The organism is Luteibacter sp. 1214, assembly GCF_031455395.1.
GTDB classification, from domain to species: domain Bacteria; phylum Pseudomonadota; class Gammaproteobacteria; order Xanthomonadales; family Rhodanobacteraceae; genus Luteibacter; species Luteibacter mycovicinus.
Genome location: NZ_JAVDSQ010000003.1, coordinates 450,608 through 508,278, shown reverse-complemented (window position 1 = coordinate 508,278; position 57,671 = coordinate 450,608). Strand labels below are relative to the sequence as shown.

Annotated in this window: 52 protein-coding genes and 1 pseudogene (2 of these 53 running past the window's edge); 39 read left to right on the top strand and 14 right to left on the bottom strand. The window is 63.1% G+C overall.

The features are described from left to right. The 9 genes from J2X57_RS10775 to lpdA form a co-directional block, all read left to right on the top strand. Nucleotides 1–104, top strand: partial view of a septal ring lytic transglycosylase RlpA family protein gene (locus J2X57_RS10775; RefSeq protein WP_309866865.1) — the final stretch only. It extends 1,138 nt beyond the left edge of the window; 104 of the gene's 1,242 nt are visible here — the last part of the coding sequence; its start codon lies off the left edge, out of view; its stop codon occupies nt 102–104. A gap of 39 nt (nt 105–143) precedes the next feature. Next, nucleotides 144–1,361 carry a D-alanyl-D-alanine carboxypeptidase family protein gene (locus tag J2X57_RS10770; protein WP_036116136.1) on the top strand — a complete coding sequence of 406 codons (1,218 nt, stop codon included), beginning with the start codon at nt 144–146 and terminating at the stop codon, nt 1,359–1,361. A 13-nt stretch (nt 1,362–1,374) separates the two neighbouring features. Continuing rightward, the gene (locus J2X57_RS10765) at nt 1,375–1,665 is read left to right on the top strand and encodes a DUF493 family protein (RefSeq protein WP_036116134.1); all 291 of its coding nucleotides are present in this window, start codon (nt 1,375–1,377) and stop codon (nt 1,663–1,665) included. A gap of 110 nt (nt 1,666–1,775) precedes the next feature. Further along, complete coding sequence (gene lipB, locus J2X57_RS10760) at nt 1,776–2,444, top strand: lipoyl(octanoyl) transferase LipB (RefSeq protein WP_051944020.1); 669 nt, start codon at nt 1,776–1,778, stop codon at nt 2,442–2,444. Between the two features lie 13 nt (nt 2,445–2,457). Beyond that, complete coding sequence (gene lipA, locus J2X57_RS10755) at nt 2,458–3,456, top strand: lipoyl synthase (protein ID WP_036116128.1); 999 nt, start codon at nt 2,458–2,460, stop codon at nt 3,454–3,456. 31 nt (nt 3,457–3,487) lie between these two features. Then, complete coding sequence (locus J2X57_RS10750; RefSeq protein WP_036116125.1) at nt 3,488–5,809, top strand: carboxy terminal-processing peptidase; 2,322 nt, start codon at nt 3,488–3,490, stop codon at nt 5,807–5,809. Between the two features lie 104 nt (nt 5,810–5,913). Further along, nucleotides 5,914–6,804, top strand: coding sequence for a mechanosensitive ion channel domain-containing protein (locus J2X57_RS10745; protein ID WP_308846924.1), 891 nt, complete (start codon nt 5,914–5,916; stop codon nt 6,802–6,804). Nucleotides 6,805–6,961: 157 nt separating this feature from the next. After that, entirely contained in the window at nt 6,962–8,701 is a 1,740-nt protein-coding gene (aceF, locus tag J2X57_RS10740; protein ID WP_043692112.1) for a dihydrolipoyllysine-residue acetyltransferase, read from the top strand. 15 nt (nt 8,702–8,716) lie between these two features. Continuing rightward, nucleotides 8,717–10,549 carry a dihydrolipoyl dehydrogenase gene (gene lpdA / locus J2X57_RS10735; protein ID WP_036116122.1) on the top strand — a complete coding sequence of 611 codons (1,833 nt, stop codon included), beginning with the start codon at nt 8,717–8,719 and terminating at the stop codon, nt 10,547–10,549. An 82-nt stretch (nt 10,550–10,631) separates the two neighbouring features. On the opposite strand, the gene J2X57_RS10730 is transcribed toward lpdA, so the two are convergent. Further along, nucleotides 10,632–11,096, bottom strand: coding sequence for a transposase (locus tag J2X57_RS10730; RefSeq protein WP_309866850.1), 465 nt, complete (start codon nt 11,094–11,096; stop codon nt 10,632–10,634). 182 nt (nt 11,097–11,278) lie between these two features. Here J2X57_RS10730 and J2X57_RS10725 point away from each other — a divergent pair, with 182 nt between their 5' ends. Then, nucleotides 11,279–12,607: an amino acid permease gene (locus tag J2X57_RS10725; RefSeq protein WP_036116120.1), complete on the top strand. Its 1,329-nt coding sequence runs from the start codon at nt 11,279–11,281 to the stop codon at nt 12,605–12,607. 35 nt (nt 12,608–12,642) lie between these two features. Then, the gene (locus tag J2X57_RS10720; protein ID WP_309866844.1) at nt 12,643–14,784 is read left to right on the top strand and encodes a beta-agarase; all 2,142 of its coding nucleotides are present in this window, start codon (nt 12,643–12,645) and stop codon (nt 14,782–14,784) included. Here J2X57_RS10720 and J2X57_RS10715 read toward each other — a convergent pair. The 4 genes from J2X57_RS10715 to J2X57_RS10700 all read right to left on the bottom strand — a co-directional run bounded on the left by J2X57_RS10715 (nt 14,767) and on the right by J2X57_RS10700 (nt 17,080). Next, nucleotides 14,767–14,949: a DUF2061 domain-containing protein gene (locus J2X57_RS10715; protein WP_036116119.1), complete on the bottom strand. Its 183-nt coding sequence runs from the start codon at nt 14,947–14,949 to the stop codon at nt 14,767–14,769. The two genes, J2X57_RS10720 and J2X57_RS10715, sit on opposite strands and share 18 nt — an antisense overlap. An 89-nt stretch (nt 14,950–15,038) precedes the next feature. Continuing rightward, complete coding sequence (locus J2X57_RS10710; protein ID WP_309866839.1) at nt 15,039–15,452, bottom strand: hypothetical protein; 414 nt, start codon at nt 15,450–15,452, stop codon at nt 15,039–15,041. A gap of 13 nt (nt 15,453–15,465) precedes the next feature. Beyond that, on the bottom strand, nt 15,466–15,933 hold the full coding sequence (locus tag J2X57_RS10705; protein ID WP_309866837.1) for an Mpo1-like protein: 468 nt from the start codon (nt 15,931–15,933) through the stop codon (nt 15,466–15,468). Between the two features lie 250 nt (nt 15,934–16,183). Then, nucleotides 16,184–17,080, bottom strand: a complete 897-nt coding sequence (locus J2X57_RS10700) for a phosphoribosylaminoimidazolesuccinocarboxamide synthase (protein ID WP_036116113.1) — start codon at nt 17,078–17,080, stop codon at nt 16,184–16,186. Nucleotides 17,081–17,243: 163 nt separating this feature from the next. Between J2X57_RS10700 and J2X57_RS10695 the strand changes: the two genes are divergently transcribed. The 13 genes from J2X57_RS10695 to J2X57_RS10635 all read left to right on the top strand — a co-directional run bounded on the left by J2X57_RS10695 (nt 17,244) and on the right by J2X57_RS10635 (nt 29,555). Next, entirely contained in the window at nt 17,244–17,555 is a 312-nt protein-coding gene (locus J2X57_RS10695; RefSeq protein WP_036116112.1) for a c-type cytochrome, read from the top strand. Continuing rightward, on the top strand, nt 17,552–18,361 hold the full coding sequence (gene djlA, locus J2X57_RS10690) for a co-chaperone DjlA (protein WP_309866830.1): 810 nt from the start codon (nt 17,552–17,554) through the stop codon (nt 18,359–18,361). Before J2X57_RS10695 ends, djlA begins: the two co-directional genes overlap by 4 nt. Nucleotides 18,362–18,459: 98 nt before the next feature. Further along, nucleotides 18,460–19,131 carry a ribulose-phosphate 3-epimerase gene (rpe, locus tag J2X57_RS10685; protein WP_036116110.1) on the top strand — a complete coding sequence of 224 codons (672 nt, stop codon included), beginning with the start codon at nt 18,460–18,462 and terminating at the stop codon, nt 19,129–19,131. Between the two features lie 83 nt (nt 19,132–19,214). Continuing rightward, entirely contained in the window at nt 19,215–19,949 is a 735-nt protein-coding gene (locus tag J2X57_RS10680) for a hypothetical protein (protein WP_051944014.1), read from the top strand. A gap of 80 nt (nt 19,950–20,029) precedes the next feature. Next, nucleotides 20,030–20,809, top strand: a complete 780-nt coding sequence (locus J2X57_RS10675) for an SEL1-like repeat protein (protein ID WP_309866825.1) — start codon at nt 20,030–20,032, stop codon at nt 20,807–20,809. Nucleotides 20,810–21,239: 430 nt separating this feature from the next. Further along, nucleotides 21,240–21,929, top strand: coding sequence for a proteobacterial dedicated sortase system response regulator (gene pdsR / locus J2X57_RS10670; protein ID WP_036116108.1), 690 nt, complete (start codon nt 21,240–21,242; stop codon nt 21,927–21,929). Further along, on the top strand, nt 21,926–23,923 hold the full coding sequence (locus tag J2X57_RS10665; RefSeq protein WP_309866821.1) for an ATP-binding protein: 1,998 nt from the start codon (nt 21,926–21,928) through the stop codon (nt 23,921–23,923). Before pdsR ends, J2X57_RS10665 begins: the two co-directional genes overlap by 4 nt. A gap of 167 nt (nt 23,924–24,090) precedes the next feature. Then, a complete protein-coding gene (locus J2X57_RS10660) occupies nt 24,091–24,528 on the top strand; it encodes a lysozyme inhibitor LprI family protein (protein ID WP_309866819.1) in 438 nt (145 codons plus the stop codon). 74 nt (nt 24,529–24,602) lie between these two features. Then, nucleotides 24,603–26,120, top strand: coding sequence for a peptidoglycan-binding domain-containing protein (locus J2X57_RS10655; RefSeq protein WP_309866818.1), 1,518 nt, complete (start codon nt 24,603–24,605; stop codon nt 26,118–26,120). A 124-nt stretch (nt 26,121–26,244) separates the two neighbouring features. Further along, nucleotides 26,245–27,720: an anthranilate synthase component I gene (gene trpE, locus J2X57_RS10650; protein WP_036116106.1), complete on the top strand. Its 1,476-nt coding sequence runs from the start codon at nt 26,245–26,247 to the stop codon at nt 27,718–27,720. A gap of 102 nt (nt 27,721–27,822) precedes the next feature. Continuing rightward, entirely contained in the window at nt 27,823–28,491 is a 669-nt protein-coding gene (locus J2X57_RS10645; protein ID WP_036116105.1) for a hypothetical protein, read from the top strand. Nucleotides 28,492–28,609: 118 nt separating this feature from the next. Beyond that, nucleotides 28,610–29,071 (top strand): DUF4019 domain-containing protein, encoded by a 462-nt coding sequence (locus J2X57_RS10640; RefSeq protein WP_197062354.1) that lies wholly within the window; start codon nt 28,610–28,612, stop codon nt 29,069–29,071. Between the two features lie 94 nt (nt 29,072–29,165). Continuing rightward, nucleotides 29,166–29,555 carry a hypothetical protein gene (locus J2X57_RS10635; RefSeq protein WP_309866816.1) on the top strand — a complete coding sequence of 130 codons (390 nt, stop codon included), beginning with the start codon at nt 29,166–29,168 and terminating at the stop codon, nt 29,553–29,555. On the opposite strand, the gene J2X57_RS10630 is transcribed toward J2X57_RS10635, so the two are convergent. The 4 genes from J2X57_RS10630 to J2X57_RS10615 all read right to left on the bottom strand — a co-directional run bounded on the left by J2X57_RS10630 (nt 29,546) and on the right by J2X57_RS10615 (nt 34,764). Then, nucleotides 29,546–30,922, bottom strand: coding sequence for a leucyl aminopeptidase family protein (locus tag J2X57_RS10630; RefSeq protein WP_309866814.1), 1,377 nt, complete (start codon nt 30,920–30,922; stop codon nt 29,546–29,548). The two genes, J2X57_RS10635 and J2X57_RS10630, sit on opposite strands and share 10 nt — an antisense overlap. Nucleotides 30,923–30,962: 40 nt before the next feature. After that, on the bottom strand, nt 30,963–31,661 hold the full coding sequence (locus J2X57_RS10625; protein WP_043692137.1) for an HAD family hydrolase: 699 nt from the start codon (nt 31,659–31,661) through the stop codon (nt 30,963–30,965). 3 nt (nt 31,662–31,664) lie between these two features. Further along, nucleotides 31,665–33,170 carry a substrate-binding domain-containing protein gene (locus J2X57_RS10620; protein WP_309866811.1) on the bottom strand — a complete coding sequence of 502 codons (1,506 nt, stop codon included), beginning with the start codon at nt 33,168–33,170 and terminating at the stop codon, nt 31,665–31,667. A gap of 226 nt (nt 33,171–33,396) precedes the next feature. Continuing rightward, on the bottom strand, nt 33,397–34,764 hold the full coding sequence (locus tag J2X57_RS10615) for a Do family serine endopeptidase (RefSeq protein ID WP_309866809.1): 1,368 nt from the start codon (nt 34,762–34,764) through the stop codon (nt 33,397–33,399). A 364-nt stretch (nt 34,765–35,128) separates the two neighbouring features. On the opposite strand from J2X57_RS10615, the gene J2X57_RS10610 reads away from it, so the two are divergent. The 5 genes from J2X57_RS10610 to J2X57_RS10590 all read left to right on the top strand — a co-directional run bounded on the left by J2X57_RS10610 (nt 35,129) and on the right by J2X57_RS10590 (nt 41,567). Then, the gene (locus tag J2X57_RS10610; protein WP_309866806.1) at nt 35,129–37,276 is read left to right on the top strand and encodes an adenosylcobalamin-dependent ribonucleoside-diphosphate reductase; all 2,148 of its coding nucleotides are present in this window, start codon (nt 35,129–35,131) and stop codon (nt 37,274–37,276) included. 21 nt (nt 37,277–37,297) lie between these two features. Next, entirely contained in the window at nt 37,298–38,419 is a 1,122-nt protein-coding gene (locus J2X57_RS10605) for a hypothetical protein (RefSeq protein WP_309866803.1), read from the top strand. A 65-nt stretch (nt 38,420–38,484) separates the two neighbouring features. Continuing rightward, entirely contained in the window at nt 38,485–39,270 is a 786-nt protein-coding gene (locus J2X57_RS10600) for an NrdJb (RefSeq protein WP_309866800.1), read from the top strand. Nucleotides 39,271–39,312: 42 nt separating this feature from the next. Next, nucleotides 39,313–40,473 carry a hypothetical protein gene (locus J2X57_RS10595; RefSeq protein WP_309866797.1) on the top strand — a complete coding sequence of 387 codons (1,161 nt, stop codon included), beginning with the start codon at nt 39,313–39,315 and terminating at the stop codon, nt 40,471–40,473. Nucleotides 40,474–40,484: 11 nt separating this feature from the next. Next, nucleotides 40,485–41,567, top strand: a complete 1,083-nt coding sequence (locus J2X57_RS10590) for a hypothetical protein (RefSeq protein WP_309866794.1) — start codon at nt 40,485–40,487, stop codon at nt 41,565–41,567. A gap of 106 nt (nt 41,568–41,673) precedes the next feature. Here J2X57_RS10590 and J2X57_RS10585 read toward each other — a convergent pair whose 3' ends face one another. After that, nucleotides 41,674–42,588: an HNH endonuclease gene (locus J2X57_RS10585; RefSeq protein WP_309866793.1), complete on the bottom strand. Its 915-nt coding sequence runs from the start codon at nt 42,586–42,588 to the stop codon at nt 41,674–41,676. A 297-nt stretch (nt 42,589–42,885) separates the two neighbouring features. Between J2X57_RS10585 and J2X57_RS10580 the strand changes: the two are divergent. From J2X57_RS10580 to J2X57_RS10565, 4 genes and pseudogenes are all read left to right on the top strand, one after another. Next, nucleotides 42,886–44,529, top strand: a pseudogene (locus J2X57_RS10580) (type IV secretory system conjugative DNA transfer family protein); the annotation flags it as partial. 644 nt (nt 44,530–45,173) lie between these two features. Continuing rightward, nucleotides 45,174–46,883 carry a hypothetical protein gene (locus J2X57_RS10575; RefSeq protein WP_309866790.1) on the top strand — a complete coding sequence of 570 codons (1,710 nt, stop codon included), beginning with the start codon at nt 45,174–45,176 and terminating at the stop codon, nt 46,881–46,883. Between the two features lie 42 nt (nt 46,884–46,925). After that, nucleotides 46,926–47,570, top strand: a complete 645-nt coding sequence (locus tag J2X57_RS10570) for a hypothetical protein (protein WP_309866786.1) — start codon at nt 46,926–46,928, stop codon at nt 47,568–47,570. A 117-nt stretch (nt 47,571–47,687) separates the two neighbouring features. Next, a complete protein-coding gene (locus J2X57_RS10565) occupies nt 47,688–48,227 on the top strand; it encodes a hypothetical protein (protein WP_309866783.1) in 540 nt (179 codons plus the stop codon). Nucleotides 48,228–48,259: 32 nt separating this feature from the next. Here the strand turns inward: J2X57_RS10565 and J2X57_RS10560 are convergent, their stop codons facing one another. After that, complete coding sequence (locus J2X57_RS10560) at nt 48,260–48,814, bottom strand: hypothetical protein (RefSeq protein WP_309866780.1); 555 nt, start codon at nt 48,812–48,814, stop codon at nt 48,260–48,262. 158 nt (nt 48,815–48,972) lie between these two features. Here J2X57_RS10560 and J2X57_RS10555 point away from each other — a divergent pair, with 158 nt between their 5' ends. From J2X57_RS10555 to J2X57_RS10530, 6 genes are all read left to right on the top strand, one after another. Then, entirely contained in the window at nt 48,973–49,608 is a 636-nt protein-coding gene (locus J2X57_RS10555; protein ID WP_309866778.1) for a hypothetical protein, read from the top strand. Nucleotides 49,609–50,084: 476 nt separating this feature from the next. Further along, nucleotides 50,085–50,396, top strand: coding sequence for a hypothetical protein (locus tag J2X57_RS10550; RefSeq protein WP_309866774.1), 312 nt, complete (start codon nt 50,085–50,087; stop codon nt 50,394–50,396). 85 nt (nt 50,397–50,481) lie between these two features. Continuing rightward, nucleotides 50,482–51,078 carry a hypothetical protein gene (locus J2X57_RS10545; protein WP_309866771.1) on the top strand — a complete coding sequence of 199 codons (597 nt, stop codon included), beginning with the start codon at nt 50,482–50,484 and terminating at the stop codon, nt 51,076–51,078. A gap of 24 nt (nt 51,079–51,102) precedes the next feature. After that, entirely contained in the window at nt 51,103–52,926 is a 1,824-nt protein-coding gene (locus tag J2X57_RS10540) for an XVIPCD domain-containing protein (protein ID WP_309866768.1), read from the top strand. Between the two features lie 758 nt (nt 52,927–53,684). Further along, complete coding sequence (locus tag J2X57_RS10535) at nt 53,685–54,920, top strand: aminotransferase class V-fold PLP-dependent enzyme (RefSeq protein WP_309866765.1); 1,236 nt, start codon at nt 53,685–53,687, stop codon at nt 54,918–54,920. A 165-nt stretch (nt 54,921–55,085) separates the two neighbouring features. Then, complete coding sequence (locus J2X57_RS10530) at nt 55,086–56,021, top strand: alpha/beta hydrolase (RefSeq protein ID WP_309866762.1); 936 nt, start codon at nt 55,086–55,088, stop codon at nt 56,019–56,021. A gap of 19 nt (nt 56,022–56,040) precedes the next feature. Here J2X57_RS10530 and J2X57_RS10525 read toward each other — a convergent pair whose 3' ends face one another. The 3 genes from J2X57_RS10525 to J2X57_RS10515 form a co-directional block, all read right to left on the bottom strand. Next, a complete protein-coding gene (locus J2X57_RS10525; RefSeq protein WP_309866759.1) occupies nt 56,041–56,535 on the bottom strand; it encodes an SRPBCC family protein in 495 nt (164 codons plus the stop codon). After that, entirely contained in the window at nt 56,519–56,875 is a 357-nt protein-coding gene (locus J2X57_RS10520; RefSeq protein ID WP_309866756.1) for a metalloregulator ArsR/SmtB family transcription factor, read from the bottom strand. The genes J2X57_RS10525 and J2X57_RS10520 overlap by 17 nt, the downstream gene beginning before the upstream one ends. A 125-nt stretch (nt 56,876–57,000) precedes the next feature. Beyond that, nucleotides 57,001–57,671, bottom strand: partial view of a restriction endonuclease gene (locus J2X57_RS10515; protein ID WP_309866753.1) — the 3' portion only. Its footprint extends 229 nt past the window's final position; only the last 671 of its 900 coding nucleotides appear in the window; its start codon lies off the right edge, out of view; the stop codon is at nt 57,001–57,003.

Genomic DNA, 57,671 nt, shown 5'->3' with positions numbered 1-57,671 from the left:
GCCGGGTCCGGGTCGGGCCCATGGCTGACGTCGATACGGCCGATCGCGTGACCGACCAGATCGCTGGCATGGGTCTGCCCCGCCCCTCGGTCGCGGTAGACTGACCTTCTTTTTTTGTTGCATTTGACTGGACCGTTGAAACGATGAAGCTTCTGCCTCGCTCCCTGTTCGCTTTTGCCGCCGCCGCGCTCGTCGCGGGTGTCGCGGCGCAGCAGCCCCCCCGTCCGCCCGTCGTGCCGCGCCCGGTGGTGCCCGAGGCGCCGGTGCCGCCGCCGCCGGACGTCGAGGGCAAGAGCTGGGTGCTGATGGACTACAACACCGGGCAGATCATCGCGTCGAAGGACATGGACGTGCAGCTCGAGCCGGCCTCGATCACCAAGATCATGACCGACTACGTCGTCTCGGCCGAGCTGGGCAACGGCAAGATCCACAACGAAGATCCGGTCACCATCAGCGAAAACGCCTGGCGCGGCGGCGGCGCCAGCACCGACGGCTCCACCAGCTTCCTCAAGCTCAACAGCCAGGTGAAGCTGAAAGACCTGCTCTACGGCATGATCATCCAGTCCGGTAACGACGCCGCCATCGCGCTGGCCGAACACACCGCGGGCTCGGAGCCGGCCTTTGCCAATCTGATGAACGCGTACGCCAAGCAGCTGGGCATGACGCATTCGCAGTTCCAGAACGCCTCCGGTTATCCGGTCGCCAACCACTACACCACCGCGCACGACATCGCGATCCTGTCCCGCGCGCTCATCCACGACTTCCCCGAGGACTACGCGATCTCGGCCGTCAAGGAGTTCGAGTGGAACGGCATCAAGCAGCACAACCGCAACCTGCTGCTGTGGCGCGACAACACCGTCGACGGTATCAAGACCGGTCACACCGCGGCGGCAGGCTACTGCCTGGCGGCGTCGGCCAAGCAGGGTGACGCCCGCATGATCGCCATCATCATGGGCGCCAACAGCGAGAAGGGCCGTGCGGATGCCGCGCTGGCGCTGCTCAATTACGGTTTCCGCTTCTTCGAGAGCCATAAGCTCTACGAAGCCAACAAGCCGCTGGCCACGCCCAAGCTGTGGAAGGGCGCCGAGAACACCATCCCGCTCGGTGTTGCCGAAGACGCGATGGTGTCGGTCAAGCGCGGCGACTACGACAAGCTCAAGGCCAACCTCGACATCCCCTCGACCCTGATCGCCCCGTTCAAGAAGGGCCAGCAGGTCGGCACGCTGCGCGTGACGCTCGACGGCCAGCCGGTGCTCACCGCGCCGCTCGTGGCCCTGAACGACGCGCCCGAAGGCGGCTTCTTCTCGCGCCTGTGGGACACGATCATGCTGTGGTTCCACAGCGACGGCGACAAGAAGTAAGAGGGCTCGGGCGATGAAGGAAATCGACTTCACTGACGCGCAGAAAGACGGCAAGGGCTTCCAGTTCCCGGGCGAGTTCGAGATCACCGCGATCGGCAACGCCAATGCGGGTCTGGACAAGCACGTGCCGGCCTTGCTCCACGGTGTCGGCCTCGAAGTACTGCACGAGACACTGTCGACCAAGCTGACCCCGGCCGGCAATTACCAGTCGGTGACGGTGAGCTTCGTCGCGCCGACGCGCGAGAAGTACCTCGAGGCGCATAGCACCTTGCGTGCGGACGAGAATATTCGCTTCACGATGTGATCCGGGCATGCCCCTGTAGGAGCGCGCGGGGCGCGCTCCTACAGGGGGCTATCCTTGTTTAGCGCGGGCATCGCCCACAATTCCTCGGCATCCCCTCCGACCCCATCCTCATGACCCACCCCCTCAACGTCCGCCGGCTGGGGCGCGTCCCCTACGAATCCACCTGGAAGGCCATGAGCGCCTTCACCGACAACCGCACCGACGACACGGTCGACGAGCTGTGGCTGCTGGAGCACGACCCTGTCTTTACGCTGGGACAGGCCGGCAAGGAGGAGCACGTGCTGGCGGCGGGGGATATCCCGGTGGTCCGCGTGGATCGCGGCGGTCAGGTGACCTATCACGGGCCCGGCCAGATCGTGGCCTACCCGATGATCGACCTGCGCCGTGTCGGGGTGGGCGTGCGTGAGCTGGTCTGCCGCATCGAGCAGGCCATCATCGATACTCTGGGCGAATGGAACATCGGCGCCGAACGTCAGGAAGGCGCGCCCGGCGTCTACGTGGCTGGTGCCAAAGTGGCCGCCCTCGGCCTGCGCATCCGCCGCGGCTGCAGCTTCCACGGGCTGGCCTTCAACGTGGACATGGATCTCGAGCCTTACCACCGCATCAATCCCTGCGGGTACAAGGGTTTGGAAGTCACCCAGGTGCTAGACTTGGGCGGTCCGTCGCGGTTGGTGGACGTGGAAGACGTCCTGGTACAGGAATTCTGTAAGCAGTTCGGCTTCCATGCCGTCGCCGCCGACTCCACTCTCCCCGAACTCCCCGCCCGCGTCGCGGTCTGAGGACGTAGCCGTTATGAGCCAAACCTCCGCCACTCCCTCCCGCAGCATCCCCATCGCCGTCGTCGACAAGCCGGGCGAGAAGATGCTGGGCAACGACAAGATCGCGCTCAACCGTGCGGGCTTCGATACGAACGTGCCCGTTCTGCGCAAGCCGGGCTGGATCCGCGTCCGTCTGCCGCAGGGCAACGCCGTGCAGCAGCTGAAGGCGCGCCTGCGCGAAAACTCGCTGGTCACGGTCTGCGAGGAAGCGTCCTGCCCGAATATCCACGAGTGCTTCTCCAAGGGCACCGCCACCTTCATGATCCTCGGCGAGGTCTGCACCCGTCGCTGCTCGTTCTGCGATGTGGCCCATGGCCGCCCGCAGCCGCCGGACCCGCTGGAACCGGCGCGCCTGGCCGAGACCATCCGCGACATGCGCCTGAAGTACGTGGTGATCACCTCGGTCGACCGCGACGACCTGCGCGACGGCGGTGCCGAGCATTTCGCCTCGTGCATCCGTGCCGTGCGCCACGCCAGCCCTAACATCCGCATCGAGATCCTGACCCCGGATTTCCGCGGCAAGGGCCGGATGGAGCGCGCGCTCGAGGTCATGAAGGACTTCCCGCCGGACGTCTTCAACCACAATCTCGAGACCGTCCCGCACCTCTACCGCGAAGTGCGCCCGGGCGCGGATTACCAGTGGTCGCTGGACCTGCTCAAGCGCTTCAAGGCGCAGCATCCCGAAGTGCCGACCAAGTCCGGCATCATGCTGGGCCTGGGCGAAACGATGGAGCAGGTGCTCGAGACCATGCGCGATCTACGTAACCATGACGTGGACATGATCACCATCGGCCAGTACCTGCAGCCGACCGCGCATCACCATCCGGTGGTCCGTTACTGGACGCCGGACGAGTTCGAGGCGCTGCGCGTCGCGGGCGAAGAGATGGGCTTCGGCCATGTCGCTTCCGGCCCGTTAGTGCGATCCTCCTACCATGCCGACCTGATGGCTCACGCCGCCGGTGTCGTCGAATAAACGATTTGAAGCACTCCGAGGCTGCGACTACATGACCCTTCGTCCCGCGTTCGCTCTCCTGCTTGCCCTCTCGGCGGCGGGCGTCCAGGCCCAGACCGCCAAGCCGCAGCCGGACACAGCGCCCGCGACCAAGCCGGCCGCACCGCAGCCGAAGGACGCGTCGGAAGCTGCGACCTCGCCCGAGCCGCAGCGTAAGGAATCCACCCTGCCGCTGAAGGCCACGCCGGCCGAAGCGCAGGCCTCGCAGTTGTCGGCGCGCTTCCTCACGCGCTTCCACTATCAGGCCCAGCCGCTCGATGACGCCATGTCGGCCAAGATCTACAAGGCCTACATCGAGTCGCTCGACAGCGAAAAAGTCTTCTTCACGCAGGAAGATCTGGCCAAGTTCGAGCCGATGAAGACCCAGCTCGACGACGCCATCTGGAACCAGGACCTGACCGCGCCGTTCTCGGTGTTCAACCTGTACATCACGCGTGCGGTCGACCGCATGAACTACGCGCGCAGCCTGCTGGCCAAGGGCTTCGACTTCAGCGGCAACGAAAGCTTCAACTTCGACCGCAAGAAGGCCGCCGCCCCGAAGAACCAGGCCGAGCTCGACGACGTGTGGCGCAAGCGCACCATGAACGACTGGCTGCGCCTGAAGCTCGCCGGCAAGACCGACGACGAAATCCGCAAGACCCTCGACAAGCGCTATGCCACGTACATCTCGCGCGTGCGCCAGCTGGATAACGAGGACGCGACGCAGGCCTTCATGACCGCGTACGCCAACTCGACCGACCCGCACACCGATTACCTCGGCCCCCGCGCCGCGGACCAGTTCGACATCGCCATGCGTCTGTCGCTGGAAGGCATCGGCGCGGTGCTGCAGGCGCGCGACGACTACACCACCATCCGCGAGCTGGTCCCCGGCGGCCCGGCCATCAAGTCCGGCAAGATGAAGGCGGGCGACCGCATCGTTGCCATCGGTCAGGGCGAAACCGGTCCCATGGTCGATGTGGTCGGCTGGCGCCAGGACGACGTGGTCAAGCTGATCCGCGGCAAGAAGGACACCACCGTCCGCATCGAGATTCTTCCCGCCGATGCCGGCGTCGACGGCAAGCACAACGTCGTGACGCTCGTCCGCAAGAAGGTCACGATGGAGGAGCAGGCCGCCAAGTCCAAGGTCATCGACGTCAAGGACGGCGATGTCACGCGCAAGATCGGCGTGATCGACCTGCCCACGTTCTATCAGGACTTCGGCGCCCGCCGTAACGGCGACGCCAACTTCAAGAGCGCCACGCGCGACGTGTCCAAGCTGCTCACCGAGCTGAAGGCGCAGAAGGTGGACGGCATCATCATGGACCTGCGCAATAACGGCGGCGGTTCGCTGTCGGAAGCCACCGAGCTCACCGGTCTGTTCATCGACACCGGCCCGGTCGTGCAGGTGCGTGACGCGCGCGGCCAGATCGACGCGCAGGGCGACGACGTCCCGGGCATGTCGTGGGACGGCCCGATGGCGGTCATGGTCAACCGCGGTTCGGCGTCGGCCTCGGAAATTTTCGCGGCGGCCATCCAGGACTACGGCCGCGGCATCATCATCGGTGAGCCGACTTTCGGTAAGGGCACCGTGCAGAACCTGGTCGACCTCGACCGTTTCGGCAAGGCGCAGACCGGTGAAGACGCCAAGTACGGCGAGCTGAAGATGACGATCGCGGAATTCATCCGCATCAACGGCGACAGCACGCAGCTGCATGGCGTGACGCCGGACGTCCAGTTCCCGCAGAACGGCGATGCGAAGGAATTCGGCGAGTCGACCTATGACAACGCGCTGCCGTGGCGTCATATCGACCCGGCTGACTACAAGCCGGTCGCCGACCTCAAGCCGATCATCGGTCCGCTCAACCAGAAGCACGACGCACGCGTCGCCACCTCGCCCGCGTGGAAGCTGATGCTGGACGAACTCGCCCAGTACAAGAAGCTGCGTGACAAGACCGACATCTCGCTCAACTTCGCCGCCCGTCAGGCCGAGCGCAAGCAGTACGACGCGCTGCAGACCGACTTCCGCAATCGTCGCAAGGCGATCTTCGGTGGCGATGGCAGCGCGGCGGATCCGAACGACGACGACACCACCGGCGACGATGGCCTCAACGCCAACGAGCGCAGCCTGAAGTCCGAGATCAAGCAGGAAGCCGACGCGAAGAAGGCCAAGGACACGCCGCTGGACGAAGCCGCGCACATCGTCAGCGACGAAGTGGCGCTGATCAAGGCGGACCCGAAGGTCGCCGCCGAGGTGCTTCCGTACGGCGGCAGGAAGATCGACACCCCGCAGACGGCGCAGGTGCCGACCAAGCCGGCGGCTACCAGCACGCCGTAACGAAGAAGGCGCCGAAAGGCGCCTTTTTTGTGCCTGGAAACCACCTTTTCACTTCGTCGCTGCTAGCCTCGTCGCGCACTTTTCCACCGTCCAAAGGCAGCCCCATGAACGACTTCCTCGACCGTATCGGCGTCGATGCCGCCATGCGCACGCTCATCCTCTCGTACTCGGTACGCATCGGCCTCGCGATTCTGCTGCTGGTCATCGGCTTTTGGCTCGCGGCACGCCTCGCCAACATCGGCCGTCGTGCACTCGAGCGCGCGCATGTCGATGTCACGCTGGCGCTGTTCCTGCGCAACGTCGTCTACGGCGTCCTGCTGGCGCTGCTCTTCATCCAGGTGCTCGGCACGGTCGGTATTCCCACCGCTTCCTTTATCGCGGCCATCGGCGCCGCCGGACTCGCCGTCGGCCTCGCGCTCACCAGTTCGCTGTCCAATCTCGCCTGGGGCGTGCTGCTGATTCTGTTCCGGCCGTTCCGCGTGGGTGATTACGTCACCGTCGGCGGCATCGATGGCACGGTGCAGAGCGTCAACCTGATGCATACCTATCTGATCACGCCGGACAACCGGGAAGCCGTGGTGCCGAACGCGAAGGTCGGCGGCGACGCGATCATCAACTATAACGTGCGTGGCACGCGTCGCTTCGAGTTCAAGGTCGGCATCGGCTACAGCGACGACATCGGTAAGGCGATGAAGGTGATCACCGATCTGTTCGATGCGGATCCGCGCATCCTCAAGGATCCGGCGCCGGGCGTCTGGACCGATGCGCTCGGCGACTCCAGCGTCAACCTCGTGATCCGCGCCTGGACGGCGGTGGCCGACATGCAGGGGGCGCAGACGAATCTGCTGCGTCGGATCAAGGAGCGCTTCGACGAGGAGGGGATCACCATTCCTTATCCGCAGAGCGAGATCCGGGTGATCGGCAATCCGGCGCCGGCGGCGGAAGGGCAGGGCAAGGTCGATGGCCCGGCTGCGAATCCGCTCAATCCGTCGTGACTCTCAGTAAAAGCAGAAATTCATCCCAACGACCGTTTGAATCGTGGGAAAAGCTGCTTGAGGGATTACAATCGACCGGTTGCGCCGCAGCATAGGCGCCTGTCTTTCCCCGCCGGTGGGTTTGCCGCCCTCCGACGCCTGTTTTCTAGGAGGTTCCATGGCCGACGTCAAAGAAGCCCGCGTCCCCGATATTGGTGGTAGCGCGGTCCCCGTCATCGAAATCATGGTCAAGGTCGGCGATCGCGTCGAAAAGGACCAGAGCCTCGTGACGCTCGAATCCGACAAGGCCACGATGGAAGTGCCGGCGCCGTTCGCTGGCGTCATCAAGGAACTGAAGGTCAAGGTCGGCGACGAAGTCGACGAAGGTCACGTGATCGCCCTGGTCGAAGCCGAGGGCGATGCCCCGGCCGAAGCGCCCAGGGCTGACGCTCCCAAGGCCGATGCACCGAAGGCTGCCGCTCCGAAGGCCGACGAGGCCAAGGCCGCCGCGCCGGCTCCGGCTCCGGCCGCCGCCAAGGCACCGTCCGCCTCGAAGTCGTCGGGCCCGGTCAACGTCACCGTCCCCGACATCGGCGGCAAGCCGGTGCCGATCATCGAGCTCATGGTCAAGGTCGGCGATACCGTCGAGAAAGATCAGAGCCTGATGACGCTCGAGTCGGACAAGGCCACGATGGACATCCCGGCCCCGGCCGCGGGCGTCATCAGGGAACTGAAGGTCAAGGTCGGCGACGAAGTGAACGACGGCGACCTGATCGCCGTGCTCGAAGGCGCCGGCGGCGAGTCCGCTGAAGCGGCCTCGGCCGACGCACAGCCCGCCGCTTCGACCGACAAGCCCGGTATCTCGGAAGCCCCGGCCGAAGCACCGAAGCGTGCCGTCGCCTCCGACGCCTCGACCTCGGAAGCCTCGAAGTCCGAACCCGCCGGTGGCACGCCGCGTACGCCGCCGGTGTCGTTCGACGCCAGCGTGATCATGCCGGGCAATGCCCCCTACGCCAGCCCCGCCGTGCGCGCATTCGCACGCGAGCTCGGTGTCGACGTCGCCCAGGTCAAGGGCAGCGGTCGCGGTGGCCGCATCCAGCGCGAAGACATCTCCGGCTACGTGAAGCAGGTGATGGCCTCGGGTGCGTCCCCGTCGAAGGGCGGCGCGGTCGCCGGTGGCAATGGCCTCAGCCTGCTGCCGTGGCCGAAGGTCGACTTCTCGAAGTTCGGCGACATCGAAGAAAAGCCGCTCGGCCGCATTCCGAAGATCTCCGCTGCGAACCTCGCCCGCAACTGGGCGATGATTCCGCACGTCACGCAGTTCGAAGATGCGGACATCACGGAGCTCGAAGCCTTCCGCAAGAAGCTCGGCGAAGAGAACAAGGACCTCAAGGTCACCCCGCTGGTGTTCCAGATCAAGGCGGTGGTCGCGGCGCTGAAGAAATTCCCCACGTTCAACGCGTCGCTCGATGCGGCCGGTGAAGTGCTGACGCTCAAGAAGTACTACAACGTCGGTATCGCCGTGGACACGCCGGACGGCCTCGTCGTCCCGGTCATCCGCGATGCCGACAAGAAGGGTCTGCTCGAGCTCGCCGCGGAACTGGGCGAGATCTCGAAGAAGGCACGCGACAAGAAGCTTACCGCCGCCGACATGTCGGGCGGCTGCTTCTCGATTTCCTCGCTCGGCGGCATCGGCGGTACGGCGTTCACGCCGATCGTCAACGCGCCGGAAGTGGCAATTCTGGGCGTTTCCAAGGCGGCGATGAAGCCGGTGTGGAACGGCAAGGAATTCGCGCCGCGCCTGATCCTGCCGCTGTCGCTGTCGTACGATCACCGCGTCATCGACGGCGCCCTGGCCGCACGCTTCGCCGTGTATCTCGCCCAGCAGCTCGGCGACATCCGTCGCCTGTTGCTCTGACCGGAGACGACACGCATGGCTAACACGATCGAACTGAAAGTCCCCGATCTCGGCGGCTCGCACGATGTGCCGGTGATCGAGATCCTGGTGAAGGTCGGCGACACGGTCGCCAAAGACCAGAGCCTGGTTACGCTCGAATCCGACAAGGCCACGATGGACGTGCCCGCCTCGCAGGCTGGCAAGATCGTCGAGATCAAGGTCAAGATCGGTGACGAACTCAACGACGGCAGCGTGATCGCCCTCATCGAAGCGGAAGGCGCCGATGCGCCGGTCGCGGAGAAGGCCGTCGGCCAGTCGACGGTGAAGGACGCGCCCGCCGCTCCCACCCCGTCGCCCGCGCCGGCACCGCCGAAGCCGGCCACGCCGGTCGCCGCGCCCGCCGCCGCGTCGTCGTCCGCTTCGTCCGTCAAGGCTGCGGCCGACTCCGGTCGTAAGGCCGACATCGAGTGCCAGCTGGTCGTCCTCGGCTCCGGTCCGGGCGGCTATACGGCCGCGTTCCGCGGCGCCGACGTCGGCCTCGACGTGGTGCTGGTCGAGCGTTACGAGTCGCTCGGTGGCGTCTGCCTCAACGTCGGGTGCATCCCGTCGAAGGCGCTGCTGCACGCGGCCGCCGTCATCGACGAAGCCGCCGCCATCGAAGCGCACGGTATCGCCTTCGGCAAGCCGACCATCGACCTGGACAAGCTGCGCTCGTTCAAGGAGAAGGTCGTCGGCAAGCTCACCGGCGGTCTCGCTCAGATGGCCAAGGCGCGCAAGGTGCGTACCGTCACCGGTGTCGGCACGTTCATCTCGCCCAACGAAATGGAAGTCGTCACGGCGGAAGGCACGAAGCTGATCCGCTTCGAGAACGCCATCATCGCCGCGGGCTCGCAGTCGGTGAAACTGCCATCGTTCCCGTGGGACGACGAGCGCGTCATCGACTCGACCGGCGCCCTCGAACTGCGCGACGTGCCGAAGAAGATGCTGGTCGTCGGCGGTGGCATCATCGGCCTGGAAATGGCCACGGTGTACGCGGGTCTCGGCTCGGAAGTCACCGTCGTCGAGCTCGCCGACCAGCTGATGCCGGGCGCCGATCTCGACCTGGTCAAGCCGCTGCAAGGCCGTATCGCCAAGCGTTACAAGGGCATCCATCTCAAGACCAAGGTCGTCGCGGCCAAGGCTACGAAGCAGGGTATCGAGATCACCTTCGAGGGTGACAGCATCCCCGAGACCACCGTGTACGACCGCGTGCTCGTCTCAGTGGGCCGCTCGCCCAATGGCAACAAGATCGGCGCGGACAAGGCCGGTGTGGAAGTCAGCGATCGCGGCTTCATCCCCGTCGACCGCCAGATGCGCACCAACGTGAAGCACATCTTCGCCATCGGCGACCTCGTCGGCCAGCCTATGCTGGCGCACAAGGCCACGCACGAAGCCAAGGTGGCGGCGGAAGCCGCCGCCGGTCAGAAGAGCTTCTTCGACGCTCGCGTGATTCCGTCGGTGGCCTACACCGATCCGGAAATCGCGTGGGTCGGCGTGACCGAGCGCGAAGCGAAGGAAAAGGGCCTCAAGGTCGGCGTGGGCAAGTTCCCGTGGGCGGCTTCGGGCCGTGCCATCGGTATCGACCGCACCGAGGGTTTCACCAAGCTGATCTTCGACGAAGAGACGCATCGCATCGTCGGTGCCGGCATCGTCGGCCCGCACGCGGGCGACCTCATCTCCGAACTCGCCCTGGCGATCGAGATGGGTGCCGAAGCCGGTGACATCGGCCGCACCGTTCACCCGCACCCCACGCTCGGCGAGTCCGTCGGCATGGCGGCCGAGGTGTACGAGGGCACGATCACCGACCTGTATATCCCGAAGAAGAAATAAGCCCCCGCAGAAGGCGCGCTCCTGATGTAGGAGCGCGCCCCGCGCGCGACATGTAAGAGCGCGCCTCGCGCGCGACCCCGCCTCAACTCCCCACCCAGATCGCATCCCAGTAAGGATAGTCCCCAACGCGCCGCACCAGCCCCGCGCGAATCGGATTGGCCACGACATACCGCGCCATGGCTTTCAGATCGTCTTCCTTGCGAAGCGCTCGATCATGAAAGGCCCGCTGCCAGACGGGTGAATCCCGCCCTGTCTTTCGAAGCGCCCTGGTGACCCGCGACTTCATCTTCCCTATCGTTTTCGACAGATCGGCGTCCTCCCCGAGCTGGATGATTCCGTGCCAGTGGTCCGGCATCAGCACCCACGCGAGGCATTCCGCATTTAGCCAGGTCTTCGGGGAATGGATGGCGCGGGCTGCCATACGAGCCGTAACGTGATCGCGGAACAGCGGTGCGCGATTCCACACCACCGTTGTAACCAGATAGATCCGGCCGGCCTCTGAAAAACGACCGATGCGAAGAGCGGAGTGTCCGGAAGAAATCGTCATCCGCTAATCCTGGTTCACCGCGCGGCGACTCCGGTATCCACCCGACCCTCGTCACCTTGTAGGAGCGCGCCCCGCGCGCGACACCCGTTCGCCGTCCCGCCATGACATCCGCCGAACCCAGGTCGCGCGCAGGGCGCGCTCCTACAGTGGTCTCGGTGTGCCGGTTATGGCATCGTCACCCGATGCCAGCACCTCAGCCAGCTCACTATCTCCGTCGTCTCGGTATCTGGGATGCCGCGATGATCGTCATCGGCGGTGTCATCGGGGCGGGTATCTTCCGCACGCCGGCCACCGTCGCGCAGCTGACCAGCTCGGGCACGGAGGTGATTCTCCTCTGGACGCTGGGCGGCCTGCTTACCCTCGCAGGTGTCCTCTGTTACGCCGAGCTCGGCGCGCGTCGTCCGCAAGCGGGCGGTACCTACGTCTATCTGCGCGAAGCCTTCGGCCAGCTGCCAGCCTTCCTGTTCGGCTGGACGATGGCACTGATCAATTACCCGGGCAGCGTGGCCGCCGTGGCGACGACGTTCGCCGACTACGCGTGCCGCGCCACCGGCCTGCCGCACGAGTGGGTCAAGCCGCTCGCCGTCGGCGCCATCAGCTTTATCGTCGCGGTGAATCTGTTCGGTATCCGCGCCGGCGCATGGGTGCAGAACATCTTCACCGTGCTGAAGCTCGGCGCGGTGTCGTTGCTGATCGTCGTCGGTATCTTCCTCGCGCAGGGCCATCTCGGCGCGGCGTTCGCTACCGATCCGACACACGACGTGCCGGCAAGCACGGTGATCGGCGCGATTCTTCCGGCGCTGTTCGCGTACGGCGGCTTCCATTACCTGAACGACCTCGCCGGTGAAGTACGCGAACCGCAGCGCACGCTTCCACGCGCGCTGGGTCTCGGCATGCTCGCCGTCGTCGTCTGCTACGTGCTGGTCAACATCGCCTACATGGCGGGCCTTGGTCACGCCGGCCTCGCCGCAAGCACGGCGCCGGCGGCGGATCTCATGCGTCGCGTGTTCGGCGAATCCGGCGCGACGATCATCGCCGTCGGTATCGCCTGCTCGACGTTCGGTTATTGCAGCATCGCGATCGCCGGTGGTGCGCGCGTGCTGCAGGTGATGAGCGCCGACGGCATGTTCTTCAAGCCGATCGCGCGTATCGACGCGAAGACCGGCGCGCCGCAGTTCGCGCTCGTGGCACTGGGTGGCTGGGCGATCGTGCTGATTCTCTCGGGCAGCTTCAAGGCACTGCTGAACTACACGACCGTCGGCGAATGGTTGTCGCATGCGTTCGGTATCGCGACCATCTTCTGGTATCGCAAGAAGCTGCGCGACGAGCCATCGCCGTACCTGGTGCCGGGGTATCCGGTATTGCCGCTGGTGTTCACCGTCACGGTGCTGTGCGTGATTGCCGCGACGGCGATCACGGAGCCGGGCGATGCGGGCATGAGTCTGGTGATCATTGCGATCGGCGTGCCGGTTTACTATCTGTGGCGGAAGCGGCTGGGCAAGGTGGGGTGAGTCCCCGTTCATGCCCGGCGTGGCAGATTCCGGGCATGCGTACTTACCTTTCCCTCGCACTGCTATCCCTCAGCGTCTCCGCCCACGCGGCGACCGTCGATCTCGTCCATCCGGCCGACGCCGCGCGCGTCACGACGCGTGACGCCACGCTCGACCCCACCGTGCGCAAGGCCGCCGACGGCGGTGAACTCGTCGCGGTCACCTTCAAACCCTCCGCGTCGCCGTCGCTGATCCTCGCGCCGAAGCAGGGCACCTGGGGCTGGCAGCCGGATGGCACGATGCGCCTGCGTGTGCAGAACGGCATGCCCTGGCCGGTGACGTTGATCGTCGATGTGGCTTCCGGCGACAAGCACCTGAAGACGGTGGTCGGCGTCCCTCCCGGCCCGCCGCAGACGCTGTCGGTGTCGCTGAAGGCGACCTCCCCGCGAGCGTTCGGGATGCAGGTCGGGCCACCGATGCCGTTTGATGACGGTAAGGAGAAGCGTCTCGTCGCGACGGCGGTGGATGGCGCCGTCGATGCGAACGCGGTGACGTCGGTGACGTTGTCGATGCCGCAGCCGGGCGCGGCGCAGACCGTGTTGTTCGGAAAGCTGGATACCGTAGCGGGCGAGGGCGATCTGCGTGCGGCGTATACCGGGGTGGTGGATCGGTATGGGCAGTACACGCGGGGGACGTGGCCGGAGAAGATCGATAGCGATGAAGGCCTGAAGAACGCCGCCAATCGTCGACAGAGCTGGCTCCCACCGGTTGAGGCAGGCGGCAAGGCTGCGGCACCCGGTCTGGACCAGTTTGGCGGGCGGACGGATCTGCCGGCGTTGCAGGCAACCGGGTTCTTCCATGCGCAGAAGCAGGGCGAGCGCTGGTGGCTGGTGACGCCGGAGGGACATGCGTTTTTCTCGCTGGGCGTGAACGCGGTGAATCTCACCGATGCGCGTACCTATGTGCAGGGACGCGAGTTCATGTTTGCCGACACGTCCGGGGCGAGCGGCAGGTTCGGAGGCGTATCGGACAGTCGCAGCGATCAGGGCTCGCAGCGCGACAACGGCATGAATCACGGGCGTTGGTGGGACATCTATTCGCAGAACGTGTCGCGGACGCTCGGTAACGATTTCGCGGCGGCGTGGCGTAAGCGCAGCGTCGACCGGCTGAAGAGCTGGCGCTTCAACACGCTGGGCAACTGGAGCGATCCGGCGTTCGCCCGCGATCACCGTATCGCCTACACCGTGCCGGTGATCATCAAGGGCGACTTCAACACGGTGAGCACCGGTTACGACTACTGGGGTCGCATGCCCGATCCGTTCGATCCGCGCTTTGCCGCGGCGGCAACGACGGCGGTCGCCAATGCGAGCAAGGGTGTCAAAGACGACCCATGGTTGCTCGGCTACTTCGCGGATAACGAACTCGCCTGGGCGGGGCAGGGCCCGCAGGGTCGCTGGGCGCTGGCTGTGGGCTCACTCGTACAGGGGCCGGAGAGCCCGGCCAAACAGGCGTTTCTCGCCTACCTGAAAAAAACGCACGGCGACGCCGCGACGTTCGCGAAAGCCTGGGGCGTGGACGTGCATTCGTGGGACCAGGTGGCGGCCAAAGGCTTCAAGGCACCGGATCCCGGCGAAGCGCATCCTGCGGTCGCCGCCGATTACATCGCTTTCCTGAAGCTGTATGCCGACCAGTACTTCCGCACGGTGGCGCAGACGTTGAAGAAAGCCGATCCGCATCACCTTTTCCTCGGCGGACGTCTGGCCGTCCGGACGCCTGAGACCGAGCAGGCCAGCGCGGCCTATGCGGACGTCACCAGCATCAATACGTACACCGACGTGCCCGAGCACGGCTTCGACGTCGCCGCCTTCCGCAAGATGGACAAGCCGGTGATGATCACGGAGTTCCACTTCGGATCGGCCGACCGGGGGCCGTTCGGGAACGGAGTCGCCGCCGTCGGCAGCGAGGAGGAGCGCGGCAAGGCTTACGCGCGTTTCGTCGACGCGGCGGTCGCGTCAGGCGTCGTGGTCGGCACCCACTGGTTCCAGTACGTCGACCAGCCCGTGACCGGTCGCATTCTCGATGGCGAAAACTCGCATATCGGGCTGGTCGGCATCACCGACATCCCGTTCGACGGCTTCACGCATGCCGTCACCGTCGCCAATGCGCGCGCAGGCGGTGGATCAGGCGGCGTGCGCTAGGGGTGGGCCGCGGCGCGACCCGCGGGTCACGTCGCGGCCGAGGGCGAACGCGATCGGCTCGGCGATACCGACCAGCGTGCTCAGTGCGACGTTCTGGTTGACCGCGTAACTCATGGAAAACGCGATGCTGAAATGCGTCGCTGCATATTTGATGGTGCGGGCCATGGCCACGTCCTCAATGGGAATGAATCTCATTATGGGGATCGCGGAACACAAGTCCAAGTGATCGTTAAGATGATTCCAATAGGTTTTCCCTATCGATGAATCGCCATCGCCACGACGATCGTCACCACCATCAGGATCGCGACCGTCATGCAGGCGCTGGTCGGTTTGATCCGTCGGGCATCGACCCGGGGGACCAGCCGCCAGATGAGAAACGCGCCCAGCAGCATGTCCAGCACCAGCCAGCCGCGAACCCAGGCCAGTTCCAGCAGCGAGGCATCGATCGGCTGCCCGTGCCGGGTGATCAGCAGCACCGTGCCGCCCAGGCCCAACGCCACCAGCAGCCAGATCAGCATGGCCAGATACGTGCGGTTGAACACCACGGGGGTGCGCTCCAGCCAGCGCAGGACGGACCAGCCGATCACGGCGGGGACCACCGCGCCCACGCTGGCATACAACACCAGCCAGATGGCCGCGGAAAGCAGGGTAAGGATCGTCTGGGTCACCGGGTGGCCCGCATCAGTAGGGAGCGCCGAAGCGACTGAGCGCCTTGCTCATCAGCCACGCCGGGCCGATCAGGAGGTACTGCAGGTCGGTGAGGAAGGAGGGACGTCGCCCTTCGATGCGGTGCCCGATGAACTGGCCGATCCAGGCAACGACAAAGACGGTGATGGCCGACCAGAGCAGGCCGCTTGTGCCGATGTTCCGGTAGAGCGAGTCGGTGACCAGGGCGAGGATGATGAAAGCACCCGCCATGGCGATGCCGATCTTTCGCGAGAGGCGATAGAAGTAGAAGCAGAAGGCCAGGAACATCGCCAGCACCGCCCAGAGGCCCGGGCGACCGAGCCACCCGGGGACGGGAATGATCCAGAACAGCGCGACCACCGTCCAGGTGATCGCCGGCACGCAGATCCAGTGGATCAGCTGGTTGGTCTCGTTCTGGTGGTCCCGGCTGTAGTTGCCGAACCAGGTGGCTGCATCGCGCATGAGGGGGCCTGTGAAGCGTTAAGCGTCAAGCGCGAGAGTTGACCGTTGGGCAACGCGCGTCAATCGTGCGTTGCGGCAAGAGTGATCGTGCGTTGCGGCGAGAGCGATCGTACGTTGCGGCGAGATCGATCGCCGGCAGGGCCGGCTCCTACACGTCTGCCGTGGCCTGGAAGCCCCCCCAAGATCTGCCGTGGCCTGTACGACACCGTGGACATGTAGGAGCCAGCCTTGCTGGCGACCCCCACCGGCCTCAGTCCAACCGAATCCCAGCCAGCTTATCCAGCGCCTCGGCATATTTCGACGCCGTCCGCTCGATCACGTCGGCGGGCACTTTCGGCGCCGGCGGCGACTTGTTCCAGCCCAGCTCTTCCAGATAATCGCGGACGAACTGCTTGTCGTAGCTCGGCGGGCTGATGCCGACCTGATACTCGTCAGCCGGCCAGAAACGGGAGGAGTCCGGGGTCAGCATCTCGTCCATCACGTGCAGCACGCCGTGCTCGTCCGTGCCGAATTCCAGTTTGGTGTCGGCGATGATCACGCCACGCTCGGCGGCGTAGGCCGCGGCGAAGGTATAGATCTCCAGGGTGGCCTTGCGTACGGCGTTGGCCAGATCCTCGCCGACCGCGTCGACGACCACGTCGAAGCTGACGTTCTCGTCGTGATCGCCTACCGCCGCCTTGGTCGACGGGGTGAAGATCGGCTCGGGCAGCTTCTGCGCCTGCTCAAGGCCTTCCGGCAGCCTGATCCCGCAGATGTCGCCGGTCTGCTGATACGACTTCCAGCCGGAGCCGATAATGTAACCACGGGCGATGGCCTCGACCGGCACCGGCTTCAGCCGCTTGGTGATCACCGCGCGTTTCGCATAGAGCGCGGGATCCACGCCGGCCGGCAGCACCGAGGCCACGTCCTCACCGGTGAGGTGGTTCGGCATGAGATGTTTCGTCTTCTCGAACCAGAAGTTGGAGATCTGGGTCAGCATTTCGCCCTTGCCCGGAATCGGATCGGGGAGCACCACGTCGAAGGCCGACAGCCGATCGGTCGCCACCATCAGCAGGCGGTTGCCGGGCAGGGCGTAGACGTCACGCACCTTGCCGCGATGGATGAGCTCCAGGCCCGGCAGGTCGGATTGCGAGAGGGTGGTCGGCACGGGGTGACTCCGATGAGGGGCGGTTCGAAGTCGGTCATTGTACCGGGGGTAGGGTGTGGCTCCCACCGGGGGTGAGGGATTTCGCGCGCGGTGCGCGCGCCTGCGCGCAGGCGGACGCGGTCCGCCTGCTAGAATTCGGGGTTACTGCCCCCATTGCCCTGCCATGCGATTTCTATTGACCGCGGCGCTTGCCCTGGCCCTCTCCGCCCCCGTCCTCGCCGCACCGCCTGTGAAGCCGGCGCGCCTGGGCCTGTGTGCGGCGTGCCACGGGGAAGACGGCATGGCGCGGATCCCCGGCGCGCCCAATCTGGCCGGGCAGAAGCTCGACTACCTGCGCGAAGCCTTGCGCCAGTACCGTGACGGTCGCCGCGACATCCCCGTGATGCGCGCCGCGACGGGCCCTCTCACCGACGCGGAAGTCGACCATCTGGCCCAGTGGTTCGCCGCACAGACCCCCACCAGGGCCGCTCCATGAATTTCACCGGCACTCTTATCGGCGCAGTCCTTGGCATGTGGGCGACCCACAACCTGCTCGGCGCCCTCATCGGCGGCGCGCTCGGCTTCATGTTCGATGCCAGTCGCCAGCAGCAACGTCGCCGTACGCCCGCACAGGGTGGCTACATCGCACCGCTGTTCGCGCTGATCGGCGCCGTGGCCAAGGCCGACGGACGGATTTCCGAAGCGGAAATCGCCATCGCCGAACGGCTGATGGTGCGCATGAACCTCGATCAGGAGCAGCGTCGCCAGGCCATCGACGCGTTCAACGAGGGCAAGCAGCCCGAGTTCAACGCGACCGAAGTCATCGACGAGCTGCGTCAGTGGGTCGGTCATCGTCGCGACCACGCGTTCCCCGTGATCGACGTGGTCATCGAGACGGTGCTCGCCGAGGGTGGCAATCCGTCGACCGAAAAGATGGGCATCCTGCGCCAGCTGGCTTTCGCGCTGCGGGTAAGCGACATGGAGCTCATGGCGCTGATGGCGATGAAGGGCTATGCCTGGAACGCCACCGGCGGCGGCCGCTCGTACGGTGGCGGGCAGGGTGGCGGTGGATACGTGCCGCCGCAGCGGAATACCGCCGGTCCAGACCCCTACGCGGTCCTCGGCATCCAGCGCGGCGCCGACGATCGCGCGACCAAGCGGGCCTATCGCAAGCTGATTTCCGAGCATCACCCGGATCGCCTGGGCGACCTGCCGGACGACATGCGTCGCCGGGCGGAAGCGCGGGCCAGCGAGATCAATGCGGCCTACGAGCGGATCAAGGCGGAGAAGGGGTTTAAATGATGACGCGAAGCGCCATCATGTAGGAGCGCGCCCCGCGCGCGACCTTCCGTAATACCGCGACAAAACGCGTCATCCCCGAACGGCTAACGGTACCCATCATGTCCAGGCAATCACCCGTCATCGCCCCCTCCATCCTCTCGGCCGACTTCGCCCGCCTGGGTGAGGACACCCGCAAGGTGCTCGATGCCGGCGCGCAATGGGTGCACTTCGACGTGATGGACAACCACTATGTGCCCAACCTCACGATCGGGCCGATGGTGTTGAAGGCGCTGCGCGATTACGGCATCACCGAGCACATCGACGTGCACCTGATGGTCAAGCCGGTGGATCGCATCGTCCCGGACTTCGCCAAGGCCGGCGCACGCAGCATCAGCTTCCATCCGGAGGCCAGCGAGCATGTGGATCGCACCATCCAGCTGATCCAGGGCGAGGGCTGTGAGGCCGGCCTCGTGTTCAATCCGGCCACACCGCTGAACTGGCTCGACTACGTGATCGACAAGATCGACATGATCCTGATCATGTCGGTGAATCCCGGCTTCGGCGGTCAGAAATTTATCCCTGGCGCCCTGGACAAGATCCGTCATGTGCGTGAGCGCATCGACGCCAGCGGCCGCAACATCCGTCTGGAAGTGGATGGCGGCGTCAATGCCGACAACATCGGCCAGATCGCGGCGGCGGGTGCCGACACGTTCGTCGCCGGCTCGGCGATCTTCAATGCGCCGGATTACGCCGATGTGATCCGTCGGATGCATGCGGCGATCGGCGGCTAAACAAGTTTTCACGAGACAATAGCGAACTGCGTAGTATTGTAATCTCCAGTTCTCGGGGTGAGAGCCTACTGGAGGATGCGCACATGAAGTCGTTGTCCGTATTAGCCCTCACCGCGATGCTCGTCGCTCCCGCCGCTTTTGGCGCCGAGCGACCCCAGCCGCTCCCCGATCAGAAAGACATCGTCGCCAAGTCGCTGCTGCCGTGCCCCGGCGGTCTCGAGCGCTTTCTTCCCGGCGACTACTACTTCTGTTCCGCCGCCCGCAATTACTGGTCCGGTCATCCGGGCCTCGCACGCGAAAGCCTGAAAAACGCGGCACAGTGGGCAAGCAAGCCGGCGCAGTACGCGCTCGGCATCATGTATTTCAATGGCGACCGGGCGGAAAAGAATCGTCCGCTGGGTCTTGCCTGGCTGGCGCTCGCCGCCGAGCGGCACGATCCCGCCTACGAACCGGCCTTCATCTCGGCTTACAAAGAGGTGTCGCCGGAAGAGCTTGCGCAGGCCAACGCCTATTGGCAGGACCTGAAGAAGACTTACGGCGATCCGGTGGCCGCCCCGCGTGCCGAAAAACGCTTCGACCGCGAATACGCCCAGATCGCGTGGGCCGTCAACTTCGGCGGAAGCATTTTTGTCGACGGTGTGACGGTTCCCTATAACGACGCGATGGCGAACGACCTGCCGTTGCAGAGTGGGTTTACGCTGGGCCGCATGCTGCAATCGCAGAAGGCCATGTACTTCTACGGTTACGATAGCCACGTCTTCGTGGGTGACGCCGAGCTGGTGCCGATCAGTCAGGTCGCGTCTCGCAAGGACGACTGACGCTTGGGGACACCCGTGCACGTCACGGGTCAAGGTGCGTTTAACGGACTAACTTCCATAGCTGCCGGGGAGGCAGGTGCATGAAAATCTTTCGGACTCTTTCTTTCGTTCTCATGGCGACCGTATCGGTCGGTGCTTCGGCGATGGCGAATACCGCTCAGCCTGCGGATCCCCGGGCCCTGTTGCGCAAGGTCAACGCGTACTGCCCTGGCGGCATCGAGCGCATCCTGCCCGGCGAGTACTACTTCTGCGCCGCCGCTCGCGACTTCGGTAAGAACCACGACGCCCGGGCCCGCGAACGTCTTCGCGATGCCGCTTACTGGGCGAGCAAGCCGGCGCAGTACGTGCTCGGGCTGATGTACTTCAATGGCGACGATGGCCCGATCAATCGTCCGTTGGGTGTGGCCTGGCTGGCACTCGCATCGGAACGCCACGATCCGCGCTTCGAGCCGGCGTTCGCCAAAGCCTACCTGCAGCTGTCGCCTGCGGAAAAAGCCCAGGCGGACGCCTACTGGGTCGACATGCGCGAAAAGTACGGTGACAGGACCGCGGGGACGCGCGCGCACCGGATCTATCTGGCCGAGATGCGTAATCTGCAAGCCGCTTTGATGTTCGGCGGTTCCGTCTTCATCGATGGCATTGCCCCTCCGAATGGCGATTCGGTAGGTTCGTTCAATGGTCCGGGTGGCGCGCGCGCTTCCAGCGTGGGTAGCGGATCCACGGGTTTCACAATTCAACGTCTGATCGGAAAATCAGGCGATGACTTCTTCCGGGGCCTCAACGGGACGGTCACCGTCGGCGATGCCGAAATGGTGCCGCTGGGCAACGTCGTGACGAAGGCGTCGCCGAAGGCCGACTGAGGCCATGAAAAAGCTCCCCCGTCCGGTGCCGGATGGGGGAGTGAAGGAAGCTCCGGCAGGAGCGTCGGGGGAAAGGGTCAGTGCAGGCCGAACAAGACGCCGAGCAGCAGAGCGCCCAGCGCCAGGGTGACGCGCAGGGGCTCGAAGTCGCGTTCGAGTTCGGTGTTGTCAGCGTCGGGTTTGGTCATCGTCGGTTCTCCTCGGCGCCGGTCGGCGCGCCGTCATGCCTAGTTGAATGCCGCACGCGGCGGGCGAGGCGTCCCATAAGGGGCAATCCGCGGATGGTTTATGGCAAAGCGAAGGCAAAGACTTCGTGCACGGCGGTTCGCGGCGATGTATAGGGCGAAACGCGGGCAATCGCGGCGCAGGCCTTGCGCCCGCCGGTCCCCCATAGCACCCTGCGCACGCCGATCCTCCACACGGAATGCCCATGGCCCGCAGCATCGCCATCGTCGAAGACGAACCCCTCATCCGCGCCAACTACGTCGAAGCCCTCAACCGCTTCGGTTACGAGGCCCGCGGCTACGGCTCACGCCGCGATGCGTCGACGGCCTTCGCCATGCGTCTGCCGGAACTGGTCATCATCGACATCGGCCTGGGCGACGAGCCGGAAGGCGGTTTCGACCTTTGCCGCGAGCTCCGCGCCAAATCGGCCACGCTGCCGATCATCTTCCTGACCGCACGTGATTCCGACTTCGACGTCATCTCCGGCCTGCGTCTGGGTGCCGACGACTATCTTTCCAAAGACACGAGCCTGCACCAGCTGGCTGCCCGCATCGCGGCGTTGTTCCGCCGCATCGAATCGCTCAAGGCCCCCGCCGCGAGCGAAACCGTGATCGAACACGGTCCGCTGAAGCTCGAGTCCGAGCGCATGCGCGTCCTGTGGAACGGCATCGAGATTCCGCTCACGGTGACCGAGTTCTGGATGGTGCACACGCTGGTGCGGTTCCCGGGTCACGTGAAGAATCGCGATCAGCTCATGCGTGAAGCGGAGCTCGTCGTGGACGATGCGACGATCACCTCGCACATCAAGCGCATCCGCAAGAAGTTCATCGCGCTGGCGCCCGAGTTCGATGCGATCGAAACGGTGCACGGGGTCGGATATCGCTGGACGCCGTGAGCCTCCGCCAGAAACTCCTCCTCGTCGCCCTCTGCACCCTGGCCCTTCCGGTCGCCGGGTGGCTCTACGTGCGTCAGATGGAGACGCTGCTCCGCGAAGGCCAGGCCCAGGCACTCGTGGCCAGCGCGCGAGCCATGGCCCGCAGCCTCGTCGTGGTCGATGCACCGTTGCCGCCGGCGGGGCCGGCCTGGTTCCTCCAGCGCGCCAACGTGCCGATCACCATCGACGGTTATGCCGACGACTGGGCCTCGCTCAGCCCCTGGGCGCAGCCTTTCGGCAAAAACTCCAGGGTGATGCTGGCCGAGGACGACCACTGGGTCTATTTCTACATCGACGTGCGGGCGACGCATCGCCGTCGCGCCGACGCGGCCGACCGCCTAGCGCTCAACGCCGATCACCTCATCGTCTCCATCGCCAGCGGCGACGATAGCCAGCGCTACCTGATGGCCAGCGCCGCGCCCGGCGCGACGACGGCCATCGCACTGGATGCCGATGCGGGCGTGTTGCCCGATCGCATCAACGCGCAGTGGCAGGAAGACGGCAGCGGTTTCCGCGCGGAGTTCCGGCTGCCTCGCGGCCTGCGCCTCGATCGCTTCGGTCTCGGCGTCCACGTCGCCGCGGACGGTGACCCCGATCCGCTGACCGCCGACAACCGGCCGCTGATCGATTTCTCCGCGCCGCTGTCGCAGGAAGTGGCGCGTCTGGCGCCGGACGGTGTTCGCGTACGTATTCTCTCGCCCGACGCGTGGCTTGTCGCACAGAGCGGCAAGCTGGCGCTGCCGGACCTGCCCGCGGGCGATCGTCCGGGTTGGTTCGCTTCGCTGGTCTATCGCTCGCTGCTGGCGACCCGTCTGGATAGTGACAGCGCGTGGGCCGAAGACGCTCCACGTATCGACCTGCCGGAAGTGCGCGAAGCCATGCAAGGCAAAACCGCCACCGCGTGGCGCGCGGGTGAGGCGCGTGGGAGTGTCGTACTCGCCGCCGCCATGCCGATCCAGATGCAAGGCAAGTCCCACGGCGTGGTGCTGCTCGAACAACCCAGTCGCGCGGTGCCGCTGCTGGCGAACCGCGCGCTGTTCGGTCTGCTGCTGACGAGCTTCGCCGTGCTGCTGGTCGCTGGCGGCGTGCTGCTGTTGTTCGCGACGCGACTGACCATTCGCCTGCGTCGTCTGCGCAACGCCGCCGAGCGTGCGCAGGCCAACGATGGTCGTCTGGATGGCCCATTCCCTCTGACCGATGCCACCGACGAACTCGGTGACCTCGCGCGCAGCTTCGAGCGGCTCTTCGAAGTGGTGGGCGGCTACACCGATTACCTGCGGACGCTGGCATCCAAGCTCTCGCACGAACTCAACACCCCGCTGGCCATCGTCAAATCGTCGCTGGATAACCTCGATCACGCAGGACTGCCGCCGGAAGCCGCGCCTTATCTGGCCCGTGCGCGTGACGGCGTGGCACGTCTCGGCCAGCTGGTGCGAGCGATGAGCGAAGCAAGCCGCATGGAGCGCGCCATCGCATCGGCGGAAGCCGAGGACGTCGACCTCGCCGACATCGTGCGCGGCTGCGCCGAGGGCTACCGCGCACTGGCAGGCGATCGCCGCCTCGAAGCCGAACTGCCTCCCACGCCGGTCCCGATGCATTGCTCGCCCGAGCTGATCGCGCAGGCGCTGGACAAGCTGTTCGACAACGCGTTGTCGTTTACGCCACCCGGCGGTTGGTTGCGCATCGCCCTGACGCCGACCGTCGACGGCGCGGACATCGAGCTGTCCAACGAAGGGCCGCCGCTGCCCGCGGCGATGCAGGGGCGTCTGTTCGATTCGCTGGTCAGTCTGCGCGACAAGGCGACGCCTGGTGACGCGCCACATCTCGGCCTCGGCCTGTACGTCGTGCGTCTGGTCGCCGAGCGCCATCAGGGGAGTGCCAGTGCGCGGAACCTCGAGGGCGGAGTGGCGTTCACCTTGCATCTCACCGGCCTGCCGCGGCAACGTTTGGGCTGAGCAAAGCAGCCGGATAGGCCCGTCCCTGGTTGGCTCCCGTTGGAGTTACGGTCTCTGGACAGGTTTTCTCGGGCTACGCCTTGCCGTGATCGATTTTCAGAATCGCCTCATGGAATCCTTCAGCGCAATCGGCTAGCGTCGATCCTTTCGAAGAGAGGAGCGAGAGGATGAGGACCATCTGTGCAGCTGTCATGGGTTTGGCATTGTTGATGCAGTCCGTCGGAGCACTGGCCGGGGCCGCGGACCAGGGGGTCAGACGGGGAGCTCCGAAAGGTGTCTCCGAGAGCTTCTTCGCCTGCACAGACCGGGCTGGTGGCGACATCGTTGGGCTGGGAAACTGTTCAACCGTCGAAAAGAAGGTCCAGGACGCGCGCCTCAACAAGGCCTATTCGGCTCTGATGAGCAAGCTCGATAGCCAGGGCAAGGATCATCTGCGCGCCGCCGAGCGGGCCTGGATCGAATTCAACGCCAAGTCCGTCGACACGGAACTGGATGTGCGGAGCAGCGAGAAAACGGCAAACATCGACGCGTCGATCAACGAAGTTTATCGATATGCGGAGCGAGCCAATACGCTCGAAAGCCTGCTTTCCATTGTGGGCGACTGATTTTTTATCACTTCAAGGAGGATCCAAATATGGCAGGACCGAACACGCGCGACACAGATGCAGTCGCTGGCGCTATGTATTTTATCGTCGGAAAGGGCACTGAAGGCGGCCCAGCTTCGTACCGTCTCAGTGTCGCTGGCGTCACTGACCGTACATGGGGCGAGGTTTCAGATGTGGCCGCTAACAGTGGCTACTCCATCGGCACGATTCAGGTGGACCTCGGTCAGCGGGGTACATGGGGCGTCGGAAAAACCACCGGGCCAGCCTCGCCAGGAGAGTCGGCCTACGTTGATGCGATAATTCGTGAGTCGTCACGCTATTCGCAGGCGCACGGATTGCCCTATACATCGGACGTCGATCAGCTCCGTTCAAACCTTCTTACGCACGGCAATGGAATCCGTGGGCGCTCATCTATCGCATTTATCGATACCAACACCCGGGATGGCATTAATGCGTGGGCATCGTCGAGCGACGGCAAGCGTTGGATTCATTCAAACGTTGACTATCCGCAGGTCAAGAATGCTACGGATACAGCCATGCAGATTTTGGATGCGCACGGTACCAACATAACGGACGACCATCGCCTCGCGTCCATTGCACTTCTTGCAAAGACGGCAAATCAGTTTCCAGGCCAGCTGCCACGGTTACAAGCCACCTTGGAACAGGGCGGGAATTACGAGGCGCTTATTGCCGAGGCACGCAGTATCGGAACGGAGCACCGTGTCTACGATGGCCCGAAAGCCGCAGAAATTGCCGAGCGATATCAAGCTGCATTCGACGATCCAGAGAAGGCGGCGGCTATCGAGCGTGCTCAGTCGAAGGTATCCAACGCGGGTTACGATCCTTCAACACAGACCACTGACGGAGACATCACAGCGGCTCTTGCGGCTATTGGTCAGGGCGTGCGAGTCACGGCGGCCACCCCCGCCGGGCATTCGCTTTCCGTTGGCGCGCATGGAACGCAGGTCACTGAGTTGCAGGAACGCTTGTCGGCGCTTGGTGTGACCGGTCCGCATGGGGCACCAATCGTACCGGACGGTCATTTTGGTCCCGCTACTCGCACGGCGGTTCAACAATTTCAAACTGAGCATGGGCTTGCGCCGGACGGCGTCGTCGGTCCTAGGACCGACGCACTGTTAGCTCGGGAGGCCGAGCATTCCAAGCGTTCAAACCTTATGAGCTTGAGTGACGCAGATCACCCCGGTGTTTCGATGTACGAACAAAGCCTCAGCGGTGTCCGAGCCATCGACCAGCGGTTTGGCCGCGAAACGGATCAGACCAGTTGTCAGCTGGCTGGGGCTCTGGCTGTCGGTGCGTGCGCTGCTGGATTCAATCGCGTCGATCATGTTGTGATGAGCGATGACGGCTCCCGCGCGTATGCAGTTCAAGGCGCGTTGAACTCACCGTTCAAGCAATACACGGATGTTAATGTCGGGCACGCCGTGACGGTAACGCTTGAGCAAAGCGGCATGGCATTCCTTCAGGCTTCCCAGCAGCGCGAGCTGCAGGCTGCCACCGACCAGCAAGTCCGGAGCCATGCACCATCTCAAGAGCAGCAGGCGGCTCCTCAGCATCCTGGAGTGTCCCGCTAGGGGTCCGGTAGACGCATTTCGGGTCCAGGTAGCAAAAAGGGCGGCTTCTGCGTGGAACCGCCTGTCCCAATCCCAGGGCCTGGGCCTACAATCGGGGGTCACTCCAAGGTCACCCCCGAGACCCATGATCTCCCGCGAACAATTCGACGCCTACGCCGCGCAGGGCTACACCCGTATTCCGCTGGTACGCGAGGTCTTTTCCGACCTCGACACGCCGCTGTCGGTGTATCTCAAGCTGGCCGATGGCCCGTACACCTTCCTCTTCGAGTCGGTCGAGGGTGGGGCGACCTGGGGACGCCACTCGATGATCGGCTTGCCGGCGCGGCGGGTGTACCGCCTGCGCGGCCATGAGCTGGAAGTCGAGGAGAGTGGCGAGGTGATCGAGCGTCGCCACCTCGAGGATCCGCTGGGTGAGATCGAGCTGCTGCGCAAGCAGTACGAGGTACCGCAGTTGCCGGGTCTGCCCGACTTCACCGGTGGGCTGGTCGGGTACTTCGGTTTCGAGACGATCGGCTACATCGAAGAGCGCCTCGCCCAGTGGGACAAGAAGGACGAGCTCGGTACGCCCGACGTCCTGCTGATGCTCGCGGACGAAATCGCGGTATTCGACAACCTCAAGGGTCGTCTGTACCTCATCGTGCATGCCGACCCCTCGCGTCCACAAGCCTACGCGGAAGCCTCGCGCCGCCTGGATCAGCTGGCCTTCCGCCTGCGTCAGGGTGGCGTTTCGTACCCGCAGCTGCTGCAGCCCGCCGCGCTGGATGAGTCGGATTTCAAGTCGAGCTTCACCCGCGAAGAATACGAGGCGATGGTGCGCAAGGCACAGGAATACATCCTTGCCGGCGATATCTTCCAGGTCGTGCCTTCGCAGCGCATGAGCGTCGGTTTCAACGCGCGTCCGGTGGACGTCTACCGCGCGCTGCGTGCGACCAATCCGTCGCCGTACATGTTCTTCATCGACATCGGTCCGACGCAGATCGTCGGCTCGTCGCCGGAAATTCTCGTCCGCCTGAAGAACGGCCGCGTGGTACTGCGCCCCATCGCCGGCACGCGCCGTCGCGGCAAGGACGAGGCCGAAGACATCGCCCTCGAGACCGAGCTGCTGGCCGATCCGAAGGAACGCGCCGAGCACCTCATGCTGATCGACCTCGGCCGCAACGATGTCGGCCGCGTCAGCCAGACGGGTACGGTGGAGCTGGCCGAGTCCTTCGTGGTCGAGCGCTACTCGCACGTGATGCACATCGTCTCCCAGGTAGAAGGTGACATCCGTGGCGATCTTTCCTACATGGATGTCATCAAGGCGACCTTCCCGGCCGGTACCGTCAGCGGGGCGCCGAAGGTCCGCGCCCTGGAGATCATCCAGGAGCTGGAACCGTTCAAGCGCAACATCTACGCTGGCGCCATCGGCTGGCTCGGCTGGTGGGGCGACGCCGACACGGCGATCGCCATCCGCACCGCCGTGATCCAGGATGGCCGCCTGCACGTGCAGGCGGGCGGCGGTGTGGTCTATGACTCCGATCCGGCCGCCGAGTGGGAAGAGACGATGAACAAGGGCCGCGCGTTGTTCCGCGCGGTGGCGCAGGCGGCCAAGGGCCTCTAATTTTTGCGGGGCCCTTGCCGATAACCGCCAGGGCGTCGTAAAAATGCGCGCCGCAACCACGCAACGACCTGGCAGCACTCACTTCACGGATCGATTGAACGCATGAGCAGCACACGCACTTTCATCGCGGCAGGAAGCATCGCCATCATGGCCGCCGCCGTTCCGGCGCAGGCCCGTGAGCCCTTCACCGACGACGTCGCCTCGCGGACGCAGGCGCTGGCGCTGCTGGAAACCCTCAATGCCGACCTGCTCAGCCATCCGAGCGCCACGCTCACGCTCGAACGCTGGTGCGGCGATCACGCGCTGGCCGGCGAGGCGAAGATTCTCGCGCGTCGGGTGAAGGGGCAGGACAAGGCCCTCCCTGACGAGGCGCGGCAGACGCTGGGTATCGGTCCGGATGAGCCGGTGCGTTATCGCCGGGTGCAGCTGGCCTGCGGCGATCACGTGTTGTCCGAGGCCGATAACTGGTACGTGCCGTCGCGCCTCACCCCGGAGATGAACCAGATTCTCGACAGCACCGACCAGCCGTTCGGCAAGGTCGTCCAGGCGCTGCACTTCCGTCGCCAGACGATCAGCGCGGACCTGCTGTGGACGCCGCTGCCCAAGGGCTGGGAGATGGATGCGCCATTGCCCGTGGCGCACAAGGGGGCTCTGGCGATCCCGCACGAGGTGCTGAGGCACCAGGCGGTACTGTTCACCGAGGGGAACCAGCCGTTCAGTCTCGTGGTGGAGACTTACACGTCCGAGGTGCTGGCGTTCGGTCGCAGATAGTCGCCCGGCTCTCACCAAGCGCTTAGCCCATCCGGCCGACTAGGCAGGGCCTCGCCTCCGTTCGAAGCTGTACGTCACGCATGACGGAGACGGGCAGATGCCTCTGGCGACACCGAGCTTGCGCAAGACCCCCGCGAGCGGCCTGACGGGTATGAACCCGCTCGGGGCGATGCTCGTGGTTGCGCATGAACCGCGCCTCGGCCCGCAGCCCAATTCGCTGGATAACGCGGTGTCCTGCGCGACGCACTGGGTGCAGCTGTCCGACAACCGCCGACCGGATGCGATGTGGCTCGAGGCGGGCGCGATGATGCAGAGGATCGTGCCGCGCGCGGAGTGGGTGCGCTATATGCGCAAGATACGCCTCGATCGTGGCTTGCTTGTGGGCCGGGAGTGGTTCGAGGTGACACGCGTGCGGGACCCGGTCGGTCTTCCTGCGGGCGACTATCTCAACGTCATTTTCGTCGCGCATTTCGCCCGCGCGGTGTTGTTCGAGACGGTTTCGCTGGCACCCGGGAACTCGGGCTGGATGCCGGTGGGCTATGTGATCCGGCCGGTGCAGCGCGAGATCAAGTTCGCGTAGGAGAGTTTCGGTGCGCTCGGTAGGCTGCCGGGGGCACAACCCTTTTCGGAGCGATGGCATACTCACCGCCTGAGTTTTAGACGGGGTGTTCCTCATGTCCGATTTCGATCCGCCGGCGCGCGAATACACGCGGCCGCAGATGACGCGCGGTGTGGACCCGCAGCGCATGAACTGGCTGTGGCAACTGATCCTTCAGTCGACGGATCTGGATCCGGCGGACGTGCGTAAGGCGCTCAACGCGATGGGTGTCGCCGCGACCGAGAAGCGCATGAATAGCTGGCAGGTCGGCGACCGCGATGAGGATTATTTCCCGCTGACGATCGCGGAGCTGGAGCGGAATCTGCGCGCGGTCGTCGCGTGGAAGAAGGTCAGGAGTGACGCTGCGTCTGCGTCTGCTGCGGAAGCAGCGCCGGCCGGTGGTGCTTCCGTCGCATCATCCGACGCCGCCTCGGCGGCATCGGACGACAGCGGCGATCAGGCGTAACGCTCGGACAGGAACCGGTAGAACGCGCGAAGCCCCTGCGCTTCGCCGCCGCGCGGATGTGCCGGCGTGTCGCCGTCGTTCCATGAGTAAGTGTCCAGGTGCATCCAGTTCTGGTTCTCGGGCACGAAGCGCTCGAGATACAGCGCCGCGGTGATCGCACCGGCATGACGCGATGCGCCGGAGTTGGCGAAGTCGGCGATGTACGAGTCCAGCATGCGCCGGTACGGGCGCCACAACGGCAGGCGCCACAGCGGATCAGCGGAGACTTCCGCGGCACCGATGACGTGATCGGCGAGCTGGTCGCGATTGGTGAACAGTGCGGGCACTTCGGGACCGAGTGCGACGCGCGCGGCGCCGGTGAGGGTCGCGAAGTCGACGATCAGATCCGGTGCCTGCTCGACCGCGAACGCAATGGCGTCGCACAGCACCAGGCGGCCTTCGGCATCGGTGTTATCCACTTCCACCGTCATGCCGGCGCGGGTGCGAATGACTTCGCCCGGACGCATGGCGTTGCCGCTGATCGCGTTCTCGACGGCGGGCACCAGGAGCGTCAGACGCACCGGCAGCTTCGCCTGCATGATGAGGCCGGCCAGCGCGATCGCGTGTGCCGCGCCGCCCATGTCCTTCTTCATCCAGCGCATGCCGTCGGACGGTTTGATGTCGAGGCCACCGGTATCGAAGCACACGCCCTTGCCGATGATCACCAGCTTCGGGTTCGAATTCTTGCCCCAGGTCAGCTCGATCAGACGCGGCGCACGATGGCTCGCGCGACCCACGGCGTGGATCGTGGGGAAGTTGGCGGTGAGCAGTTCATCGCCGACCCACTCGCGCACCTTGGCCTTGTGCGTCGTCGCGTGGGCGCGGATGGCCTCGGCGAGATGCTCGGGGCCCATGTCTTCCGTCGGCGTGTTGACCAGATCGCGCACCTGATAGGTCGCGTCGATGATCGGCTGCAGCGAGCGCAGCGTCGCCGAGTCCACCAGCAGCTGCGCCGGGGCGCGACCGCGCGAGCGATACCGGTCGAAACGGTAGGCGCCCAGCGCCCACCCGAGTGCGACCAGGTCGGGATCGGCGGAAATACTTTCCTTGGCGATCTCGTAGGTGCCTTCCGGCAAGCGGTAGGGCAGAGCGCCCAGCGCCATGATCGGTTCCGACGGATCCACGCCCACCAGTACCCGCTCGATCGCGCCATGGGTGTCGGGCAGCAACAGCACCGCACCGGGGTTGGGGCGGAAATTCGTCGAGACCATCCACTGGCGATGGGCGGCGGTCAGCCGGGCTTCGAGGGCCGGGATGCTGGACGCATCGACCATCTCGACAGGAATGGCGCGGCGCTTACCGGACCTGGTTTCGATCAGCGATGGCATCAGGCCTCCCGAGCCCAGCGACGGAGATGTTGCCGCTATTCTAGCTGTCAGCGACCGTCGACGCTTCTATCCAGTCGGCAAGCGACATCATGTCAGCGAATTCCAGGTCCGGCGCAGGCCCATGCGACCACGTTTCGCCGTGGCGATTGAGCCAGACCGTACGCATGCCGGCCTCGCGCGCACCGATCACGTCGAGTAACGGATCGTCACCAACGTGAAGAACGTCTTCAGGCGCAACGCCCAGGGCGTCAGCGGCGGCAAGAAAAATACGCTTGTCAGGCTTGGCGACACCGACGCCCGCGGCATTGAGGCGCGTGTGGAAGAGATGGTGGAGGCCGATGACCTCCAGATCCGCGTTGCCGTTGGAAATCGCCACGATCGGCACGCGCTCGACGATGCGGTTGAGTGCGGGAAGGCTGTCGGGATACAGCTCGACGTTGTTGCGCGCCGCGAAGTAGATGCGCCAGAGTTCGTCGACCGGTGCGTCGTCGATGCCGCAGGCGGCGAAGGCGTGGCGGATGGTCAGCCGACGCTGTTCGCTGAAATCGTGCGAGAGATGCGTGTGGTCGCGGGCGACCTGCTCGCGGAGCTCACGCATGGCCTCGATGGGCCATGCGCTTGCGACTTCGGGATGATGCTCTTTCAGCCATCGGTCCACGCAGTGCTCGGCTTCGATCAGGGCCGGCATGACCGGCCACAGGGTGTCGTCGAGGTCGAGGGATACGGCGCGGACCGGCACGGCTTAGCGGGCGCCGACCTTCAGCACCTGACCCGGATGGACGTTGTTGTCCTTCAGGCCGTTCATCGCGCGAAGCTGGTTCACGTCGACGGCGTTCTTCTTGGCGATCGAGTAGAGCGTGTCGCCAGCCGACACCTTGTAGGTGCGCGACGCGGCGGCAGGCTTCTTCTCAGCCTTGGCGACTTCCTTCGCGGCCGGCCTGGCAGCTGCCGGCTTCGCCGCCGGTGCCGCTTCGGTGACCTTCGGCGTTTCCACCTTCGTCGACTTCTCCGTCGCATCGACCGGAGCCGCCGGCTTGGCGACCTGCTTGCCCTTCACCGTGACGGCGTCGGCCGTGACCTTGGCGAACTTACCGCCGACCTTGGCGTTGTCGGAGACCGTGACGGCTTCCGAACGGACGCCCGCGAAGCCGACGTGTGCCGAGGTGCTGACGCTGGCGACGACGCGTGCGAACTGCGACGGCTCGGCCGTGGTGGAGGCGACGGAGCCCTTGGCTTCTTTCGCGACCTTGGCGCCCTTGCCAGCGACCTGGGCCTTGGCGACCGCGGTTTCCTTGGCGACCTGGGCGGCCGGGGTAGCGGCAGCAGCCACGGTCGGCGTGGTCATCGCCTGACCCACATTGGCACGCGTGCCGACGGTGGAAGCGATCTTCGCGCGACGGGCGGCATCGTTGGAGGCCAGCGAAGCGCCATCGGCATACGGCACGAGGCTGTGCGAGCGGAGCAGCGAGCTACCGGCGCTGGAGGTGACGAAGCTGATGAATTCCTTGACGTCGGCCGCCTTCGGGCTGGTCTCGTTCGACACCAGATACAGCTCGGTGTAGAGCGGATACGCGCCGCTGCCGACCGTCGACATCGAGGGCGTGACGCCGTCGATCGAGAGGATCTTCACCTTCTTGTTCGAGGAGGCGCCCGCGAGGGTCGTGGCGCCGAGGCCCTGCTTGTCGAGGGTCACACCCTCTTCGAGCTTGGCGACGTTGACGTACAGGCGCGGGGCGGCGACCGGCTGGTTGCCGCGACCGAACAGCAGCTTGCGCAGGCTGTATTCCACGCCGTCGCCGGGGCTCGCCACCGCGTAGAGGTTGATCGGCTGGTCAGCGCCGCCGAGCTCCTTCCAGTTGGTGATCTTGCCCATGTAGATCTCATGCAACTGCATGAGCGTGATGTTGCTCACCGGGTTGGACGGGTAGGTGACCATGACCAGCGCGTCCCACGCGACCGGCGTAAAGGTCAGCGACTGCTCGGCGCCGCCGATACCCGGGCGTGCCGAGCCGGCGATGTCCGCCGTGCCCTTGGCGACGGCGTCGATACCGGAGGCGGTGTTGAACGGCTGGAGCTCGATCTTGCCTTTGCCGGATTTCTCCCAGGCCTTGGCGACATCGGTAACCACGCCGCGGGCGGTGGTGATGTCACCGCGCCACACCAACTGGGTGCCGGCGGCGAATACGGTGGCGGAGGCACTGAGGCCGATCAGCGTGGCGGTGAACAGTCGCGCAAGACGAAGAGACATGGACGGCAAGAACCTCGGGACGGAAGCGGGGTTGGGCAATGGGGCGCCATTGTGGGCTAAGGCGGGCCCGCGCGCACCATTGGCGTCATTCAGCATCCTGCCGAGGGGAAACGGAACGTAGGCTGTCGGGGCAGCCACACCTGTAGGAGCGCGCCCCGCGCGCGACGTCTTTTACGGCGGGGCGTTGAAATTCCTCGTGAAACCGGGTCGCGCGCGAGGCGCGCTCCTACAGGACGGCGTAGTAGATGGCGTTGTCCCTTACGAGCGTCAGCATCAGTTGTCCCGGAATCGGCACCCCTAGCGGCAGCCCCTTCACCGAGACGATCTTCCGCTGACCGATGCCGACGACGATGTCGCCGTCCTTCAGTCCGGCGCGATCGGCCGCCGAGCCGGGCTTCACTCCGGTCAGGGCCACACCGAAAAGCCCGCCGGCCTTCTGCTCCGCCGTGAGGTCGCTCAAGGTCACCCCGCTCAGTCGCCGGTCCACCTTGCCGCCATCCAGCGTGGCCAGTCGCGGCGCGGTGATGGTCGCCTCGATGTCCCTGGACGCCCCCTCCCGCTTCACCGACAACGTCACCTTCGCGCCCAGCGGCAACAAACCCTCCGCATTCCGCACGTCCTGAGAACTCCGCACCGGCTTCCCATCGATCGCCGTCAGCACGTCACCCGACTGCAGCCCCGCGCCATCGGCAGGCGATCCCGCATTCACCTGCGTGACCACCGCGCCGGTGGTGTCCTTCACTCCGAGCGCGGCGGCGATACGCGGGGTGAGGTCCTGCACCTCCACGCCGAGATTCCCACGACGGACCTTCCCGTACGCGAGCAGCTGCTTCATCACGCCTGTCGCCAGGTCCGTGGGAATGGCGAAGCCGATGCCGACGTTGCCGCCCGACGGCGTGAAGATCATCGAGTTGATGCCGACCAGCTCGCCGCGCAGATTCACCAGCGCGCCGCCCGAATTGCCGGGATTGATCGAGGCATCCGTTTGGATGAAGTTCTGGAAGCCCTTGCCCAGGCCCGAACGTCCCAGCGCGGAGACCATGCCCGACGTCGCCGTCTGACCGAGCCCGAACGGATCGCCGACGGCGACGACGAAATCGCCCACTTTCAATTGAGAAGAGTCAGCGATCGGCAGCGCCTGCAACTTATCCGCGGTGATCTGAAGCAGCGCCACGTCGGTATCCGGGTCGCTGCCGATCAGTTTTCCCTTGAAGTCGCGGCCGTCCTGCAGCGTCACGGTGATATCGTCCGCGCCCCCGACGACATGGTTGTTCGTCAGTACGTAGCCCTTCGCCGCGTCGATCACCACGCCCGAACCCAGGCTCTGCTCCACGCGTTCGCGCGGTACGCCCTGGTTGCCGAACAGCTGGCGAAACAGCGGGTCGTCAAAATACGGGTCGCGTGCCCGCACGCGGGTTTTCGTCGAGATGTTGACCACGGCCGGCGTCACTTTCGCGAGCATCGGTGCCAGCGAGGGCAGCGGCTCGCCATTGACGGCCGGTGGCAGGGAGGCGAACGCGGGCGAGGCGAGGGCCATCGCCAGGGCGGCGCCGAGGGACAGAATCGGCGAGCGCCGGGGTGTGGATACGGGCATGAACGAACTCCTTGGCTGTGTGCTCCGCGCACGTGGATCGCCGCTTTCGACCACATTCGTGTCGCCGGGTTTCAAACGGTGAGACGCGCGCCGATGACACTTTACATCGCCCCCCTCCGGGGTTAAGGTTCCCACCGGCCGCAACCACAACATCTTGTGTTCCTCTGTTCGCTATTTACCAAGTGCTGGTGTTGCGGATCATCAGGTTCAAGCTACAAACCTTCGTCCTCCAAGGCATTTTTGCCTCCGGGCGAGGGTGGCAAGGATGGTCGCTGCAACTCCGGGGGGAGGGGTAGCGACGGTGGGGCCGACAACAGCCCAATAACACGGCCTACAGAAGCCGAGACACGAGGACGACACATACATGAGCACTTCACGTGCACAAGCCATGGGGCTTGAGACCGCGGCCATTCCGCTTCAGCCCGCCTCGTACGACATCTGGGACAAGAAGTACCGTCTGAAGGCCAAGTCGGGCGTTCCCGTCGACGACTCGGTCGACGGCACCTACCAGCGCGTCGCCCGCGCACTCTCCGACGTGGAAGCCACCGACGAGCTGCGCGCCCACTGGTACGAGCGCTTCCTCTGGGCCCTGCGCCGCGGTGCCATTCCCGCCGGTCGCATCACGTCCAACGCCGGCGCCCTCGCGCACAAGCCGGCCACCTCCACGATCAACTGCACCGTTTCGGGCACCATCCACGACTCGATGGATGACATCCTCGAGAAGGTGCACGAAGCCGGCCTCACGCTGAAGGCCGGCTGCGGTATCGGCTACGAATTCTCGACGCTGCGCCCGCGTGGCGCCTACGTGTCCGGCGCTGGCGCCCACACGTCGGGCCCGCTGTCCTTCATGGATATCTACGACAAGATGTGCTTCACCGTCTCGTCGGCCGGCGGCCGCCGCGGCGCGCAGATGGGCACGTTCGACATCAGCCACCCGGACGGCAAGGAGTTCATCCGCGCCAAGCGCGAAGACGGACGCCTGCGTCAGTTCAACCTGTCGCTGCTGATCACCGACGGCTTCATGGACGCGGTGGAAAACGACCAGGACTGGCCGACCGTGTTCCCGGTACATATCAAGGAACAGCACGAGATCGACCTCGCCGACGCCTCCAAGGTGGTCTGGCGCGAGTGGCCGACCAAGGACAACTACGTCACCCGCGAGGATGGCCTGGTCGCCTGCAAGATCTACGGTCACATCCGCGCGCGGCACCTGTGGGACATGATCATGGTCTCGACGTACGACTACGCCGAGCCGGGTTTCATCCTGATCGACCGCGTCAACGAGATGAACAACAACTGGTGGTGCGAGCACATCCGTGCCACCAACCCCTGCGGCGAACAGCCGCTGCCGCCGTATGGCTCGTGCCTGCTCGGCTCGGTCAACCTCACCACCTTCGTGCGCGATCCGTTCGGCCCGAAGGCGAAGTTCGACTGGGAGGAGTACCGCGAGGTGGTCCGCGTCTTCACCCGCATGCTCGACAACGTGGTCGAGATCAACGGCCTGCCGCTGCCGCAGCAGCAGAAAGAGATCCTCTCCAAGCGTCGCCACGGCATGGGCTTCCTCGGCCTCGGCTCGACCCTGACCATGCTGAAAATGCGCTACGGCGCCGCCGACGCGGTGGCATTCACCGACGAAGTGTCGCGTGAGATGGCCATTGCCGGCTGGGAAGTCGCTCTGGAACTGGCGAAGGAAAAGGGCCCGGCCCCGATCCTCGCGCAGGACTACGAGGTCACCGCCGAGATGCTGCGCAAGCGCCCGGAGATGGCGAAGGACGGCTGGAAAGTCGGTCAGACCATCAAGGGCAGCGCCCTGCACGCGAAGTATTCGCGTTACATGCAGCGCGTGGCCTCGGTCGCCCCGGAGCTGGTCGACGCCCTCGCCGAGACCGGCGCGCGCTTCACCCACCACTCGTCGATCGCGCCCACCGGCACCATTTCGCTGAGCCTGGCCAACAATGCCTCGAACGGCATCGAGCCCAGCTTCGCGCACCATTACTCGCGTAACGTGATCCGGGAAGGCAAGAAGTCGAAGGAAAAGGTCGAGGTCTACAGCTACGAGCTGCTGGCCTACCGCGCCCTCATCAACGGGGACGCCATGCCGTACTCCGACGACCCGAAGGCCCGCCTCCCGGATTACTTCGTCGCCGCCGACGACATCAGCCCGAAAGAGCATGTCGACATCCAGGCGGCCTCGCAGAAGTGGATCGACTCGTCCATTTCCAAAACCGCGAATGTCCCGACGGACTACCCGTACGAAGACTTCAAAGACATCTATTTCTACGCATATAAGCAGGGTTTGAAGGGTTGCACGACCTTCCGGTTCAACCCCGCCGCGTTCCAGGGCGTACTGGTCAAGGAGACTGACCTTGAGAACACCCTCTATCGCTTCGAATTGGAAGACGGTAGCGTTGTCGAACTGAAGGGTAACGACGAGGTTGAATACGACGGTGAAATGCACACCGCCGCGAACCTTTTCGATGCTTTGAAGGAAGGCTATTACGGTAAGTTCTGACCCCGCGGAGAGGGAATACGTATGTCGAGTGAAAACCAGATCGTCGAGGGTGAGCTGCCCTCGGTCGATACCATCGATACCGACAGCACGCCGGCAGCGGAGACGGAAGTCGCCGCTGACGTTGCGCCTGCTGCACCGGTTGTCGCCAAGAAGGTCGTGAAGCGCAAGCCCGTCGCGAAGAAGGTGATCGAAGCCACTGCGCCGACGCCGTCGAGCGACACGGCTGTCCAGCACGACGAAGAAGTCACCCCGGTGGCTGATGAGCCGGCGCCGGTCGCCGCTGTGAAAAAGCCGCGCAAGCCGGCCGTCCGCAAGCCGAAGGCTGCGGCCGTCGAAGCTACGCCGGTCGAAGTCGAGGCTCCGGCCCCGGCCAAGAAGGCGGCGAAGAAGGCCACCCGTAAGGCTCCTGCGAAGGCTGCCCCGGTGGCTGCGAAGAAGGCCACCAAGAAGGCTGCTTCGAAGAAGGCCACGAAAAAGGCTGCCGTGAAGAAGGTCGCTGCCAAGAAGGCCGCGGTCAAAAAGGCTCCGGCCAAGAAGACCGCTGCCAAGAAGGCCGCCGTGAAGAAGGTTGCCGCCAAGAAGGCCGCGGTCAAGAAGGCTCCGGCCAAGAAGACCGCCGCCAAGAAGGCTGCCGTGAAGAAGGTCGCCGCCAAGAAGGCATCGGCCAAGAAGGTTGTCGCCAAGAAGGTCGGTCGTCCGGCCAGGTCGGTCGCGGCGAAGAAGCCGGGTCGTCCGGCCAAGTCGGCTGCGGCGAAGAAGCCAGGTCGTCCGGCGAAGTCGGCTGCCGCCAAGAAGGGTCGGGTCGCCAAGACGGTCGCTGCCGGTCGCAAGACCGCGAAGAAGGCCGCTGGTCGCGTCGCGAAGAAGGTAGCTGCCGGTCGTAAGACCGCAAAGAAGGCTGGTCTTCGCGTCGTCAAGGTCGCATCGGGCGCCCGCAAGGCCATCAAGAAGGCCGCCGCCCAGGTGGTTCGCCGGAACGCCGGCCGCCCCGCAACGAAGAAGACGGCCGCCAAGGCCGCCGGCAAGACGACCGCTCGCAAGGCGGTTGGCAAGAAAGCGGCTACGGCCGTCAAGAGGTCCACTGCCAGCAAGACCGGTCGTACGTCGGCACGCAAGTCCGCCGTTCGTGGCCGTCGTAAGTAAGTAGTACCCATCCGGCCCGGCGTACGCGCCGGGCCGGATAACCAGCACAAGAAGAGAAGAAGATCATGGCGATCAAGATCGACAAGAAGATCAAGGGCTATAACGTCGTCAAGCCCGAAGACAAGGCCGCTCCGGCCCCCGTCGTCGCACCCGTCAAAGAGGTTGCGCCGGTCGCCGAAGTCATCCAGATGCACGAGAGCCTCGAGCGTCCGGAAACCCTGGTCGGCAGCACGTACAAGATCAAGTCGCCGCTCTTCGAGCACGCGCTGTACGTGACGGTCAACGATATCGTCCTGAACGCCGGTACCCAGCACGAACAGCGCCGCCCCTTCGAGCTCTTCATCAACTCGAAGAACATGGACCACTTCCAGTGGATCGTGGCGCTTACCCGAATCTTGTCCGCCGTCTTCCGCAAGGGTGGCGACGTGACGTTCATCGTCGAAGAGCTCAAGGCCGTGTTCGACCCCCGCGGCGGCTACTTCAAGGCCGGCGGCGTATACATGCCCAGCATCGTGGCCGAAATCGGCGGCGTGATCGAAACGCACATGAAGTCGATCGGGCTGATCCACGATCCAGAAATGAGCGAGGCGACGCGCAAGCTCATTGCCGAGAAGCGTGCGGCTTATGAGAACGCCAATGCGAAGCCGGCTGCTGCCGCCGCATCGGCGACCCCGGCTGTCGCTGCTTCTGTAGGAGCCAGCCCTGCTGGCGAAAGCCAGGCCGCCTCACACACAAATGCTTCCGGGTTCCCGGCTGGCGCGACCCTTTGTGCCAAGTGCAATACGCAGGCACTGGTGCTGATGGATGGGTGCCAGACTTGTTTGAATTGTGGGTATTCGAAGTGCGGGTGATATTGCTCGGGCTTTTATGCCTAAATCGCTTCGGAGGGACTCATGCGAATTGCTTCAAAACTTTTAGACGGCCGAATCAACGCTACCAACTATCTAATTGAGATATCGATCGGTGCTTATATCGATCTTGCTAGAACTGTTGTTGCTAACAATGAATTTCAACGCAAACGCGTATCGAATTCGAAAACGGTTTACTCGCTGCTCAAGACGGATGTCGTCCAAGGATGCGTCGTCCCTCCTATTGTTCTCGCGCTCTCAGCTTCGATTGATAGCGAGCTTACGGACGAGAATCTCGCATCGACATTGAGCTCATATGTCGACAATTTGATGATTCTGGATGGCCTGCAACGCACCCACTCGTTCATCGATATCGAAGAAGAGCAAAAAAAGAAAGGTGATGATGCTGCGCTCGAAGCGTATCGATTGTTGCCAATTCGCTGCGAGATATATCTAGGTATCAATCGTCTAGGTATCTTGTATCGAATGTTGACTTTGAATACCGGCCAAACGCCGATGTCTCTAAGACAGCAAATCGAGATGTTATATCTCGACTATTCGAAGGAAGATATTGATGGAGTTAGCCTTATCAAAGAGGCCGACTCTGGCAAGGCAAAGAGCCTGTCTGCCTACAACTTCAAGGAGGTGATCGAGGGCTTCAACTGCTATCTTGAAAGAAATGAGCTCCCCCTCGAGAGGGTAGATCTCCTTGAAAATATCCGAAGCCTTGAAAAGCTCGCACTCGAAAATTCTGCAAAAGACCTTTTCCGCGAATACGTCGTCGCTTTCAATTCGTTCATCGTTCGTATTCAGTCCCTTTTGGGAGACACGCAGCTAGATGACTCTGAGTTTTCTGTTGGTGCGTGGGGAAGGTCGGGGAAGGCAATTTTCAAGAAGCAGCAGGCTCTGGCGGGGTTCGGTGCCGCCGTCGGGAAGCTTCGAGATGTTGAGGCCATCGAGGGTTTTGAGTCGGTTGTTAATTCGACGGCCAGCATTGAGCTGGACGCGTCGGCTGAGACTATTCTTATTGAGTTCAATAAGGCTATGAGATGGATATCCGAGAACGCTAAAAAAATCGGAAACGCTCAGCGAATGTATTTTCAGTACTACTTTCGCGAGCTATTCAACCCAACGAGCGACGGTTACCTTCAGCTCGCCGGATCGATCCCACTCGCTCTACAGAAATACAAGAGCCAGGTCTTCTGACGGGGCGCAATGTGTTAAGGATAACGACTGCGAATGGTGAGACCGCAAGTATCGAACTCGCCAATGAATCGAGCGAAGACGGTGCGTTGATAGGGGTTGCGAGAGCGCCGGACAGCGAAATTCAGGTGCGACTGGTACGGCGTTATACACGCCAGGCGCAGTCTCGGTACCACATTTATTTGCTTCGAAGCTCCGAGCAGGGTGAGGCTGATTACACGGAGGTGGTAAGTGCGGCACCTTCGAAGGAGCGGCTGGGTGCAATCTTTCCCGTTAGTGCAATGTGCTCAACTGAGCATGCGCGCGCGACCGATGATTTCTTTGAGGTCGCAGCGAGCGTAGCTTTCGATGCGCTATTGTCTGACGAGCGTGGCCAATCGGTTGCGGCCCGGCATTCGCTCGACGAAACGTACGAGATTTCAGATTTCTATGTTGAAAGCGCGTCGGTAATTGTGCTTCGCGAATGCATGGAGTCCGTCGACCTCGTTCCTTATCTACCAACACTTCTAGCGAATGGTTTCGCTCCATACAATTCGAATAGGGATGTCGGTGCGTACTTGAAGGCTTTTGAGGGGCCGCCTCCGCAAAAAGTGAAGATCGGCCTCGTAAATTCGCGTCACCTCTCTAACGGCTACCTCTCCTATCTATACAGCGAAGTTTTACCGTTCGAGAACAGCGCTGTTGCACAGTTTGTGCTGTTGTACCAAGTATTCGAAATGATGATGCAAACAGTGTTCGAGGAAGCTCTTGGCAGTTTCAAGGCGAAGGTCCAGGCTTTCGTGGGCACGCCATCGGACTTGCGCGCCCTTAGTACCGTCTTGAATGATGTTGCATCTGAACGAGTCAGGATTCGGAAATGCATTGAAGCTGCAGGATTGCCTATAGGTCTGTTCGGCAATCTAATCAATCATTGCGGTGTGCTTCTGGCGGCATGCGGAAAGACTTTTGACGCATCGTCGCCAGTCGGCTCAGTTCTCTACGACGCGAGGAATTTAATCTTCCACGGGTATCGAGACATACCGAAGGAAGAACACCGCAACATTGACTTGATCAATGGCGCACTTATTCAATTGTTGCCAGCGCTCTTGCAAAAGTAACAGCCTGGCTAAAATTTTCCCGATCATTAAATTCGGTCTTTGCAAATTGTCGCGTATGCGTTGAAAAGTACGGCGTTCCTCTCGAGAGAGGTCGGATGTTCCTGCACTAGTCCAAGGGTTGAGAAAGTCGCGCTCTGTGTATTTTGAGGTAAGAGCGCTGAGCTGAGTTAAGTGGCTTCGGGTTCACCAGGTCAGAAAGATGCCACTTTTCTCGGACTGCCTTATCAAGTCGCTCAGAAAATAGAAGATCGCCCTCATCGGAAAACGATATAAGGAATCGATCAAAAAGCAGGTCAATGTGCGGCGCTAACATGAGGCCATTGGCCCCATCGAGTCGCTCAGCATTAGTGGATTCGCGCCAAGGCTTTATGTGACTCGCCCGAAGAAGCGATACCGTCGTGACCCCGGTGACACGACAGGCCGGCTCTAGCGCAAGAACGCTCTTCCGAAATAGCCCTTGGCCAATCCGTGCCTTGCTGAGCTGCATCTTGTCGGTCGGTCGCAGCGATGTATCACCCGCAATTCGCTGAATATCTTCTACCACGTCATCCGACGATGCCGCGGCGTGTATGGCTCGCGGTGCAATACTGCCCAGCTGTAAGAGCAGTTCGCCTAACTTGTCTGATATCGAAGAGAGATAACTCAAGTTTCCGTTACCGTTCGCCTGAAGTGGCGCGTACTTCTCCGCAAGCAACGGACCGATGGCGTCAAGGTGCTGTTTGGGGACAACGGGCCGCACAAGCTCAGAGAACGTTACAGGCAGAAGAAGCCCTTCATTCGCCCATGGCGCCTTAGATGCGTAGTCAGGCTTCAATGACGGATACGCCTCCGCATCGACAACGCCGACGTGGCCTATCTGGCTCCCCGCGTACGAGAACACGATGTCACCAGCCTTGGCGAGCCGCATATTCGAGTAAGGCGGATATTCCCTACCATTGGCTGTAGCAAGCGGAGCCCAGAGAATCCCTCTTCCTGTCTCGGCCTTCCACGACTGCTTGTGATTCACCCACCAGAACGCCACGTCGGCCCCTTCGCCTAGGACGAAAACTACTTGTAGGCCGAAGCCCCCTTGCCCGTAAGAATATGCTCAAGGTGCTGACGATGGAAGGACACCCTTCATCACTCGGCTAGCTCTGATGTGCAGCGAAAGGCAGACGCGTTCTGGGAGCACCGACGGCCACATGCCGCCAGTTGTCCTGGATTCTCAAATGTCTCGCTGCTTCAGACAGTTGCGTTTCCATCGCCCCTCGCTATCCTCCGCGCCTCCCATCGCAAGGAGCTCCCGCGAGTGCATTGGAAGACCAAGTTCTGTCTAGGATTGACCCTGCTTTCCGCCGCAGTCGCCGGCGCCCTCTACCTCTCAGGTTTCCTCACCCTCACGCTCATCGGCGTGCAGACCCAACTCACCTGGAACCTTTGGTGGCTCTATTGGCAAGCGATCGCCTTGCCGCAATACGCCCCCTACGTCTGGAAGATCCAGCTCGCCGGTGCCGTGGGCTTCATCGTTCCGCTCGCCACATGGATCGCCATGCTCGTCCCGCTGCTCAAGACGAAGCCCCGCGCGCTCCACGGTGACTCTCGTTTCGCCCGCCGATCCGATCTCGCTAAGGCTGGACTTCTTAAGAAATCCCCAAGCGGAATTGTTGTAGGCAAATTCGGCAGCCAGCTCGTTCGCCTCTCCGGCCAGCAGTTCGTCATCCTCGCGGCGCCGACGCGCTCGGGCAAAGGCGTCGGTGTTGTCATCCCCAATCTGCTCGAGTACCAGGAATCCATGGTGGTCCTGGACATCAAGCAGGAGAACTTCGACCTTACCAGTGGATGGCGCAAATCGCAGGGGCAGGAGATCTACCTGTTCAACCCGTTTGCCGAAGACCGGCGCACGCATCGCTGGAATCCGCTGAGCTACGTCTCACCGAAGCCATCGTTACGGATCTCGGATATTCAGTCGATCGCGGCGATGCTGTACCCCGATGGCGACGACGCCCAGAAGTTCTGGGTGAGCCAGGCACGCAACGCCTTTACCGCGTTCACGCTGTACATATTCGAGAACTACGACGTGGAGTGGCGGCTCAACGTGGCCAGGGAGTCGTTGCGCTTCCCGACCCTGGGCGAGGTGTACCGTTTGTCCTCGGGCGACGGTCAGGACCTGCGGGCGTATCTGCGTGGGCTGTCGGAGAAGACATTCCTGAGCCGGGAAGCGAAGCGTGCCTTCGCCAACCTGCTGTCCCAGGCGGAAGAGACCTTCGCGTCGATCATGGGCACGTTCAAGGAGCCCCTCAACGCCTGGATCAATCCGGTGCTGGACGCGGCCACGAGCGACAATGACTTCCTGCTGACGGACGTGCGCAAGAAGCGCATGACGGTCTACATCGGCATTCAGCCGAACAAGCTGGCCGAGAGCCGGTTGATCATCAACCTGTTCTTCAGCCAGCTGATCAACGTCAACACCAGGGAGCTCCCGCAGAACAACCCGGACCTCAAGCACCAGTGTCTGCTGCTGATGGACGAGTTCACGTCGATCGGCAAGGTGGAGATTCTGGCGTCTTCCGTGTCGTACATGGCCGGCTACAACATCCGCCTGTTGCCGATCATCCAGAGCATGGCGCAGCTGGATGCGACCTACGGCAAGGACGTCTCGCGGACGATCATCACCAACCACGCCATGCAGATCATCTACGCGCCCCGGGAGCAGCAGGACGCGAACGACTATTCGGACATGCTCGGCTATACGACGGTGCGCAAGGAGAACATCAACAAGGGGCGCGAGCGTTCGGTCAGCCATTCGGACGAGCGTCGGGCGTTGATGCTGCCGCAGGAGCTGAAGGCGATGGGGGCGGACAAAGAGGTGATCCTGTTCGAGGGTATCCCGCATCCGGTGAAGTGCGACAAGATCAGGTATTACGAGGATCGGCGGTTTACGAGCCGGTTGATGCCGAAGGTTGAGGTTCGGGCACTGGACATCGAAGGGACAGACATCATGGGAATGAAGGCCATCTCAGCGTGCGCGCTTACCGGCATGGTGATCGCGGGGCTCTCGCAGTCAGCGGCGGGAAAGCCGCTGGGTGAATCAGTTGCAAGACCTTCGCCGGCTAAGGTGGTTTCCGAAGGGCGCGTGGCGCGGTCCATGAGTGCCGAGGCGGCCGCGCAAAAAATGCTTACGTATATCTCGGGGCTGACGTCGAGGTCAGATGTGTCCGTCGCCAGCATCGATCAGGCGATGGGCATCGTACTCGAGATGCAAGACGGCATCGCCGGATACCAGAGCGCCGACCTCGGCGGCGGTTGGATCTACTTCGTGAACTTCATTCAGGAAAGCCGTGCCGTAAAGCGCGGCGTGGCTTTCGAATTCTATAACCGCGACCGAGCGGCCGACATTGGCGCTGTCTGCGCGCTGCCCTTCGAGACCTACAGGGCGACCCTCAGGGCATCGGGATATGAGGAAGATGAGCAGCGTGGCGAGCTCGGTGAGCGTCTGTCGTGGCTCTATTTCAAGGGCGACATCGTGCTGGCCGTTGAAACGCAAGAGAGCCTCACCGGCGGTAAGGCGGTGACGTGCGTCAGGTCCATGCGCACCAACAATTGAGTCCCAAGGCAAGGAGCCTGTCAGTGTCGCGTCCAAACCATCAGCTTGAAGCAGCGGTCCATCAATTCTCAACGCAACCGGGCGTGACCCCTGATCAGGTCTCGCAATTGCGAACTGCGGTAGCCGCGGAGTCCAAGACGCTGGACGGCTTGAATACGGCTGCCGCCAACGGTCATCTGAACGGTTTCGCTTTAGACGAGGCCAGGGGCACTCAGAATTCCGTGGGACAGTACGAGAAATCGTCCGGCGTCGTATCGCTGCCTGCGTCGGCGTTCTCCTCGAGCAGCGCAGCGACGGGTAGCGACCTCGCCGCGACAGTCCGTGTGCAATCGATGATCGTGGCATTTTCGAATAGCACTTACGTAGATGCCAGTGGAGTGCAACAGCGGGTGTCTTCCGACATGTCGGCCAATCTCCAGAGCACATTGAACGGGTCGCCCGCGTTAGTCAGGGAGTTGCGACGAGCTGCGATGACACCCGACGCCGCTGCACCTGATCATTACGCCCTCGAACACTTTGCGGTTCTTCGACCTGGCTTGGCCGCTGGCGGTACCTACGACGGCGCTACGCACACCATGAATCTGCCGGCTCCCGCGCTGATGACCCGTTCCGGCAACGGATCAATAGGAAAGTTCGATGTAAATGACCTCACGTTTGTGATCGGTCACGAAATCCAACACGGGTTCAATCGGAGCGATAAAGTCCGAGTGGTGAACGAATTTAACGCGTCGATCAAGCGGGTTGCCGCTGGTCGGGGCAATGTTCACGACTACACTGATCCGATGCAGCACTATATCCAGGGAAGCCGTGAGGATGAGTCAAAAGCTGAGATCGCAGGATGGAATGCGCTGGTCAGTCGCCAGAAGAAGCTGAAGCCGGGTACCACCCTTAATGATATGGCGATGGTGAGTACCTCTCGTACGGGCGATTTTGTAGAGCGCGATCCGCAATCACCCATGCGGTCCATCGGGCGGCCCGATCTCGCATTTAATGCGGATCTGACGCTGTCGCAGACGCCATCGAACATAGAGGCTATGGGCAAGCATTACTTCGACCGGCCGTCGAAGGACTACGTTACAGAGAAGAGCATTGAGCGGCCCATGGCGCTGGGCGATAGCCATGCGAGCGACTATGCGAACTACTACGGAAGGTGGCCGCTGCAGGAGATCATCGCAGCCGAGGCATCGTCCACCCTCGGGCGCAAGGGGGTATCCGAAATGACGATCGATATGGGGACGATCGGTCTCAAGGAGGATCTTCTGGAGAGAGAGGGCATGGACCTCGGCAAGAGATCGTCGTGGCCGTATTTCGACAGCACCCAATTGCCCTCAGCGCCGCACCGGTTCGATCACACGGCGGATGGAGTGAATAAGAACAGGTATCTGCCCATCGAGGCGGCAGCGGATGGTCCACTGCATCGCGAGCTTCGGAAATTACTTCCTGAAGGAACATCCGAGGACCGGTTGGCTCAGATCGCCCTGGCCGCGAAGCAGGGCGGCATCGAAGCGGGTCAAATCCGAACGCTGGACGTCCAGGGCGACCGCCTGATGATGACGGGGGAGATCGTCGGTACCCGCGCAATCGTCGACCTGAACAGAGCGCCTCCGCCCGCGCAGGAGAGCAATCAGCAATTCCAGGCGACGGAGCAGGCGCAGCAGCAGATGATGCAGGAGCAGCAGGCTCAGGCGCAGAGCGCTCAGCAGAGTGGTCCGGTCATGTCGATGGGAGGTTAGGGTAGGATGCGTCCCGGGAGACTAACGCTAAGGTCCATTTTCATGCGGTTCAAGGTGCCACTGATTGCTGCGACGCTCTGCCTCCTCTCCGCGTCGGCCTCGGCCAAAGACCTCGGCGTAGCGCCTCTCACCGGCCCCGACCTCGAAGACGTCACCAGCTACTACGACAACGGCGCCCAGCTTCTCAAAGGCTTCGAATACCGCGACGAATACGGTAACTTCCGCATCCTCGCCTTCGGCGCGAACAAGCAAGGTCCCAAGCTCGAGCCGAACGACTACGTCACCCTTCACGCCTACGGCTTTATCCAGGACCACGGCGGCTATGACACCCGGTGGGAGATCAAGGACAACAACGGCAGCGTGCTCTGTGGCCTGCGGTTGCTGACGCCCCTGGTCGACGTCATCGATGCCGGCGACGGGAACGCCCTGGTCACGGTTCCCTACTGGACGGCCTGCGATGGCCTCGACGCCACCGTCGTCAAGCTCATCATGGTCTACAAGGACAAGAAATACGCCATCCGGGGCAGCCTGCCGAACCAGGCGAGCGACGAGATCACTCGCACGCCGGGCGACAGCTTCAAGACGTTGCCAGACGTCGTCCAGAAGACCGCGCTTGCCTACTATGCCAGGGTAGAGGCCGCCGCGAAGAAGGCCGCAAGCTGGACAGACCCCTCCGCAGGAAATTGAGGTCGCCGTAGGCCGTCTTCGCGGGGTAAGGTTTGAAGCAAGGGGTCGCGACGAGCGCGGCGATCCGACGGTGGTCTGACTCGATCTGCCCAGGGAGGATGCATGAGAGGACGAACGATGCGTATGGCAAAGCGGGAGCCATCCCGTTCATTGCTGATCTTGATCGTGCTGACGCTGGCCTTAAGTGGCTGCACGACAGCTCCAGCGATCGCGCCTCATGAGCCGCCAGACAACGGGAAAGGCGCCGTCAGCTACCAGCTGATCCCTGCCATGTCGGCTGGCCGGTTGCAGCTCAAGCGCGACCAGCATGCCTACGGCGCTCAGCCCGTCGAGCACGATGCGCCGACCTATCCCGACGCATTGATAAGCAAGAAGCTCCCGCCCGAAACCATAAGCGTCAAGGCGATCGTCGGTGAGGACGGGCGCGTGACCGAGGTCAGGGATCTCGGTGCGTCGGCCGAAGCTGTGCACAAGGCCTTCTTCGCGGCATGCCAGCAGGCCGTGATGCAGTGGAAGTACTCACCGATGACGGTGGTGCAGGACGTCGATGATGGCAAGGGGAACATTCGCCAGGTGGAAAAGCATGCGCCTTTCAGTCTGGACTATGCGTTTCAGTTCGAGCTCGTCGATGGCAAGCCGCGGGTGACCGGGGGTTAGTAGTCGATGCTCATGCGCGGAAAATGTGCAGGCTACTTCTTCGGCACGTCATCCAACGTCATAAACATCTCCATCCCCGCCCAGTTCTCCGTCACACCACTAAGCACCCGACCATCGCACGTATACGTCGTCTCAGTAGTGGTCGATTGCGCACGCACCTGGCTCGGATCGGTGACGCCGTAGTTGGTAATCACGCGGTAGTCGACAAAACGTGCGCGCCGGGCGGAAAGTATCTCCACGCCCGTCGTCGGGCTGGTCTGTTTTCCCCACACGTTGCCGTTCTTCTCGATGGGCGTGCTCGACCAGGCTTTCAGGTCATCCTTCATGGCGTCGAGTCTGGCCTTGCACGCAGCGAAGCTTTCCATGCCGGTGCGTTTGAAGGGCAGCTTGAGCGCTTTGAGGAAGCTCGGTGACGAGAGGTCGGCGGAGGCATTCAGGCTTCCGAGCGCATTGAGCGCCCGGGTGCCAATGGCCGGAATATCGACGCGTTTGGGCGGGGCTTCTGCCGCGGCAGCGAAGGGCAGGGTCGCTGCAAGGACGAGCAGGGTTAGCCGCGAGCGCGCCTGGGGTGTCGTTCCCGATGCCATGTAAGTCACTCCTTTGATGTGCCGCCGAAATGTACCGCATGGTGTTCGATTTTTTCTCAAGCCACGGGCGATTGTTAAGCCCATAGGCAGGTCCCTTACCCACGCGGCATACTTGCCGCCATCAAGGGGGGAATATGGCGTACGGAAAGCGATGGGCAATGGCACTTACGATGGCCACGCTGCTCGGCAGCGGCTATGCATCGGCGCAGCGCGACGATCCTGACTATCCACCTGTCGTGCCTCCCCTTGGGACCGTCGTCGCCAGCCCCGAAGCCTTTCTGACGAAGCTCTTCGGTAAGCCCATTGGCTGGATCATCAAGGCGACAGGTGATCTCAACGGAGACGGGCGCGACGACTGGGCGGGTGTCGTCCAGTGGGATGCCTCGTCGGTGAACCAGGCGCAGCTCTTCATTCTGCTGCAACGGGCCGACGGAACGTTCGTCCTTACGGAGCAGTCCAGGGCGTCGGACACGTACCGTGCCGGCGTCGAGGATCTGACCATCGAGGACTGGGGTGTATTGACCTTCCATTACAGCGTGTCCTGTTCAGCCACCTGCCACGCTGGCGTCAGGCTGCACTACAAGTTCTACAAAGGTGCCTGGACACTCGTGGGCAGCGACGAGGAGTCCTTCGAGACGGACTCCCAGGCCGAAACCCGCTATTCGACCAACTTCCTCACCGGGCGTACGGTCGCGGATGTGATGGCAAGCAACGGGAAGGTCGCAACTTCGACCGTGGGACATACCGACAAAGCGCCCGCCTTGTTGCACGACGTAAGCGTGTTCGGCAATTAACGACCACAAGATCGGTTGCGCCTACAGACAACCGCAAGTTGATTTGCTAGTTTCACCTCGTTGCCTGCGTCGTCGCTGTCGAAGCCTCGCATGCAACCATCGCTTAAAGCGGTGAGAAGCGCGGCCCAAGGGTGCTACCAACACCAGAGGGCCGCTGACCACAACGAACTGACTTGGAGTCAATCGTGGCTACCCCCGATCATACGGTACTCGCCCGCCCGCCGGATCCCCCCGGCGACAACCCCACCGGTCACCGGGACGTCTGCCGACCTCGCAGACACGGTTGAAGAACCGCGGCCGCAGCCGTTGAACCACAAAGCGCGCTGACGCCGCCACACACTTCATCAATCACGCCGCCCCGGCGCCTGGTCACAGGCAGCCGATGAACCCGCGAATCCGTTTGATCCGCGGCACGCCCGGTTGTGCCTGGCGTGCCGCACCTGGAAACGCGAAAGGCGGCCAGCAAGGAGACTGCGATGTCGGTATCGAAGGAACATCAGACAGAAGGTCCGCTGTGCTATCACGCGGATCCGGAAGCAACGGCGCATGCGCTGTTGAATGAAGCGACCGAGTGGCTTCAGTTTGCGCGCGGGCTGACAGGGCTATTGGCGGATCTGATTCATGAGGCGGATTCGGTGGATTGCCGGCGCATGGCGCTGGGACTCGAGGCCATTGGCGCGCTGACGAATATGGGGGTGCAGTGTGCCGCGCAGGCGCATGTGCGGATGTGTTGGGAGCAGGCGAGGTGCGCGGACGTAGCACCCCCAGGAGCGTCGGGTCAGGAATAGCTTTGCGGGGTCGTGGTCTTTGAACACGCTCTCGGTTGGCTAGAAGCTCAGAAGTTAAGGTAATCTCGGCGCAAAGGAGAGCCTGATGACCTGCATGAGACATATGGCAATCTCGGTCATGGCCAGCTTCGCTCTTGTCGCGTCAGCGACGGATGCTGTTCTGGCGCAGACGAGTGGTAAATTCATTTCAGACAAGGATGCGGTACACATGAATGACATCTCTGAGCCGACAGCAAATGAAGCTGCCAAGCGCTTTCTTGCCTTTGTCTCACGAATGAATCAGCTATCAGAGGCATCCGCTGAAGGCCTCGAGAAGGCGCTTGGTCTGAGCTTCGGGCGCGAGGGTACGGTTGCCGGGTACCGAAGTGCAGCCGGACCGGACGGCTGGCAATATTTCGTCGACTTTTATTTCAGAGATCCGCCGTTACGAAATGGATTCAGTTTCGAGTTCGTCAACCTTGGCGGATCCACGGATCTGTCCCCTGTGTGTTTCGATTTCGATCTTCTAAGGAGCACCCTTCACAAGGCTGGCTTCGATGAACAGAAAAGGGTGGGAGAAATCGGCGAGCTGATCTCCTTCAACTACTTCAAAAACGATGTCAAGTTGGCTGTCATTATTCAGTCGCCGACGACTGGTGACGTGAATAGGAATTGTGTTCGCCGTATCCAGACACTTCAATAATCTGGCGACAAGGAGGTGTGATGTATGGAGAAGCCAAATACCCAGCTTGAGGCGGCGTTTGCAACATTTGCGCTACAGCATGGTGCGGATCGTGCCACGCAACTTCGCGCAGCCCTGACTTCCAACCAGACGATGCTGCATGAGCTGAATGCAAGTACCGCCAATGGCACGGTGAGGGCGTTTGATTTGGAGGCGGCCGGGAGCTCGCCTTATACGGTGGGCCATTTCGAAGCAGCCTCCGGGACGATTAAGCTGCCCCCCTCTATTTTTTCGGCATCGGGGCCCGCCCCGACTGGAGATCTCATCGCTGTGGGGCGTGTCCAGACGATGATAGCTTCCTTTGCGAGCGGGACGTACGTCGATGTTGCAGGGCGGTCGCACAAAGTAGCCGGCACGATGGTCGACAATCTGCAGGCGACACTGAACGAATCGCCGGTACTCGCCTACGAAGTGAAGCGAGCCGTGACTGTTGCTGACCCTGCCAACGCAACGCACCTTGCACTTGAAAAGTTTGCGATCCTTGATCCGAAGGTGGGTGCGGGTGGCACCTATGACGGTGCTCAGCATGTGATGAACCTTCCCGCAACGTCTTTAATAAAAAAGACGCCCGCCACCCCGAATGGTGAGTTCGATATCAATGACCTGACCTTTGTTGTGGGTCACGAGATCCAGCACGCATTCAATAACGGCGATGCAGTGAATGCGCGAAACGGTCTTCAGGCCGATGCCTGGAAGATCGCGACTTCCGGATCCGGCAATCACGACTATACAGTGCCATTCGCCCAGTACATTCAGTCTGGCCGCATTGACGAGGCGAAGGCGGAGATTGGTGGTTGGAATGCCTTGCTGAGTCGGCAGCAACACATACATCCCGGTGCAAATCTCGCTGATATGGCATCGGCGAGTGGCCGTACTATGGACTTCATTGAACGATCGGCAGGCCTGGGTCAATCGTATGTACCCAAGTCGGGTCTTACGATCAATCCGGACCTTTCCATCAACCCGACCCCCGCGAACGTCGCGGCGATGGGGAAGCACTATTTCGATCGTCCTCCGCTCAACCATGTGCCAGCTGGCAATCACGACCGACCGATGACCCTTGGCGCGCGGCGAGATGCTGACTATCCCAATTATTACGGAACCAACGCAGTCGCTACGATGGTGTGGGCTGAGGATGGTGCTAAATCGCTGCATGCCGTGGCGCCGACGGTTTCGATAAATATGTCGTCACTGGGCTTGCGCGAAGAACTTCTTGAGCATGTCGGCGTGAACTTGGGGAAGACGAGCCACGCCCCGCGTCCTTACATTGACACGAGTCAACCGTCGGGGACTGTCCATCATTTTGATCACACGGCTGATGGATCCCAAAAGAATCAATACATCCCCGTTCAAGAAGCGCCACCCCGCATCCCGCAGCGACTTGATGATCCGACTCACCCGGATAACGCTTTCTTTAAACAGGTGCAGGGTCATGTCGCGGCGTTGGATCGAAGCATAGGCCGCACTCCCGACGAGCACACCGATCAGATTGCCTCTGCACTGACGGTTCAGGCCCGCGCTGACGGTTTGAAGCGCGTTGATCAGGTCGCAATTTCTACAACGGGCGACGCCATGTGGGCAGTGCAGATGCCACCCGGGCGAAACGATCATCTGTTCGACCTTCAGACGAAGGTGCCGACCGCGGAGGCCAATACCCCCATGGAGCAAAGCGCAGCCAAATGGCCTGAAGCCATGCAGCAATTCCAGGGGCATGAGCAGGCGCAGCAGCAGAGTCAGCAACGCGCGATGGATCGGCAGCAGGCCGACACCCAGGCTCAGGGTGCGGCGGGGCCGTCCATGGCGCGGTAGGGCGCCTTCTTGCCGTTCGTTCAAGTCGGTGTCGTGGGGTTGATCGATGGTGGGCGGCTGCTTACTCTCGCCGCTCACACCCCGAAATGCTAAGGAACGGCCGATGGATGGAATGGCTCGTCTGTTAACGCTCGCGGCTGGGCGCGCCCGTTGCTCGTTCCTTTGCGTTGCCGTGGCAGCGGTCGCCACCGCATATGCTCAGCCATCCACAGCTGACCAGCCCAAGTCGCATTTGCGACAGGCATACACGGATTGCGTCGGCGGAAGTGGGTCCACGACAGCCGCTGTGCTCCAGTGCGCGCACGTCGAGTTTGCTTTTCAGGGCAAGCGGCTTAACTGGAATTACCGGACGCTGATGTCCCGCCTTCCCTCTGATGAGAAGGACCGTCTTCGGAGCGAAGAGCGGGAATGGATAGCGCGAAAGAGCACGAAGTGTGCATTGCCCCATAATCCCGGAACTGCCGACCAGATCGTGGCGGCGGATTGCGAGGTCACCGAGACCGAGGCGCGCGCGACGAAGTTGGAGCAGCGCCTTGGCAAGTAAGTCACATAACCGCTTGCGGGACCGGCGGCCGACCTCTGTAGACGGCGGTCATGGCTGCCGCGGTTTTGCACTGTTCCGAGACTGACGCATCCGTCAGGGCGTCAAGCGTGATGAGGTGCAGGGGTGTTGGTCAGGACTGACCCGATACCAGTACGGAACTAAACTTACCGAGGCGAGGTAACATTCCCCGTCCCGAGCCAGCAAGGATTCCGCCATGTCCCCCGCGCCAGGCATCCCCCCGATCCCACGGGATGCCCTGCAACTGCCAGCCGACGTCCTCTGGCTGGCGCATTGCAAGGATGGCCCCATCCCTCGCGTCGCGGCGGACGGTGTACGTGAGCTCTTGGAAACCGAACTCGAGCCCTGGAACTTACGCTGGCAGGAAGACTTCCTCGACGTCCAGGCGCGCCTGCGTCACGCGAGCGCGGTGTTCTTCGCCGTCGACGAAGCCGACATCAGCCTCGTCGCCTGCACGTCGGCCGGGCTGGAAGCGATCTCGCTGGGGTATCCGTGGCAATCGGGTGACGAGGTGCTTATCCCGGCCGGGGAGTTCTCGAGCAATCGCCTTCCCTGGCTGGCGCTCTCAGCTCGCGGCGTCGTCTGCCGCGAGGTGGAGCTGTGGCCAGACCAGTTGGCGGCCAACCCCACACCGCCCACGCCCGGCATCGAGCCCGAGCAACGCCTGCTCGATGCGATCACGCCGCGTACGCGACTGATGTCGGTGTCATGGATCCGCTTTCAGGACGGCACACGGCTCGATCTGGATCGTCTGGGGCAGGGCTGTGCCGCTCGTGGCGTGCATCTCGTGGTCGACGGTATCCAGGGTGCTGGCACGATGGTCCCTTCGCTTACGCATGTGGATGCCTTCGTCAGTGGCGGTCACAAGGGCCTGCTCGGCACGCAGGGGCAGGGCGTGATGTGGACCCGTCCGACGTTTCGCCAGCGGTTGGTGCCTCTCGGTACATGGCTGTCCGCGCCCGCGGCGTTCTCACAGTCGGGCACGCAGGCGGATGAGGGCGACCTCTGGGCGAGCGACGGACGCCGGTTGGAGGCGGGTAGCCCGTCGATTCTTTCGTGTGGCGCGCTTGGTCATTCCGTGCAGCTGTTGCTGGACAGTGGCGGCGCGCCCGCCATCCAGGCGCACGTCGTGGCGTTGCAACGGCTGTTACTGGAACGACTGCTTCCGTACGAGGAGTGGTCACACGACGTCACGCGTCTTCAGGGCTTGCTGGAAACCGACAGACTCGGACCGACCTTGTCGTTTCGTGTCGAGGACGATCGCGCCGAGCGGCTTCTCGCGGCAGCGGCGAAGCAGAAGATCGGTACGAGTACACGCGAGGGCTACCTGCGCGTGGCGTTGCACGGCTGGCATTCGGTGAAAGATGTCGAGCGGACGGTGGCGTGGCTGACGCAAGTGGACCTCCCCCCGCTAAGCACGTCCATCCGCTAGCGGCTCCCTGTTGTCGGTCGCTTCCCGACAATTCGTCTGGGCTGATACTCCGTATGGAGGATCGAAGACGCTGTCCCGCACGCCTGTCGCCTCGTAAAAGCCAGAAAGCCGACAGGCATTCACCCGAGGCGGCGCCCAGAATCGGAAAAAAACGAGAGGGGCGTCGTGAACATCCGGATCATCACCCTGTTTCTTATCGCGTTTGCCGCAAACGTAAACGCAAGCACCGATGTCTGGCAGCCCGCCGCCGGGCACACGCAAATACCGTTGTGGCCGGAAGCGCCGCCCGCGGCGACGCCTGTGCCCGGTCCGGAATATGTCAGGACGAGCACGAAGCCGTTCGGCGGCAAACCGATGGTAACCGTCAGCAACGTGTCGCAGCCCACCATGACGGTCTACTCACCGAAAGGCGAGAATACGGGTGCTGCAGTCGTCGTATTTCCGGGAGGTGGCTTCGAGATTCTGGCCATGGATCTCGAGGGCACCGAAGCATGCGACTGGCTGACGTCCCGGGGCATCACGTGCGTGCTGGTGAAGTATCGCGTGCCGAGTCTGCCCTATGTGGCGGCTTGCGATTGCCGCCCGCACAACCGTGCGCTGTCGACGCCGTCGTTGCAGGATGCGCAAAGGACCATGCGACTGGTGCGCTCGCATGCGGCGGAGTGGAAGGTCGACCCGCACCAGATCGGCGTGCTGGGCTTTTCGGCAGGTGGCTTTCTGGTGGCGGAAATCAGCACGGTTTTCGACCGCAAACTATACGCGCCGGTAGATACTGCCGATAAGGAGAGTGCCCGGCCGGATTTCGCCATGCTGATCTACCCGGGGCATCTCGCCACGGACGACGACAAAGCCAATCCCAATCTTCCGATCACCGCCCATGTGCCGCCGTCATTTCTTGTCCAGGCGGAAGACGACTACACGGACGGCGTGCATCAGTCGCTGGTCTACTACGCCGCGCTGGCCAGGGAGCACGTGCCCGCGGAAATGCACCTGTATGCACAGGGCGGGCACGCGTTTGGCCTGCGGTCGACGAACCTGCCGATCAATGGATGGCCCGCACTGGCCGAAGCCTGGATGCGGACGATCGGTATCACCCACTGAAAACGCATGCTCTGGCGGATCACGCTCTCGCTACGAGCAACTCGTCCAGCTGCGCAAACTGTTCCGGCAGGCCTTCCGCCGAGCCAGCGATCGCCTCGTCGCGCGCCGCTTCCGTCGGATACAGTTCGTGCAGGGTGACCAGCGTCTTGCCGTCCTTTTCTTCGAATGTCACGGTGGTCAGCGCGCCCTGGTCGCTTTCTTCGTTCGTCCATACGAGCCGCGTGTTCTCGGTCACTTCCTTGTACGTACCGAAGAACGCCATCGGCTGATCGAAGGCCGGATGTTTGAACACAAGGCGATACGTGCCGCCGGTGCGGATGTCCATGTCGCCCGAGACCAGCGACATGCCGGCGGATTTCGGAATCCACCAGCGTTTGAACAGCTCGGGGTTGCGCCACGCCTCGAACACGAGGTGCACCGGCGCGTCGAACGTGCGCGTCACGACGAGCTCGCGGTCGCCTTTGCGTTCCACGGCGGTGCGCTTGCTTGCGGCTGAACTACCTTCGCTTGCCATTGGCCTTCTCCTCGCGTTTAAGGTGGTCGACGATTTCATCCAGCGCGTCGAAGCGCGCGCTCCAGAGTTCGCGGTGCCGCTCGATCCAGGCGGCTTCTTCTTCCAGCTGACGCATCCCCAGTTTGCAGGTGCGCACGCGCCCGACCTTCTCCGTGGTCACGAGCCCTGCGTCTTCCAGAATGCTGACGTGCTTGCCCATGCCGGTAAGGGTCATGTGGAAACGTTGGGCGAGGTCGCTGACCGAAGCGTCCGAACGGCCAAGCTGCTCCAGCACGCCGCGTCGGGTGACGTCGGAGAGGGCGGCGAAGGTGGCGTCGAGGCGGGCTTGATAGTGAACCATGTGGTTCACTGTATGCCGCGGTCGGTGGGTTTGCAATACCTCGGGGCCCTGGTCACAACGGCGGCATGGCGTCTGAGAACTTTGCCGGCGCCGCCGTTTGGTGGTCGCTCCGATTCGCTTTCAGGTCACTGGGTGCCGAGTTCGGGAGTCGTCTTCTCCAGGATCTTCATCGCCTTTGCGTTCTCGGCTTGCCAGGTCGCGATGTCGGCGTCGGAAGTCGGCGTCGACCCGGTGGACACCGGGGTGCCGTCAGGTCTCGTGATCGGCGGACGGGGTGCGGCGGTCGGCCGGGTCATGGTCGCGTAGCTTTGGTGCGACACCGCCGGTGGCGTAGCGAGTCTGGACGAGTAGTAGTCGCTGGGTCGAGTCGCAAAATGACGAGTCGGCGCGGCGGCGTCGGCGCGTGCATTGGCGACACCCTGTGAGGTGGACTGGATGATCGACTTGCCCATGTTGTCCAGGACGCGCGGGATGGACAGGTAACTGATCAGCAGGACCGCGACGACGGCGAGGAGGGCGATGATCGGCGTGCCGGACGTCGACGCGGATACCCGCGGTCGTTTACGACCAGCCGTCACCCAGCTCGGCCTGTCATCCAGCGGCGGCATGTCCACCTCGGGGATCGGCCCGAGCATGCTACGTATCTCCGCACCACCGATCAGCTGGATCGGCATGAACTTCGCCGCCGACCGCATGGCGTGATCGGTGAACTCGCCGGAGGAGATCAGGATGGCGCGCTGTGCACCCTCCGTGTGCATCACGCCGATCAGTTCATGCACCGCGTTATGCGGCACCT

Coding starts and splice junctions, on each gene's coding strand:
- pdsR (WP_036116108.1), top strand. CDS start 21,240: ATGGCCCGCAGCATCGCCATCGTCGAAGACGAACCCCTCATCCGCGCC.
- J2X57_RS10535 (WP_309866765.1), top strand. CDS start 53,685: ATGTCCCCCGCGCCAGGCATCCCCCCGATCCCACGGGATGCCCTGCAA.
- lpdA (WP_036116122.1), top strand. CDS start 8,717: ATGGCTAACACGATCGAACTGAAAGTCCCCGATCTCGGCGGCTCGCAC.
- J2X57_RS10675 (WP_309866825.1), top strand. CDS start 20,030: ATGAAAATCTTTCGGACTCTTTCTTTCGTTCTCATGGCGACCGTATCG.
- aceF (WP_043692112.1), top strand. CDS start 6,962: ATGGCCGACGTCAAAGAAGCCCGCGTCCCCGATATTGGTGGTAGCGCG.
- rpe (WP_036116110.1), top strand. CDS start 18,460: ATGTCCAGGCAATCACCCGTCATCGCCCCCTCCATCCTCTCGGCCGAC.
- trpE (WP_036116106.1), top strand. CDS start 26,245: ATGATCTCCCGCGAACAATTCGACGCCTACGCCGCGCAGGGCTACACC.
- J2X57_RS10705 (WP_309866837.1), bottom strand. CDS start 15,933: ATGCGCGATGCAGCCACCTGGTTCGGCAACTACAGCCGGGACCACCAG.
- J2X57_RS10570 (WP_309866786.1), top strand. CDS start 46,926: ATGCGGTTCAAGGTGCCACTGATTGCTGCGACGCTCTGCCTCCTCTCC.
- J2X57_RS10655 (WP_309866818.1), top strand. CDS start 24,603: ATGTATTTTATCGTCGGAAAGGGCACTGAAGGCGGCCCAGCTTCGTAC.
- J2X57_RS10620 (WP_309866811.1), bottom strand. CDS start 33,170: ATGTCTCTTCGTCTTGCGCGACTGTTCACCGCCACGCTGATCGGCCTC.
- J2X57_RS10605 (WP_309866803.1), top strand. CDS start 37,298: ATGTCGAGTGAAAACCAGATCGTCGAGGGTGAGCTGCCCTCGGTCGAT.
- J2X57_RS10635 (WP_309866816.1), top strand. CDS start 29,166: ATGTCCGATTTCGATCCGCCGGCGCGCGAATACACGCGGCCGCAGATG.
- J2X57_RS10565 (WP_309866783.1), top strand. CDS start 47,688: ATGCGTATGGCAAAGCGGGAGCCATCCCGTTCATTGCTGATCTTGATC.
- J2X57_RS10525 (WP_309866759.1), bottom strand. CDS start 56,535: ATGGCAAGCGAAGGTAGTTCAGCCGCAAGCAAGCGCACCGCCGTGGAA.
- J2X57_RS10745 (WP_308846924.1), top strand. CDS start 5,914: ATGAACGACTTCCTCGACCGTATCGGCGTCGATGCCGCCATGCGCACG.
- lipB (WP_051944020.1), top strand. CDS start 1,776: ATGACCCACCCCCTCAACGTCCGCCGGCTGGGGCGCGTCCCCTACGAA.
- J2X57_RS10545 (WP_309866771.1), top strand. CDS start 50,482: ATGACCTGCATGAGACATATGGCAATCTCGGTCATGGCCAGCTTCGCT.
- J2X57_RS10615 (WP_309866809.1), bottom strand. CDS start 34,764: ATGCCCGTATCCACACCCCGGCGCTCGCCGATTCTGTCCCTCGGCGCC.
- J2X57_RS10550 (WP_309866774.1), top strand. CDS start 50,085: ATGTCGGTATCGAAGGAACATCAGACAGAAGGTCCGCTGTGCTATCAC.
- J2X57_RS10680 (WP_051944014.1), top strand. CDS start 19,215: ATGAAGTCGTTGTCCGTATTAGCCCTCACCGCGATGCTCGTCGCTCCC.
- J2X57_RS10715 (WP_036116119.1), bottom strand. CDS start 14,949: ATGGCCCGCACCATCAAATATGCAGCGACGCATTTCAGCATCGCGTTT.
- J2X57_RS10720 (WP_309866844.1), top strand. CDS start 12,643: ATGCGTACTTACCTTTCCCTCGCACTGCTATCCCTCAGCGTCTCCGCC.
- J2X57_RS10595 (WP_309866797.1), top strand. CDS start 39,313: ATGCGAATTGCTTCAAAACTTTTAGACGGCCGAATCAACGCTACCAAC.
- J2X57_RS10770 (WP_036116136.1), top strand. CDS start 144: ATGAAGCTTCTGCCTCGCTCCCTGTTCGCTTTTGCCGCCGCCGCGCTC.
- J2X57_RS10645 (WP_036116105.1), top strand. CDS start 27,823: ATGAGCAGCACACGCACTTTCATCGCGGCAGGAAGCATCGCCATCATG.
- J2X57_RS10730 (WP_309866850.1), bottom strand. CDS start 11,096: ATGACGATTTCTTCCGGACACTCCGCTCTTCGCATCGGTCGTTTTTCA.
- J2X57_RS10610 (WP_309866806.1), top strand. CDS start 35,129: ATGAGCACTTCACGTGCACAAGCCATGGGGCTTGAGACCGCGGCCATT.
- J2X57_RS10725 (WP_036116120.1), top strand. CDS start 11,279: ATGCCAGCACCTCAGCCAGCTCACTATCTCCGTCGTCTCGGTATCTGG.
- djlA (WP_309866830.1), top strand. CDS start 17,552: ATGAATTTCACCGGCACTCTTATCGGCGCAGTCCTTGGCATGTGGGCG.
- J2X57_RS10560 (WP_309866780.1), bottom strand. CDS start 48,814: ATGGCATCGGGAACGACACCCCAGGCGCGCTCGCGGCTAACCCTGCTC.
- J2X57_RS10540 (WP_309866768.1), top strand. CDS start 51,103: ATGGAGAAGCCAAATACCCAGCTTGAGGCGGCGTTTGCAACATTTGCG.
- J2X57_RS10600 (WP_309866800.1), top strand. CDS start 38,485: ATGGCGATCAAGATCGACAAGAAGATCAAGGGCTATAACGTCGTCAAG.
- J2X57_RS10555 (WP_309866778.1), top strand. CDS start 48,973: ATGGCACTTACGATGGCCACGCTGCTCGGCAGCGGCTATGCATCGGCG.
- J2X57_RS10520 (WP_309866756.1), bottom strand. CDS start 56,875: ATGGTTCACTATCAAGCCCGCCTCGACGCCACCTTCGCCGCCCTCTCC.
- J2X57_RS10750 (WP_036116125.1), top strand. CDS start 3,488: ATGACCCTTCGTCCCGCGTTCGCTCTCCTGCTTGCCCTCTCGGCGGCG.
- lipA (WP_036116128.1), top strand. CDS start 2,458: ATGAGCCAAACCTCCGCCACTCCCTCCCGCAGCATCCCCATCGCCGTC.
- J2X57_RS10695 (WP_036116112.1), top strand. CDS start 17,244: ATGCGATTTCTATTGACCGCGGCGCTTGCCCTGGCCCTCTCCGCCCCC.
- J2X57_RS10660 (WP_309866819.1), top strand. CDS start 24,091: ATGAGGACCATCTGTGCAGCTGTCATGGGTTTGGCATTGTTGATGCAG.
- J2X57_RS10630 (WP_309866814.1), bottom strand. CDS start 30,922: ATGCCATCGCTGATCGAAACCAGGTCCGGTAAGCGCCGCGCCATTCCT.
- J2X57_RS10765 (WP_036116134.1), top strand. CDS start 1,375: ATGAAGGAAATCGACTTCACTGACGCGCAGAAAGACGGCAAGGGCTTC.